Source organism: Paenarthrobacter sp. 10L420 (assembly GCF_056395385.1).
In genome coordinates this window covers 623349-681019 of record NZ_JBFTJK010000001.1, presented here as the reverse complement: position 1 = coordinate 681019, position 57671 = coordinate 623349, and the positions used below count along the sequence as shown (strand labels likewise).

Here is a 57671-nt window from a genome sequence, read left to right as displayed (position 1 = left end):
GCCCGCTCGCTGGTCAACGAGTTCGTCCGTGATCACGAGGATGCGCCGGAGGGCTATCCGGCAATCCATCATCTGACGGCGCCGATCCGGGCAGCAGCATCGGCGGCGGGTGATCCTGAGCGCCTCAATCTGTGGGCGGGCACCGGTTGGCGATCCGCAAAGGAAGGATCTGCGGAGGATGTCGTCAGGAGTTTCCTGAACGTGCTCTGACAAGCTCGGCCAGCAACGCTTCGCCCTCCCTGACCACCAGCTCACGGAAGAGCCTGACGGCGTCGGGTTCGAAGGTGCGCTCCCGCCAAGCCATGCCGATCTGCCGGAAGGCAAGCTCGGATTCGATGGCAACTTCAACAAGTCCCAACTCGGCCCCCGGCAGGAATTGGCCAGTTCCGGAGCCCGGCCCGGCGGGAGGCAGGATGCTGAAGCCAAGTCCGGCCGCGACCAGCCCACGGACAGTGTGGGATTCCTGGACTTCAAAGGCGGTCCGCGGACGGAAACCTGCTTCGCGCAACAACGCTTCACCCAGAGCCCGGAGGCCGACGCCGGCGGGCAGCGTCACATAGGGCTCGTGGCGCAGCTCGGAGAGGTGCACGCTTGAGCGGCTCGCGAGTGGGTGCCGATAATGCAGCACTACGCGCAGCGGCTCCCTGTAGAGAGGCAGGGAGTGGATGCCCCTGCCGTCCGGGGCGATCGGTGCAGTGAGCGCGAAATCTGTATCGCCCCTGGCCAGTTCGTCCAGGCAGTCGTCACGCGGACCCTGCCGGAGCTCGAAGACCGTATGCGGATGGCGGCCGCGGTACGCGCTGATGAGCAGGGGCAGCGTCGCTTCCCCAAACGTGTGCTGGAACGAGACCCGGATCCGTCCCCTGACCACGTCCGACTCGTGGCGAACCCTATCCAATCCGGCTTGGAAGTCTTCCAGCGCCGCTTCGATATAGGGCAGCAATGTTCTTGCCGCTGGAGTCAGGCGGATGCCACGCCCATCACGAACAAGAAGATCCATCCCCACAATCGCGCTTGCCCTGGTCACTGCACGGCTCACCGTGGACTGGGGAACGCCGAGGAGCTCAGCCGTTTCCGTCATATGCTCCGTCCGGCCCAATTCTGCCAGGACGGGTAGGAGCGGCAGGAGTTGCACAAGCTGTTGGTGATCCGGTTCCATGCGCCTGCCGTTCCGCTCCAGCATCAGTACGAAAGTCATGCATTCCTGCATGAATCATAAGCGAATCATGCATTGGAACGCACAGTCCAGGAAGCCTAGTCTGGGCCAGTGACTAAAACAGCTGTGAGCGTTACACCATGGGACGGGCATGCCAAGGGTTCCCGTGGCTACCGACGCGTGCTTGCCGCATTGGCCTTGGCCGGCGTGGCTACGTTCGCCCAGCTGTACTCAACCCAGGCGGTCCTGCCACTCATGGCAGCCGACCTCCGCATCTCGGCAGCAGAAGCCGCACTGAGTATCTCCCTGGCCACCGTGGGACTTGCCGTCAGCGTCCTGCCGTGGTCATTTGTGGCAGACAGGATCGGCCGGGTTCGTTCAATGGCCATGGGCATCGGAGCAGCAACAGTGCTGGGGCTGCTTGTTCCACTGGCACCGACCGTTCCACTGGTCCTCGGACTGCGCGCTCTTGAAGGCATGGCCCTGGGCGGAATCCCAGCCATAGCCATCGCGTACCTCAACGAAGAAGTCACCAAGATCCACACCGCACTGGCGGCCGGAAGCTACGTTGCTGGAACCACGCTCGGCGGACTTGCCGGACGCTTGGTCGCGGGTCCAGTGGGAGAACTGTGGGGGTGGCGGACAGCTGCGCTGGCAGTGTCCCTGCTGGCCACCGTCTCCGCGGTCCTGTTCCTGGTGCTGGTACCCAAACAGCGACGCTTCATGCCCGTACCGCCGAAGGGATTCCGCGGAGCCTTGCGCACACTGCGAGGCCATTCCACGAATCCCAAGCTGTTCTCCCTTTACCTTCAGGCATTCCTGCTCATGGGCGGATTTGTCGCGGTCTATAACTACCTCGGATTCCGGCTCCACGATGAACCATTCGGACTTCCCACCACGCTGGTGAGCCTCATTTTCCTGGCCTATCTGTCAGGTACCGTGAGCTCCCGGTGGGCGGCCGGACTCACGACGCGCTTTGGGCGGCGCAATGTCCTGCTCTTTGGGAGTCTCATGATGATTGCCGGACTCGCCCTCACGTTGGCAGAGAACCTCGTGGCAACGTTGATCGGCCTCGTGGTGTTTACTGGCGGCTTTTTCGCGGCCCACAGCGTGGGTTCCGGTTGGACCGGCGCCATCGCCACAACAGGCCGCGCCCAAGCGGCATCACTCTATAACCTCTCCTACTATCTGGGGTCCAGTGTCATCGGCTGGGCGGGAGGCCTGGCTTTCCAGGCGTTCGGGTGGCCGGCTTTGGCGTGGAGCGTCATGGCCCTTGCCGTCACGACGGCGGTAGTCACCGCCGTCGTACATCGCTCACCACAGGCGCAAACCAGGGCGGTTTCGACACCGGAACCCCTACAATCGGAGGCATGACAGAGGTCACAAGTTCCCGGGAGCTGTCCTCGCCGGAGCGGCTGCAGGCATTTACCGACGCCGTGGTGGCGATCGCTTTGACGCTGCTGATCCTCCCCCTCATGGAGAGCGTTGGTGAACTGGCTGATCATCACGGCACCACAGCCCAGTGGTTCGCCGAGGAGCGATATCCCCTCCTGGGATTCGTCCTGAGCTTCGTCCTCATCTCTGTTTTTTGGGTTCACCATCACCGGCTCTTCCGCAACGTCCGTCTTGTGGACTCAGTACTCTTGTGGCTGACTATCGCCTGGATGTTCACCATCGTGTGGATGCCGGTGGCAACTGCACTGTCAACGCAAATGCATGCAGATTGGGCGCAGCCGCTTGTCTACATAGGCACGCTTTTCGCTACGAGTTTCCTGCTGCTGCTGGCCCGCGTCTATCTTCGCTCGCACCCGCACTTGCATGACCTGGACGAGGCGGCCACGAGGTCCGGGATCCAGGCCGGGACCATCGTGGCGGCGCTCTTTCTCGCCGCGCTGATCCTTGCTCTCATAGTTCCAGACTTGGGAAACCTGCCATTGCTCCTCATGGTGCTCAGTGAGCCACTCCAACGGCTCGCCCGGCGTCGGAGCCTCAAGAACAGCGAGCGACAGCCCTTGGACCCAACCCCAAAATAATCCACGTAGTACCCGCGCCATCACGGACAAATATTCGGGAAGTACCATCTGGAACGAATGGTTAGTCAGGATTTCAGTGATTATGATGAATGAAAGGCAATTTCAGGAGGATCCGTGAGCAACCCCGCGAAGAATGTTCGGCCAACGTCAGGCAGCGCCGAGCCGCTGGACGCCATAGATGAACGGATCCTTGCCGCCCTGGTGGAGGACGCCCGCATCTCCAACAAACAGTTGGCAGAACTCGTGGGAATCGCTCCCTCCACTGCGCTGATGCGCACAAGGGCCCTGTCCGAACGCGGGATCATCGAAGGCTTTGAGGCTGTCCTCAGCCTGCCGGCAATTGGCCGCTCGGTGCAGGCGCTCATTGCTGTCCGTCTCCGCGCCCACGATCGGGACCAGATCGATCGCTTCACTGCACGCGTCCCTAAGCTGCCCGCAGTGATCTCCACGTTCCACACCACAGGTTCCGTGGACTATCTTCTGCATATTGCAGTCGCCAACACCGACGACCTCCGCAACTGGCTGCTGGATAACCTCGCGACTGATCCGGTGGTTGGCCACACGGAGACCACAATGGTCTTCCAGCACATCCCCGGCAATCGCGGTCCGCTCCCCGAGTAGCGACTCTCAGGCGCGCCTGGCACCCCGGAGTGACGCCGCGGCAAGTGCCAGCGCTGCAACCCCACACAGCACGGTAAAACCAACGACGGCGGTCTGCAAGCCAAATACCGAGACCGCCATTCCCAAACCAATCACCGGAACTGCGCTCCCCAAATAGGTGATGACGTATACCGTGCTGATGACCTGCGCATGCCGGGCTGCCTCGACCTTCCCGGCAACGTCGTTGAACACCTGACGGAAGGCGATGCCCTGCCCTGCACCCGCAGTGGCGCTGGCTGCAACCAGCAACAACGGACTTGACCAAGCTGCGGCAGCTCCCACCAGGACTATCGAGATGCCCAACACCGCCAGGGCAACGGGGACCAGGTAGCGTCCGCGTACTCCTACCAGCTGGCTGAGCGCCGAAGCACCCAAGGTCACCCCAGCCAGCAGCCCGATAAGGGGTCTGGAATCAGCATGCACCACCGTTGCGAAATATCCGGGAGCCAGCGACAGGCAGAACCCAAAGACTGCGAAGCTCAGGAAGCCCACTGCCGATGCCATCCAAAAGGCACTGCGGGCGTGACTGGAAATGGCGGGTTTTCGTGGAGCGAGAACCTTGAACGCCGGCTTTCCTGCAGCGGGCGCAATCGCGGGCCTTGCCTTGAGTAGCCACAGTGGAATAAGCGTGGCAAGCAGCACCCCGGAATGGATGTAATAGGGCGTCCGCGTAGGGTCCGGAAGCAGCGACAGGAGACCACCGATGGCGGGTCCGGCAGCCACGCCACCAGCCGAGGAGAGCAACGTGAAGCGCGAAGCCCAGTCAGGCCGCTGGGGCAACAGTTCACGCAGGGCTGCGGAACTGGCCCCAGTAGCCAGCCCTACTGCCACGCCTTGGAAGGCCCTGCCGAGGGACAACATGCCAAGACTGTCCGCATTCGCGAAGATGATGCCGCCCACCAAACCCATGACGACGGCAAGCACCAGTGCCGCCCGCCTGCCAATGTGATCGGACCAGTGCCCCGCCACGATGAGAGCCACAACAAGCGCCAGCACGTAGCTGGCAAAGGCCATCGTGACGTCCAAGGAGGACATACCCAGGCTGGCCTGCAGCAAAGGATAGAGAGGTGTGGCAAGGTTTGCGCCCACAAGCAGCGTGAACATCACTATGCCGGCCAGGACCAGCCTTGCAGTGGTGGTGGCATCCCAACTCCAGACGCCGGCTTTGGCCGGACGCATGCGGAGTTCGCTCAAGACAGTCATTTCCGTGCCTTTGATTCGGGGCTGCGCGGGGTTCCTTGTGGGATGGAGGGCACAGCCAGGTTTCGGTAGCAACAGATTGCCGCAGTACTGCGCTCAACGCAGCAGGAACGTGGGAAAATTGAGCACAATACTCAAAGTAGTGTCGTCAAAGTAAGCCGGAGTGACCATTTGAATACCTTGGACCCCATGGACTTGAAGATCCTGCTGGAACTCATCAAGGACCCCCGCATCCAGATCGCCGAGCTCAGCGATTCCCTCGGCATTGCCCGCAATACCGCGCAGAGCCGCCTTAAACGGCTGCTCCGGTCCGGGGTCCTTCAGGCAGCAGGCCGCGAAGTGGACCTTGAAAAGGTGGGGTACGACGTCGTCGCTTTCATCACCATTGAAGTAACGCACCGCGAACTCGACGGCGTCATCGGCGCCTTGCGGCTGATTCCACAGGTGCTGGAAGTCCACGAAATCTCAGGCCGCGGAGATCTGTGGTGCCGCGTGGTGGCCACGGACACGCACAACCTGCAATCTGCGCTGAGATCCGTCCTTCGTACCAAAGGCGTCATCCGAACAGAAACTGTCCTGGCCCTACACACGCATATCCCCTACCGCACGGAGCCTTTGATGGAAAGGCTGGCCGGTTCCACCAACACGCGGTCAGCATGAGCGTTTGAACGCGGTTCCAGGCGTCTCACCCGATTAGGCTTTTGACCATGGATTGGCTCTCACACATATTGCAGATCAACTGGCTCGCTGTCCTCCTGGCTTTCATTTCAAGCATGGTGATCGGGTTCGTTTGGTACATGCCAGCCGTCCTGGGGCGCCGGTGGATGCAAGCGATCGGCAAAACCGAAGAGGACCTTAAGAACATCGATGGTGGCGCGGGCATCTGGATTCCCATGATGCTTGCCGCGGCGCTCACCAGCATTCTGCTGGCCATCCTGATCAGTGCCCTGGAGCTCAACACTTTCCTTGCCGGCGGACTCTTCGCCTTGATCCTGGCTTTGGTGTTCCGTGCCGGAGGACATGTCATCCACAATGGTTTCGCGGGGCGTCCCTCTGAGGTGACCGTTATTGATGCGGGGCACGACATCCTCGCCATGACCATTGCCGGCGCCATCATCGGTGCCATGCAGTAGCGTTCACTCGTGACCATCATTGATAACGCCGTCTATGTAGAGGGCGTACGCACAGCCACCCCACGTAACCTTGAGCAGACTTTCGAGACTCTCTCGGAGCAAGGTGGCATGGCGTGGATCGGGCTATACAGGCCCACCCGGGACGAGATGGCCGCCGTCGCCCACGAATTCGGCCTTCACGAACTCGCTGTGGAGGACGCTGTTTCAGCGCACCAGCGGCCAAAGCTGGAGCGTTACGACAACAACCTCTTCACGGTCCTGCGGCCCGCCCGCTATCTGGATGCTTCGGAGACGGTGGAGTTTGGCGAGCTGCACATCTTCACTGGTCCCAATTTCGTGGTGACCATCCGCCATGCCGAGACCGGCGGAGTCGCTCGCGTCCGGCACCGTTTGGAGCAGCGCCCAGACCTTTTGCGGCATGGACCCGAAGCGGTGCTGTATGCCCTCCTGGACCAGGTGGTGGACGATTACGCGCCTGTGGTGGCCGGACTTGAGAACGACATCGACGAAATTGAGGACCAGCTCTTCAGCGGCGACACCGCGGTTTCTCGACGGATCTATGAACTTGCCCGTGAAGTCATTCAATTCCAGCGGGCCATCCAGCCTCTTCCGGACATCATGGTCCTGCTGGAGAAGGGCTTCGAAAAGTACGGCGTGGACATCGAACTCCAGCGCTCCCTCCGCGACGTAGAGGACCACGTCCAGCGCGTTATCTCCAGGGTGAACTCCTTCAGGGATCTCCTGCAGAACGCCCTGACCCTTGACGGCACCCTGACAGCCAACCGCCAGAACGAGGCGAGCGCTGCGCAGAACGAGCAGGTCAAGAAGATTTCCTCGTGGGCTGCCATTCTGTTCGCTCCCTCGTTCGTGGCGGGCGTTTATGGCATGAACTTTGACCACATGCCGGAGCTGCACTGGGACTTCGGCTATCCAATGGCCATCGGGCTCATGGTCGGAGCAGCACTGCTCATGTATCTCATTTTCAAGCGGAAAGGCTGGCTGTGACGCCGCTATTCCCGCAACCAGGAAACCGTACCCAACGAGGGCAAGGCAACGGGGAAACCGTCCTGGCGCTCTTGGAGGGCATCTCGCACGACGCCGGACGGTCAGGTTTCCAGCTTGAGTCCAGCCAGCATGAAGCAGCGCAGCGGTTGGCAGCCTTCGGTGCAGCGGTAACGGGCCGTCGTCGTACGCTACAGCAGAGGACGCCGCGAAGCATCTATCTTCACGGACCTGTGGGTCGCGGCAAAACGTGGCTCATGGACAGTTTCCATGACAGGCTCCGGGCCCGGAAACGTCGCGTCCACTTTCACGATTTCTTCCGTAAGCTCCACGGCGGAACGCACCGTCCCGTTTCCGCGGATGGAACAGCCATACAGCACTCAGTGGATGTGCTCCTGGCGGACATCGATGTCCTGTTCTTTGATGAATTCCATGTCCATGACGTTGGGGATGGAATGTTAATCGCGCGACTACTGCGAACCGCGGCACAGCGCCGGATTCCCTTGGTGGTCACATCCAACTACGCCCCGGACGACTTGCTGCCTAATCCCCTGTGGCACGACCATTTTGTGCCCACCATCGAAGCCATCAAAGAGATGATGGAGATTGTGGAGATCAACGGCCCCGCCGATTTCCGGCGGTTTCCTGCAGCAGGTACAGAACCCGGCGACGCGCCCAAGGCCTTCAGCTCTGGTCGGATCATCACGCCGGGCACGCCCAAACAACTGGGACGGTTGGGGCTCTTCCGTCCATCCGCGTCCCAAAGCCGTGTGCTGACCCCAACAACGCAACCGATCGTGGTCAAGAACGCAGACCCGGAGCTGCTCTGGGTGGGGTTTCCGGAATTGTGCGCAGGGCTGACCTCCACCGCGGACTTCCTGGCCTTGGCGCACAGTTTCAAGACCTGGGTCATCGACGACGTTCCCTCCCCTGCCGTGGGCGACCCTGCTTCCGCGCCCGCATGGCAGCGGTTCAGCAATGCCGTGGACGTGCTTCACGATCAGGACATCACCTTGTTCCTGATCGGCACGAGACCCCTGGACTGGGACGCGGAGCCCTCCGGGAGCGTCCTGCCCGTGGATCTGGCCCGCATTGCCAGCCGCCTGTCCCTGTTGGGCAGGTCCGATCACGACGATGCCCTGACAATCGAAGAGGCCGCCGGAAGCTGAGTTTCGGGGGGCCTCGGGACCTGTTTTCGGCCTGGGAATTTCGACCTCGGGACGGTGTTGGCCCTTTGGGTTTTTTGCCGCTAGATCACGCCACCGGCAGCAGACGGCGCACTTGAATCACGCCCAGCATCGCCAACGCTCTCACGGGCAACGTAATTCTCGATGTCGAAGAGGTTTTCCGCCCGCTCTGTGATGTTTAGAAGCGTGGTCATGGAGGCAACTTCCTCAACCTGTTCCTTCAGGAACCACAGCATGAACTGTTCGCCCAGGGCGTCACCCTCTGCGCGGGCGGCGCGGAACATCTCCTCAATGTTGCGCGTGACTTCCCTCTCCTGCTCAAGGGCCAAAGCGATGGGTTCCTTGGCGTTGGCGAAGTTGTTGCGAACCGGGGCGATGCCGGGAATCTCGACGGGTACGTTACGGTCCAGCATGTACTGGACCATCATCATGGCGTGGTTCCGCTCCTCGAGGGACTGGCGGTAAAAATGCCGGGCAAGTTGCGGCAAGTCCTGACCGTCAAAATACACGGCTACTGCAATGTATTGCTGGGAGGCCGCAAACTCATTGGCGACCTGAACGGACAACAGCTCATTGAATGTCTTGTTAGCCATGGCACCGATCCTACAGCCGGGCTAAGACAGCCAGGCAGCGACCTGTTAAGCCAGCAGCACGGCGAACCAAACACCGGCAGCGGCAGCCCCGACGCTGACAGCCATGGAACCCAAGCCGTTGACAAGCGCCAGCCCCATCCGCCCGCTCTGCACCAGCCGGATGGTCTCCAGGCTTGCCGTGCTGAAGGTGGTGTAGCCACCCAGGAAACCAGTGCCGAGGATGAGTTGAAGGGATTCGGGGGCCTGCCCTTGCATCACAAGGCCAGCCAGGAACCCGAGGAGCAAGGAGCCGGAAACATTGATGAAAATGGTGGCCCATGGCAGGGCCGTACGAAGGCGTGCCCGGATGAGCCCGTCCAGAATGAATCTGGCAGCGGCGCCGAGTCCCCCCGCCAGGGCCAACAGGAGGACGGTCATTTCGCCCGCCGGTGGTGCCATGCAGCGAGCCAGATTCCGGTTGTGGTTGCCACCGCCCCACCCAGCAGGCTCACACCCAGATAACTTGTACCACCAGTCGTGTCTCCTGCGGTAAACAGGTGAACCGCATCCAATGCGAGCGTGCTGTAGGTGGTGTAGGCACCCAGAAAGCCCGTACCCAAGGCGAGGCGCAGCATCCGGCGACGTCCGACGTCGGGCCCCCTCCTCGCCAGCCCCTCCAGCAAAGCGCCGAGCGCCAAGGCGCCGGAAAGGTTGATGAGGAGGGTGGGCAACGGCCAGGATCCTGGCGCGGGAATCAAGAGTCCGAGGCCATAGCGGGCGAGCGCCCCCAGGACGCCGCCTACGGCGACAATTCCGATGAACCCCCAGTGAAGATGGACGGGACGCCTGATCTCAGTCGTCATCATCCACCGGTACCCGTGGCTCAACGGGTACAACGAGCACAGGACGGTCTTGGCGGTGGAAGAGCTGCCGGGCAATGGAGCCCGCCGTCAGTTCTTTGATGGCTGAACCGAGCTTGCGGTCCCTGGAGCCCACCACAATCATGGACGCCCCGATATCTTCTGCCTCACGGGCCAACGCCCGTGCCGGCTCCCCTGCCAGGGAAACGATGGACCAGTTCAGATCAGCTTCGGCCAACTGGGTGGCAATTGCTGTCCGCACGGATTCCGGGGCGCTCTCGGCATCGTCATCCACGCCGTCGGGATCAATCGGGGCCGATGGACCGCCCGTGGTGCCGTCCACGGGATAGGCCGTCACATCGACGAACGCGCACACCAGTGGGAGCCCGGCGCTCAGCGCCACCTCAGCGGCGCGCTCGACGACGACGGGCCGCTGCCCGGGCATGACGCCTACCAGGATGGGGCCGGCGAGGCCTTTAGGTACTGGGGTTCCGGTCATGGTGAAGTCCTCCTGTCAGACTTTCTTTACGACGCTGGACTTGAGCTGCATGGGACCGAATCCGTCCACTTTGCAGTCAATATCGTGATCCCCCACCCCGTCGACGAGGCGGATATTCCGCACTTTGGTGCCCACCTTGATGGCCGTGGCGCTGCCCTTGACTTTGAGGTCCTTGACCACCGTGACGGTGTCGCCGTCGTTCAGAATATTGCCCACCGCGTCTTTGATGACGTGCGCCTGCACATCACTCTCGGCGGTGGGTGACCATTCGTGGGCGCATTCAGGGCAAACGAGCAGCACGCCCATCTGGTAGGTGTATTCACTGGAGCATTCGGGGCACGGAGGCAGGGAGTCGTTCACAGGGTAATTCTAAGGCGCCATCCACTGCCGCCCGGCTCTTCAACCACAGCCCGATCGCGTGCCTCGGTCACAACCATATTACGAAGGCGCGCCGCCGAATCTGTTGCCCCATGTCGGATCGACACATAGGCTCAATAATGTGAGTGGCGGGGACGGTGATCCGACAAGCGGTACCGACCAGCGACCCGTGAAGGAAAAACAAGCATGGCTACAGGCACAGTAAAATGGTTCAACGCTGAAAAGGGCTTCGGATTTATTGCCCCGGACGACGGTGGCCCGGATGTATTCGCCCACTATTCCGCAATTACCTCCAGCGGATACCGTTCCTTGGACGAGAACCAGAAGGTCCAGTTCGACATCACCCAAGGCCCTAAGGGACCTCAGGCGGAGAACATCCAACCCCTCTAAACTCCCACAAGAAACCGGCCAGGCACGTTGTGCCTGGCCGGTTTTGTTGTTGGCGAAATCTGTGGAGCTAAGGAGATTCGAACTCCTGACCTCTTCGATGCGAACGAAGCGCTCTACCAACTGAGCTATAGCCCCCTGGGCACGGCGTCTACGGCCGGGCCAGTGTCCCTAGGCTACAAAGTTTCCCGGCGCTTTTCCAACCACGACACGAACGTTTCAGTGCCATACCTTTGCTCGGGCATGAGGTTGAGTCCTGCGCGCAGGTAGGCGCCCATGGCACCCGGCAGTGGGACTTCCAGAACCTTGCCTCGTGCGCCACTAATGGCTTTCCACGACGCCGCCATGTCCTTCATGGCCAGGACCTCGGGGCCGCCAACGGTTCTGACCCGGTGCTGCTCGGGAGAAGGCGGTTCCAGCGCAGCTTCGAGCAATGCAGATCCGGCTTCCCTGGGTGAGATCGTCTGGAACCGCACTCCCTTGAACACCGGAATCAACCGTATCTTTGCACCTGCGCTAAAGATCATTTCGACCAGGCTGTGGAATTGCGTGGCTCTGATAACCACCGTTTCCAGTTCGGCCCTCGCGTAGACCCGCTCCTTTGCCGCTTTGGAGACATAGTAGGAATGGGCGCTCTTGTCGCAGTTGATAATCGACAACGCCACAGCCCTGCGAACACCTGCCTGGTGAGCCATGCCAAGAAGACGCTCGCCGCCGTCGGCAAATTGCTTTTGGGCTTTCCCGAACTGGCCCTCAAGGCAATCAATGACGACGTCGGCACCCGCCAGCGCAGCTGCCAGGCCATCGCCTGTGGTGACGTCGCCTGCAAAGTAGCTGGCGCCGTCGTAATGCTTCTCCGAACCGGGAGGCGGCACGTGGCGACTCAGGGCGGATACTGTGTGCCCGGCGTCGAGCGCCTGGCGAACAACCTCACGGCCTACCTGGCCGGTGCCACCCGCAACACAGAGCGTGGTCATTCCGGGCTAGGCGCGGCGACGCTGCAGGACATCGTCCAGGTTGCTCAGGGCGCTCTGCCCCTTGGATGCAGTACGCACCTGTGCAGCTGCTGCGGCCTCCGCCTGCTCAACACTTTGCTTCAGCACCGGCTTGCCCACAGGCTTGGGAGCGTCAGGAAGATCCAAAGGCTCCGGAGCGGGGCGCGGCGCCTTCGCGGCACCAACGTAGGTGGGCTTGGGAACCTCAACCGGTTCCCAGCTGGCATCCTCGGAACCAGTGGCCCCCTCGGCGGACCTATCACCAGCGGACTTGTCAGCGGCGGACTTGTCAGCGGCGGACTTGTCACCAGCAGACTTGTCTCCGGCCGCTAGGGCAACAGCCAAGGCAGCCTGGCGTAGTTCCACGGCCGAAAGGCGTGCGGCTTCCAGCTTTCCGGCCTCAGCATCGAAAACCGGGGTTTCCTTGGCTTCGACAGGCGCTTCCTTTGGCAAGTACCGTGCCGGGGTTTGGATGGGCACCACTGGTGCAGCCCGCCGCGCACGACGTTCACGGAGATCCCGGAGGGCGAGTCGCCGCAAAGTCACTACCGCAAGTACCGAACCCACGAACGACACCAACGGCAGCCAGACATTACCGGTGCCGAACAGCCGCAGTACGCCCGAAACAATGGCAGTCAACAATAAGGCCAGACCTGCCAGGGCCAAAGTGAGCCGGGCATAACGAATAGTAAAGGGAGTTGCGGGCGGCTTCCTGGCCGACGACTCAGCCACGCTGGATTCCTGGGGCGACGCCGGTGCTTTGCTGTGCATGGTCTCCATCGGTTTCTCCTGCCGGGGTGCCAAAGTCAGTACCACCCCTGCCTGCGTTTCGTCTGGTTCGTCGTCAAATGCCTCTGCTGAAACAGTGGCCGCCTGGACCTGCTGCCGTCTGTTCCGAAGAACGTAAGGAGCGACCCATACCATCCAAAGCGCGACAGTGACCACAAGGATCACTGAGCTGCTGAGAGGGAAGTCCACATTCAAAACCGTAGAAGCAAATCATCAGGGGCGGCGGCATTGCGGTCGGTGTGTCGTCGGCGAGTCCACAAATGAATGGAGATACGGCTCAAAAGGGGCTATGACCTGCCTGTTCTTCCTCTGAGCCAGGCGCCGAGGAGTCCCTGCGGAACCTCCTCCGAGGTCAGTGCGAATGATCGATGATCCGCCCACTCCCCATTGATGTGCAAGTACCTCAGGCGGTAGCCTTCGTCCCGGAATCCGAGCTTTTCCACCACCCGGAGACTTGGTGCGTTCTCAGGCCGGATATTGATTTCCATCCTGTGCAGGCCCAGGGTCCGGAAGCAGTGGTCCGTAGCCATGGCAACTGCCGTGGGAGCAATGCCGTGCCCGGCGCGTTCCTTGTCAACCCAGTAACCCAAGGTAGCCATCATCGCCGAACCCCACACGATGGATGAGACCGTCAATTGCCCCACAATCTGCGGCTCACGGAACCCCTCGGTCCGCTCCGTGATGAGGAAGGGCAAAGCCGTGGACTGCCGGGCTTGCGCATTCAGGGATGCCACCATTTGACGGTAACTCGGCAGGCGCCCACCCGGCGCAGGATTGGACGCCTCCCAAGGTGCAAGCCATCCACTGTTCCGCGAACGGACTTCAGACCACTCCCGCTTGTCGCGGTAACGGATGGGCCGGAGCACCAAGGCTCCGCTTTCCAGCGTTACCGGCCAGATCGCAGAGCCGTACACCGGTGTTATTTGGGAAGACCGGCAGTGAAGGTGGGCAGCCACTCGCGGAGCTCGGGGCCCAAGTCATCGCGTTCGCATGCCAACTCGATGCAGGCCTTCAAGTAGCTCAACTTGTCACCGGTGTCATAGCGACGCCCACGGAAGACAACGCCATAAACGCCGTAGCCTTCACCTTCCCCGGCAGCCAGAACCTCAAGGGCATCCGTCAGCTGGATTTCTCCGCCGCGTCCGGGAGCAGTGTTCTCCAGGACGTCGAACACTGCCGGGTGCAGAACGTAGCGACCGATCACCGCGAGGTTGGATGGAGCTTCTTCGGGGGACGGCTTTTCCACCAGCTGCTTGATGCGGACGTAGCCGTCTTCACCGTTTTCCTCGACGTCGGCGCAACCGTAGGCGCTGATTTTCGAAGGCTCAACTTCGATGAGAGCGACAACGGAACCACCGGTTTTTTGCTGGACAGCGATCATTTCGCTGAGCAGGTCCTCGCGGGGATCGATCAGGTCATCGCCGAGCAAGACCGCGAACGGCTCGTACCCGACGTGCTGCTTTGCACGCAGGACCGCGTGGCCGAGGCCGTTGGGGTCGCCCTGGCGGACGTAGTGGATGTCGCCCAGGTTGGTGGCGGACTGGATAGCCTCCAGCTTGGCAGTATCGCCCTTCGCTGCCAGCGTTGCTTCCAACGCCGGCACACGGTCAAAGTGATCTTCCAGGGCGCGCTTGCTGCGCCCGGTGATCATCAGGACGTCGTGCAGGCCAACCTTCACCGCTTCTTCGACGACGTACTGGATGGCTGGCTTGTCAACCACGGGCAGCATTTCCTTCGGCATCGCCTTCGTGGCGGGGAGGAACCTGGTACCAAGACCCGCTGCGGGGATGACGGCCTTACGGACAGCATTGTTATCGAGAGTCACCGGACTAATGTAACGGAAGGAATACATCAACGGGTAAACCCTCGCCGTGGCAAGACGCAGAAACAGCCCTTGAACTGGAGCGGATTTGCTGCTTTACGTAGACCACGGTAGCCCGCGCGAATCTCATGATCGGACAAAAATGGCATCGAAGGAAGACATCCGCAGCAGCCGACGCCTGTACAGGCGCGGCCTCACCAAGGAGCAAGTAGTCCAAGCCGGTGAATCAATTGCACGGCACGGCTTGGCCTGGGCCGAGAAAATCTCGCCCGGATCCCCCAGGACCTTCGCGATCTACGTCGGCGTCTCCCACGAACCCCCAACCATGCCCCTGATCGCGGGCCTCCACAACGCCGGCCACCAGGTCCTGCTTCCCGTCTGCGAAGCCGGCCGCCAGTTGAGCTGGGTCTACTGGACGCCGGAGACAGCTTTCGTCCGGTCCGACTACGCACCCATCGACGAACCCGAAGGCGAGCGTTTGGACAGTGCTGTTGTGAGCGCTGTTGCGGGCATCTTCATGCCGGCCACCGCTGTGGACCGGGATGGCAACCGCATCGGACAGGGCGGCGGCTACTACGACCGCCTCCTCCAACGCCTGGACAGTTCCGCTGGGCGGCCACCCACCATTGCGGTGGTGTACGACGACGACGTATTGCCTTCCGGAGCTATCCCCGCCGAGCCTTTTGACCGGCCGGTGCCGGATGCCTTGACACCCTCGGGAATCATCGCGCTTGGCGGCGGAGAGTGACCTGGTTGACGCTACGTGAAGCCGCCCACCTACGTGGAGTTGGCAGATAGCGGATGAACGGGATGCTGATGATAGAATTGGCACTCAGGCCCTGCGACTGCTAATGCGGAGATTCTCCGCCACGGCTCCACAGGACCTGAACCTTGTCCTGAAGGAGGAACTCAGTGCCCACATACGCATACGCCTGCAAAGACTGTGACCATGCCTTTGACATCGTCCAGTCCTTCTCTGACAGCTCCCTGACGGAGTGCCCTGAATGCCAGGGCGCGCTCCGCAAGAAGTTCAACAGCGTCGGCGTTGTCTTCAAGGGCTCGGGCTTCTACCGCACGGATTCGCGCGATGCCAAGGGCAGCACCGTCTCCGCTGCGCCCTCCTCCCCGGCGACTCCGACCCCGGCTGCCGCGCCTGCACCAGCGGCTGCAGCCGCAGCAAGCTAGCAGCACTTTTCCACACCAGCACTTTTCCACATAGGGCACCCGGCCGCTGTTGGGCGGCCGAGCCCGGTGGCTAACGTGGCGTCATGCCACTAAAGTCCACCACTTCGCCACTCCCCCGCCGCGAACATTCAACTGCCCCTGCCCGGGGCCGTGGTCGCTCCCGAAACCCGCCAACCAGCACGGCTGGCTCTTTCCTCCCACGGAAGCAGGGGCCACATCGCCAAGTGAGGCTGGGCCCCAGGCAGAGCCTGAACTTCTGGGTCTCCCGGAATCGTCGGCTGACAGTTGCACTGCTGCTCTGCCTGGCCACGGGCATTACAGTCCAACAGCTAACCCCTGCCTCTGAGCAGCGCGTCAGCATTCTCGTCGCTGCCCGTGATCTTGCCGCAGGCACCAGCCTCACAGTGGCCGACTTCACCACTGTTGATGTGCCGCCCGACCTCGCGATCTCCGGAGCCCTGGAGGATCACGTTTCACTGGTGGGCCGCCAGCTTGCCTCGCCCTTGACTAAAGGGCAGATTCCCACTGAATCCAATCTTCTGGGGCCGGGTCTTCTCACTGGTGCACCTGTAGGTTCAGCTGCGGTCCCTCTTCGCATGGCTGACCCTTCATCCATCCAGCTTCTGTCCCCGGGACAGCTGGTGAATGTAGTACTCACTGCTGCAGGATCATACGACGAGTCCCGGCAAACCGAAGTCCTGGCCGCCTCCGTCCCTGTTCTTTGGACGTCTGCCCAAGGGGGCAAACCTGGCCAATGGCTTGGCACCAGCGACACCGACGGCTTGATGGTGGTAGCTGCAGATCCCCGGCAAGCAGAAAAGCTTGCCGGCGCATCCACGCTTGGCAAGCTTTTCTTCGTTTTGGTCAATCCCTAGGTTTGGTCAATGCCCAGGTTTCGCCAATCCCTGATGGAGGGCTTGGATTCGGTGATCTCATCAGCCCCAATGCGGGGGCTTCTGCTCCTTCAACCACTGCTCATGGTCATAGTTGCCTTCGTCGCCCCAACGCCGGGGATCGTCTTCAGCGGCCTTGGTAGGCAAGATTCCACCGGAAGCTTGCTTCGTCGCTGGCGTCTTTGACTCTGCCTGCTCTTCAGCGTTTTCGGCGCCTACAGCTGCGGCCTGTTCGTCAGAGCCGCTTTCGTTGTCGGTTCCCTGTTCATTCACTGGTACTTCAGTCCCATCCTCTGGATCACTGGGCGTTGGATTGCTGGCTTCTGCGTTGCTTGGTTCGCCATCCGTCCCCCTGCGCCGGTTCACATCTGCCTGCCCGGGCTGCTGAGATTCCAGCGATGCCTGGGGACTTCCCGGGCTTTGCCGATGCGAAGCCCGGGTTGCGGAGGAACCGCTGTACGAGGAGCTGCTGTACGTGGACATCCCATATGAGGAGCTGGAATACGAGGAACCTGCATACGAGGAGCCAGCATTATCCAGATTCAATTGTTCAACATCCATGTCCAGGAAGCCATGCTCCGCTGGCGGGGCGGCCTGGGGAACATGGTTCTCAAGTCCCAAATAGGACCCGATTCGATCTGCGCAGGACGAAGGATCCGTGAACACTTCGATGGTCCACAGGGACATGTAACGCCAGCCCATGCGTTCCAGCAGCTGGGGCCTCAGACGGCTGCGTTCACGGACACTCATGCGTCGGTAACGTTCCGTGCCATCGGACTCGATTGCCACCGGCGTGGGAATCTCGGCGCCTTCCCGTCCAATGGTGTGGACGGGATCGGCAGCGGCGGCAATGTCCAGGACACCGTCATAAAGGTGCCACACGCGGGCGCCCCTCGCCCGCAACCTCTCGCCGAGATCGGCAACCAGAGGGTCCTCCCCCAAAGCCTGTTCGCTGGCAACGGCGCGCGAAGCAGGAGTTCCAAGGTTGCTGTTTCCGGACAGTTCCCGGTCCAGCAGTTCGTAAAAGTCCACAGCCCCGTGCGCCAAGCGGTCCAGATCCAGATCTTCCGGGCGGAAGCAGCTCAGGACGTGCATGGAACGGCGGGCACGGGTCATTGCCAAGGCAAAGCGGTTTCGTCCGCCCTCGGTGGACAGGGGTCCGAACGAGTGCAAGGCGCGGCCGTGGGGTGTCCGTCCATAGCCCAGGGAGAAAATGACATGGTCGCGCACCAGGCCTTGGGCACGCTCGAGGTCCACAACGCGGAAAGACTCGGGGCCGGCGCCGAAGAAGGCGGACAACAAGGGGTGGTTGGGCAACTGAAGCCGGATAGCCTCGCCGATCCGCGCAGCGTGGCGCAGGCTGGCCGTGACCACCGCCAAGGACGTGCGGGGCCGGAGTCTGGCATGCTCGAAGACAAGATCCACCACGCGGTTGACCTCCGCCGTAACGGACTCAACGCCCTCATGGTCCGCGCCGGGGAGGCCGGTTCCATCGGGGATGTACTCCACCAGGATCGAACGATCCAGGCCAGTTACCGAATTGCCATCAGGCAAACGCCGGAGGCCGCCATCGTAGTAGTTCTTGCTCAGCTGCAGGATCAGATCCTCATCGACCGCCCGGTAAACCCAGTTCAGCTGCCAGGTGGGCAGGACGCGTGCCAAGGCTTTGAACGCACTGTCCACGCTCTCGTGGCTGGCCACTCCCGCCACGGGGGGTTCGACGGCAACGCTGAAGGTGCGGGCGTTCGCGACCTTCGCATCCCCGAAGGCTATGACTTGCCGGGCCCGTGCAATCGCCGGGAGGACGGCCTGAAGTGAGGTCGATTCGGCGTCGATGATGATCACGGCGTCAAACTTCTGCTCCGCCGGAAGAACTCCCGTCAACAGGTACGGGCTCACCGACCACACCGGAACAAGCAGGGGCACGAGGTCAGGGGCCTGCGCACTCAAAGCAGGGAGCGTCACCCGACCATCCTTCAGCAGGGCACGCAGCAACTCGGCTTGCCGGGGGTGCTCCACTATCCCTTGGCCCCACTTCCGGGCCAACTGCCACCGCAAACGCGCAGCACCACTGGCAATGTGGGCTTGGTCCGCAAGGCGGTACTCAGCTTCAAGACGGCGGAGGGAGTCGCCGTCGGACATGGCGAGGTAGTCATCACCACTGATCATTGCTTCCAAGGCAGACTGCCACCAGGCAAGGTCAAGCTCGGCTGCCACCGAAGTGGCCGGAACTTCACGGGCGGCAAGGTCAGCGAGCAGCTCGCCGAGCCCGTGCTCGCGCATCTCCTCAATCAGGAGTGTGCGCTCCGGAAGTGTTTCAAGCGTGGCTGTATCCGCTACCAGCCGTTCGAGCCGCTCCATCAGTTCCAGATACGGAGTCTGGTGCAGCGAACCACCGGCCGAAGTGTGCTTGAGTGCCTCACCCAGGCGGCGAAGCTCGCCATCGAGTTCGCGGTACAAGGACCCGAGGTCAGCGAGCCCCGACGGCACGGCCGGGTGACGTTGGGTGGTTGCATAGCCCGCCCACAGGGCACGCTGCTCCTGGACCAGGACCAGGGAGCTGTGCAGGTCCGCGATGTGAACGCCAGGCCGCACATACTCCTTCGCCACCCGCCGCAGCCTCGAACGCTGCATGGACGGCATCTCCAGGTTCCGCTCCCGCCTCCACGCCGAGCTCGCAGTTGCAGAGATGAGGTCATGCACCGGGCGATCAAAAATATCCGGAGTGAACTTGTCCAGGCTTTCGCGCACGGCAATCAGCAATTCAAGCTGTGCGCCCCACTCCGTGAAGGTGTCCGCCAAACGGATCTCGGCGTGATCCGAAACCTGCTTCATGCGCTCGCGCAGGACGGGAAGTTTCTCCTCGGCGATGCGCGCAAGCTGTTGGGCCTCTTCTGTCTCCTTGCGGGTTACGAGCCGGGCACCGTACCAGGGGCTGGAGGTGGAAGCCCGGCTGAAGCTGCCCAGCTCGGCAGCACGACGCAGGCGCCCAGCCAGTTCTTCACGGTCCTTGATGTTGTCCAGCACACTGCGCTTCAGGCGCACCGTGGTGGACGGCGCCGGGTGGATGGACGTCAGCTCGGCCAACGATTGCATAGCCTGGTACGGCGAGCATCCCCAACGTTCGCGGACATTGTGGAGCGAGGCAACATGGTCCCTCAGGGCATGCCGGTGTCCGATCAGCGTCTGATGGAGGTTCCCGAGTTGGGGTTCCAGCGCCTTTTCATTGCGCATGATGGCACGGACCAATTGGCCCTTTAGCTGCTGCGGTGTGGTGCCGTTGCCCGGACGGAACAACATCGAATCCAGGCCCAGCGATTCCAGGTGCGCAGAAAGTCCCGCCAGGCTGGACTGCCGGTCTCCCACCACGAGAACGGATTTGCCTTCGCTGACCAAGGCGCCAATCGCATTGATTGCCGTCTGGGTCTGGCCGCTGCCCGGTGGGGTGCTGACAACAAGCGAATCTCCCGCGCGAACAGCGTCCACAACATACTGCTGGTCCGTGTCAGCGTCGAGCAAGAGGAGTTCGTCTGCCGGGTCGCGTTCATCAAGGCTGGGGAACCGCCCTGCTTTGATGGGTTCGGGCTCAATCTCGCCACCATTGGCAGCAGTTGCCAGCGCAGCCACGGTGGGGTTGTTCATGTTGATCCACGGATCATCCAGGTTTCCCGAAAGATCAGCCAAAGTGGTCACGAGCAAGTTGAATTCAACCTCGGCGCCGTGAATGGGCTGAACCAGGGTAGCCAGGCGATCCAGGACCGGTTGGGGGTCAAGCCGGGCCGTGTTGTAGGCCATGCGGGCTACTGCATTGACGTCGAAGACGATGCCGTGGACGGTCTTCAGGTGACGTACCAAAGCCGGGTTCATGCGTGCTTGCTCGGTGAGCTGCAACTCGAAATCGTCCTCGCCCGGGCGAACGGTCAGGATAATGGAGGTCAGCATGACAGGGGCGGAAACCCGCTGGGGTTTGCCGCCTACGGCTGAAGTCCACACCACCGTGCCGGCGGAGAGGTACCCGGCCTCGATACCGCGATCATTGCTGAGCTCAAATATTTTGGAGCGAATGTTGCGTGCGGCCCGTGCCGCCACCAGATATTGCTGGCGGTCGCGGATAAGCGTGGACAACCTCGTTCTACGCCCAGCCAACAGCTGCGCGAGGCCCGACGGATGTGCGTTGCTGAGATCGATGGCGCCTTCGGGCGTCTTCACGAAACGCAGCATCGTGTCCGCCCCTGTAACGGGCTTAAGTCCGGACAGCCATTTGCGGAGCTCTTCGGAGCCCTCTTCCTGGCCTTGACCTAATGACACAACTGCTGCCTTCTTTTCTGTACTAGCTTTAGACGCCTTGGACCATACCGGCATACTTTCGAGGGTAGCGGGAATACTCCTTCAGCCCGCTCCGCAACACTGTGCCAATGCGAAATTCGCCGTCATTTCACAGCTGAAAGAACAGTGGCCGGCCTCCCAGAGGAGGCCGGCCACTCAAAATGCTATTCCCACTCGATGGTTCCCGGCGGCTTGCTGGTGACGTCCAGCACCACGCGGTTAACTCCATCCACTTCGTTGGTAATGCGGTTGGAGATGCGCGCCAGGAGGTCATACGGCAAACGCGACCAGTCGGCCGTCATTGCGTCCTCGGACGATACCGGACGGAGAACGATCGGGTGGCCGTAGGTACGGCCATCGCCCTGGACGCCGACACTGCGTACATCAGCCAACAGAACCACCGGCATCTGCCATACATCGTTGTCCAAACCGGCAGCAGTCAGCTCGGCACGGGCAATGGCGTCAGCCTTACGGAGCAGGTCGAGACGCTCCTTGGTGACTTCACCAACGATCCGGATACCGAGGCCGGGGCCGGGGAACGGCTGGCGGCCTACGATTTCCTGAGGCAGGCCAAGCTGGGCACCGACCGCGCGGACTTCGTCCTTGAACAGGGCGCGCAGAGGCTCGACGAGCTCGAACTGCAGGTCCTCAGGAAGCCCACCCACGTTGTGGTGGCTCTTGATGTTCGCAGCGCCCTCGCCGCCGCCGGACTCGACGACGTCCGGGTACAGCGTGCCCTGGACCAGGAACTTGATCTTCTCACCCTCGGCAGTCGCCTGGGCGATGATGGCCCGCTCCGCTTCCTCGAAGGCCCGAATGAATTCACGGCCAATAATCTTGCGCTTGGTCTCGGGATCGCTGACTCCGGCCAACGCAGACTGGAAGCGCTCTTGCTCGTTGGCAACATACAGATTTACGCCTGTAGCTGCCACGAAGTCGCGTTCAACCTGTTCTGCTTCGCCTTCGCGAAGGAGGCCGTGATCCACGAAGACACAGGTCAACTGGTCTCCAACGGCCCTCTGAACCAGGGCTGCGGCAACGGCCGAATCCACACCGCCGGAAAGACCGCAGATGACCTTGGAGTCGCCGATCTGCTGGCGGATGCGATCCACCTGCTCTTCGAGGATATTGCCCGTGGTCCAGTTAGGGCTCAGGCCCGCGCCCTTGAACAGGAAGTTCTCCAGGACGTGCTGGCCGTGCACGGAGTGCTTGACCTCCGGATGCCACTGCACACCGTAGAGGCGCTTTTCCTCGTTGGCGAAGGCGGCTACCGGTGCGCCGGCCGTGGTGGCCAGCACTTCGAAACCCTCGGGAGCTTCCTGGACGGAATCGCCGTGGCTCATCCAGGTGTTCTGTGAGGAGGGCACGCCATCAAGAATCGAGCGGGCATCGCCAACCACCAGTGCTTCGGTGGCGCCGTACTCCCGGAGGCCCGTCTCGGCCACCTTGCCGCCCAGTGCGTTGGCCATGGCCTGGAAGCCGTAGCAGATACCAAAAACGGGCACCCCGGCTTCAAAAAGGTCCGCTCCAACGCGCGGAGCACCTTCTGCGTAGACGCTGGAAGGTCCGCCGGAAAGGATGATGGCTGCCGGGTTTTTGGCCAGAAGCTGCTCGGTGGTGAAGGTATGCGGAACAATTTCCGAATACACATTCGCTTCGCGGACGCGGCGGGCAATCAGCTGCGCGTACTGGGCACCGTAGTCAACAACCAGCACCGGCTTCTGGGAAGTCTGGGGTGCGGTGGGAGTAGTCACCAACCAAGACTACTTTGCCAGGCCGCCCCGGTGCACGTTGGCAGCGGCCCGAAGAGGTCAATTACGGGCTGGTGGTTAGGTATCTCACACCCTAACGCCTCTTGGGCTGGCCCTGATGCCGCTAGTAGCGCTTTGAGGCCTGCGGGTTGGCTGCCAGTTCGGCCTCAACCTGAGCGTGGAACTTCTTCTCGACGATGAACGACATCAGGGGTACGACACCACCCAAGGCCAGCAAGACCAGCTTGGAGAAGGGCCAGCGCATGAGCGACCACAGCCGGAAGTTGGACACCAGATACACCACGTACATCCAGCCATGGACGATCAATACAGTGGTGGAGATGTTGAAGCCACCGATCACGCCCTTGGGCTCAGACTCAGCGAATCCGAAGCCAAACGGCTTACCGGTCACGGCGTCCGTGCCACCGGCAAAGAGCGATACGCCGAAGCCATAACGGGCAATCAGCTCCGCGCAGAGCAGCAGGAGCATGGCACCGGTCAGGTAGGCCATGACTTTGTAGAACTTCAGCGCCGAACGGATCTGGGCTTCCGTTCCACCAAACTTGCGCTTCTTCGGCTTGGGTCCGGAGTGCTCGGGCTGGATGGCCGGCTTGGGCTCAATCATTACTGCACCTTTTGTTCTGGCCCAGGTTGCTGGGGTTCAGGGCTTGTTGGTTCGTTGGGGTGGTGATTATCTTCGTCGAACTCGTCGTCTTCGAGCTCGCGACGGTAGTCGTCAGCCACCATCCGCCACCAGATGTACAGGGCGAATCCTGCGAAGACCACCCACTCAACGGAATAGAAGAGGTTCAGCCAGTTGATCTGTTGTTCCGGCGGCTGCGCAGGGATGTTGAGGGGCTTTACCGCGTCATTGACGACGACGGGAACACCTCCGGCTAGTTCTGATGTTGCGGCAACGAAGCCTTGGTAGCTGGAGACGTCCCAGACGTTGATGAGTTCGGCAACGGCCACCGCAGACGCCCGGCCTGGACCGGCGTCGACGTTTGGCACCGGCGCTTCAGAGGGCAGCAGGCGGCCGGTCAGCGTGATAGTGCCCGACGGCGGCGGAACGGCTTGGGCGGCGTCGGCCACCCAGCCCCGGGCTACTGGAATCCAGGTCTTGGGCGAGGCCGCGACACCGCTCAGCTTCGGAGCATTGTCCACAGCGAACGCCGAGACAATCCAGAATCCCTTCTGGCCGTTGTACAGGCGGCCCTCCACGAGGACCTGCTTGGCGGGATCGTAGGAGCCGGTGGCCGTGACCATCTGGTCTGAGACAGAACCGGGGAAGAACTGCCCGGGCTGCAGGACGTCCACCAGCGGCTTGACCTCTTCAATGCCGGGCGATACGGGAGCTTCGTGCTGGGTGGACCGGCTGAGCTGCCACTGGCTGAGCAGCACAAAAACCGCGGACAAGAGAAGCGCAAAGACGAGTCCTGCGATCCAGCGGGGTTTCAGCGCGGTTTTCAACACCCCTTAACCGTACTTCGTCCGGCTGTAGAACAACGAAACGAACGGTAGGAACCTTAGCCCTGGAACGGGTCCGTGGGCGCCCTCAATGGTCAAATCTCAGTGGTCGAAGAACACCAGGCTGGAGTTGATGAGTTCGGAAATGACCTCGGTATCGTGCGCCCGCCGCAGGGACTCCCGGAATGACTCCTTGGAGAGCGAACGCGCCAACGTAGCAAGGACTTCCAAATGATCCGAGAAGGAGCTGGCAGGGGTGGCAATGAGCAGGATCAGCGTGGCTGGGCCATCAGTGGCACCAAAATCCAGGGCATGGCCGAACTTCGTGACGCCCACCGCAATGGAAATCCGGTCTACGAATTCACTGCGCGCATGCGGCAGTCCAATGCCACCGGGAAGTCCGGTAGCCAGCTGGTGTTCCCGGGAATGGACCTGCTCCAGGAAGCCCTGGAGGTTCGAGATCCGGCCAGCCGCGTGAAGCCGTTCCGCAAGTTGTGCCGCAGCATCGATTTTGTCCTCGGCAACGAGCTCCAGGATGACGGTGTCTGGCGTCGTCAGTTCCGCGTCATACCGGTCAAGTGGTTCAGCCAAGTCGTGTTCCCTCCAATGTGGCCTTCCGGCCGCAGGTCCTGTGTTTGCTCAGCGAAGGGGAACGATGTCATCGACTCCCATGCGCGCGGCGTCAGCTGATTCGTCATCGGGTTGTTGCTGGCTAAGCCGCTCAGCTTCCACCCGGGCCAGATAGTGCTTTATTTCGCTTTCCCGCTGTGCTTCGCTCCAGCCAAGGATTTCTCCCATCAGCTTAGCCACTACTGGCACTGCTGACACACCCCGGTCCCAGGCTTCGATCGAGATTCGGGTGCGGCGCGTCAAAACGTCGTGAACATGACGGGCGCCCTCATGGGTGGTGGCGTAGACCACCTCTGCGGCAAGGTAATCGTCCGCACCGGGAAGCGGCTCCCCGAGTTCGGGTTGCGCAGCGATGAGATCCAGCACTTCCGAGGCCATGGACCCGTAGCGGTTGAGCAGGTGTTCCACGCGGGCAACATGGACGCCGGCTTCTTCCGCTGAGCGGCCGCGGCGGTTCCAGGCGGCCTTGAACCCCTCTGCACCGAGCAACGGGATCGTTTCGGTGCAGCTGGAGGGAACCCGTTCATCCATCGCCCGGGTGGCTTCATCCACCGCATCTTTGGCCATGACGCGGTATGTAGTGAACTTCCCGCCAGCCACCACCACCAGCCCTGGCACCGGATGAGCCACCACGTGTTCGCGGGAGAGTTTGGCGGTGGAGTCGTTTTCCCCTGCAAGAAGGGGGCGGAGTCCTGCGTAGACGCCTTCTACATCCTCGCGGGTGAGGGGCCGCTTAAGGACCTTGTTGACGTGCTCCAAGACGTAGTCAATGTCCTTGCTGGACGCGGCGGGGTGCGCCTTGTCCAGCTTCCAGTCTGTGTCCGTTGTCCCGATGATCCAGTGGCGGCCCCAGGGGATCACGAAGAGCACTGACTTCTCCGTGCGCAGGATCAGCCCAACTGTGGATTGGAACCTGTCCCGCGGTACCACCAGGTGAATGCCCTTGGATGCCCTGACCTTGAGCTGGCCCCGATCCGTAACCATGGCCTGGGTTTCGTCCGTCCACACGCCCGTGGCATTGACTACCTGCTTGGCACGCACTTCGAAGACGCTGCCGTCTTCCTGGTTTTCCAGCTTGGCCCCCACCACGCGTTCGCCTTCCCGGAGGAAGTCCACCACACGCACCCTGTTCACAGCATGGGCGCCATAGTGGGCTGCGGTGCGCACAACGTTGACCACCAAACGGGCGTCGTCCACTTGGGCATCGTAGTAGCGGATGGAACCAACGAAGGCATCGTCCTTGAGGCTGGGAGCCGCCCTGAGGGTGCCGCGCCTGAAGAGGTGCTTGTGCATGGGAACACCGCGGCTGTGTCCGGAAGTGAGACTCAAGGTGTCGTAAAGCATGATGCCCGCGCCCACATAGGGGCGCTCCCAGAACCTGCGCGTCAGGGGGTACAGGAAAGGGACAGGGCGGACCAGATGGGGTGCAATCTGCTGGATCAGCAAACCACGTTCCTGCAGGGCCTCCTGGACCAGCCCGAAATCAAGCATTTCAAGGTAGCGGAGGCCACCATGGATGAGCTTGGATGATCGCGACGACGTCCCTGAAGCCCAGTCCCTTGCCTCAACTATGCCCACCGTGAGGCCGCGGGTCACGGCGTCGAGGGCTGCTCCAGCCCCCACCACTCCTCCGCCGACAATCAGGATGTCCAACTGCTTGCCGGGTTCGGCAGTGGCTTTCAGGACTTCAATGGATGCGGCACGGGATTCCGGGCTTAATGCTCCCGGAGAATTCACCTGCGGACCGCCTGCGACATTGCTCATCGGACCCCTCCTCAAACGCAACTGCTGGTAGTCCCCTACCCTACTTGTTGGCTGGTCCGATTGGCAGAAGTCCTAGTTGCCCGAGTATGGGGATACTACGACGTCCACGCGCTGGAATTCCTTGAGGTCGGAGTAACCTGTGGTCGCCATGGACCGACGCAGAGCGCCAATGAGGTTGGACGTACCGTCGGTGTGGTGCCCGGGCCCGAAGAGAACTTCCTCCAGGGATCCGACCGTGCCAACGTTGACGCGGTCGCCACGGGGTGATTCGAGATGATGCGCTTCCGGACCCCAGTGCCAGCCGCGGCCCGGAGCTTCTTCGGCGCGCGCCAGGGCGCTGCCCAGCATGACTGCGTCCGCTCCCATCGCGATGGCCTTGACGATGTCGCCCGAGCGGCCCATGCCGCCGTCGGCGATGACATGGACATACCGCCCACCGGACTCATCCATGTAGTCGCGGCGGGCCGCAGTGACGTCTGAAATCGCCGACGCCATGGGCGAATGAATGCCCAGCGCACGGCGCGTGGTGGTAGTAGCACCTCCACCGAAGCCAACCAGGACGCCTGCGGCACCAGTCCGCATGAGGTGCAGGGCCGGTGTGTAACCAGCTGCTCCACCAACGATCACGGGGACATCGAGTTCGTAGATGAACTGCTTAAGGTTCAGTGGCTCATGGTTTTTGGAGACATGCTCAGCAGAAACCGTGGTGCCACGGATGACGAAAATATCGACGCCGGCAGCCACCACGGTCTTGTAGTGTTCCTGGGTGCGCTGTGGGGTCAGGGAGCCGGCCACGGTGACGCCGGCGGCGCGGATCTCGGCCAGGCGGGAGCTGATGAGCTCTGGCTGAATGGGTGCCTGGTAAAGATCCTGCATTCGGCGGGTGACGGCCGGGCTGCTGGTTTCGTTGGCCAGGCCCGCGATCTCGTCGAGCACCTTCTGTGGGTTTTCGTACCGGGTCCAGAGTCCTTCAAGGTCCAGGACGCCAAGACCACCCAAACGGCCCAAAGTGATGGCCGTGTCCGGGGACATCACAGAGTCCATGGGGGCGGCAATCACCGGCATGTCGAACTTATAGGCGTCGATCTGCCAGGAGACAGAGACGTCCTTCGGGTCACGCGTCCGACGATTCGGAACGATCGCGATGTCATCCAGTGAGTAGGCACGACGCCCACGCTTGCCACGGCCAATCTCAATCTCATAAGTCACTGCTCGAGTTTATCCCACCAAAACCAAGCCACCGTTTTGTTCCGAGCTGCTCTTAGGGGGTGTTCTGGCTGGTCTCTTCCACAGTGAGCTGGGATTCGAACATCCGGAAGTAGCGGCCCCTCAATGCCACCAGCTCCTTGTGCGTTCCTTGTTCGGCAATCCGGCCATCTTCGAGCATGTACACAACATCTGCCTTTTCGATGGTGGCCAGCCTGTGGCTGATGGCAATGATGGTGCTGTTCCGGTCCGCGAAAAGCCGGGTGAAGATCCGGTGCTCAGCCAAAGCATCGATGGCCGACGTCGGTTCGTCCATGACCATGAAGGAGGCATCCCGGTAGAAGTTCCGTGCCATGGCCAATCGCTGCCATTGCCCGCCTGAGAGCCCACTCCCCTTGCGCCCGCGTGGATCCTCCATCCAATTGCTCACATGGTTTTCCAGGCCGTTGGGCAGCTTGTTGATGAATTCCATGGCCTCGGCATCTGAGGCTGCCCTCCGGATGCGTTGCTCGTCCCGGGCTTGATCGACATCGCCCAAATAGATGTTCTCCGCGGCCGTAGCGAATTCATACTTCAGGAATTCCTGGCTCAGGACCGCAAGGTGTCGGTGCCAACTGGTCACGTCGATTCCGGTGAGGTCGACGCCGTCGAGCAATACTCGGCCTGAATCCGGCCGGTAGAGACCGGCCAGGATCCGGATCAGCGTGGACTTTCCTGCGCCATTCTCACCAACTATCGCAATGTGCTGGCCTGCCCTGATGGTCAGGGAAATGCCCTTGATAACTTCAATGTCACTCCCCGTATAGCTGAAGCGGATATCCCGCATTTCCACAACGGACGGCGACTTCACCAAGGGAGGTTCGTGGCCGCTGGGCACCGGAAGCGCCATGAACAGCTCGTAGTCTTTGAGGTTGGCAAGGTCTTCGTCAATGGAACTCAGCGACGAGACCAGGTTGCTGGCGGTGGACAGGGCCCGGCTGACGATCTGTTGGATGTAGAGGAACTGCCCTACCGCCTGTGCCCTGGCAATGATTTGTCCCACCACCCAGATCAACGACACTACTTCGGCCCCATACTGCAGGGCGTCCGCTGCGAGTTGCTTGGGGATGTAGCGCTTCTGGAAGTCCAGCCGCCGGCGCTCGTCAGCGTCCCGAAGCCGGGACCGCAGGTCCATCAAATAGCCCACGATTCCATAGAGCCGCATCTCGGCAATGTGCTGGGGCCTCAGGAGGTTGGTCTCGATCATTCGCCGTTGACGCCGGGAATCCACCTGGGTATTCCAATGCGCTATTTGCTCTCGTGAGAGTTTGAACTGCAAGTAGACGCTCGGGACGATCGCTATAAGGACAATGACAGCGATCCACCAACTGACCAACAACAGCGCACCGACTGCCAGGATGACCGAAACCAACTGCGTAAAGATGGCCGCGATCCGGTCCAGGACCCGCGCATAGGAATCAGAGAACCGCTTGGCGCGATCGTAGAGGTCCACCGTTTCTTTGTCGTCATAGCGCCAGAACTCCAGCGCCAGGAAGCGCTCGTACATCATGTCGCCGACGATCGCGCCTACTTTGAAGCTCATCAACTGCTGGATGTATCGGTCGACGCTGCTGAAGGCGCCCCAGAACAGTCCCAGCGCCGCGGTAATGATGACGTACAGTACCGCCCGCGGACCGGCGTCGGGATCTCCCGCGTAACCGGCCGCCAACGCAGTGGTGGTCAACGCGGCGAAGTAGGTGGTTACCAGCGGCAGCGTGGCCGAAATCAGGGAGCCAGCCACTTTCATGATGACTGCAATCGGCGATGCTTTGAAACTCACCTTCAGGACCTGCCCGACGGCGCGTGCGTATGGCCGGAGGGCAAGCTTGCGGGGCGCTTTGCCAGGTTGGACTGAATTCAGCCGGACTGACTCCGGGTGCCGCGGTTGTGCGGGCTTTTCGGACATGTCCCCAGCCTATTCCTACCCACAGACATTTCCGTTGCGGCCCTTAAACAGCTGTTCCCCGTGGAGGCCTCCACGGGGAACAGCTTTTTAGAAAATGATGTCAGCGGGAACCGTAGTTCGGTGCCTCCACCGTCATCTGGATATCGTGCGGGTGCGATTCCTTCAGGCCGGCAGGAGTGATCCGGACGAACTTGCCGCGTGCCTTGAGTTCGGCAATCGTGGGGGCGCCGGTGTAAAACATGGTCTGGCGGAGGCCACCGACCAGCTGGTAGGCCACCGATGCCAGCGGACCACGGAACGCGACGCGGCCTTCGATGCCTTCCGGGATGAGCTTGTCATCACCGGACACGTCAGCCTGGAAATAGCGGTCCTTGGAGTAGGACGTGTTCTTTCCACGGGACTGCATGGCGCCAAGGGAGCCCATACCGCGGTAGCTCTTGAACTGCTTGCCGTTGACGAAGATGAGCTCGCCGGGAGACTCTTCACAACCAGCCAGCAGTGAGCCGAGCATCACGGTGTCCGCGCCGGCAACGAGCGCCTTGCCAATATCGCCCGAGTACTGGAGGCCGCCGTCGGCAATCAGCGGCACGCCGGCCGGAATGGCAGCTTTCGCGGATTCGTAAATGGCCGTGATCTGGGGAACGCCGACACCGGCTACAACACGGGTGGTGCAGATGGAGCCTGGGCCCACACCGACCTTGATGCCATCGGCACCAGCGTCAATCAGGGCCTGGGCTCCTTCACGGGTTGCTGCCTGGCCACCAATGATGTCCACGTGGGCAGCAATCGGGTCTGACTTCAGGCGGCGGATCATGTCCAGCACACCCTGGGAGTGGCCGTTGGCGGTGTCCACGAAGAGTGCGTCCACCCCGGCGTCGATGAGCTTCATGGCGCGTTCCCAACCGTCGCCGAAGAAGCCGATGGCAGCGCCTACGCGCAGGCGGCCTTCGTCGTCCTTGGTGGCCAGCGGGTACTGCTCTGCCTTGGTGAAGTCCTTCGTGGTGATGAGGCCCTTGAGGCGGCCCTGCTCGTCAACGAGCGGGAGCTTCTCAATCTTGTTGGTGGCCAGCTTGTGCGAGGCTTCCTCGCGGCTGATGCCCACATGGCCGGTGATGAGCGGCATCTTGGTCATGGCATCGCTGACGCTGCGCAGCGGGAATTCAGATTCCGGAATGAACCGGGTGTCGCGGTTGGTGACGATACCCAGCAGGCGTCCGTCGGTGTCCACCACGGGAAGGCCGGAGACGCGATAACGGGAACACAGCTCGTCCAGTTCCTGCAACGTGGCCTGCGGGCCGATGGTCAGCGGGTTGGTGATCATGCCGGATTCGCTTCGCTTGACGCGGTCCACATGCTCAGCCTGGTCATCGATGGACAGGTTGCGGTGCACGACGCCCAGACCACCCTGGCGGGCCATGGCGATGGCCATGCGGGACTCCGTGACGGTGTCCATGGCAGCGGAAAGCAACGGCGTCTGCACCGTGATGCGCTTGGAAATCCGGGAGGACGTGTCCGCGTCAGAAGGGATGACATCGGTGTGTCCGGGGAGGAGCAGGACGTCGTCGTAGGTCAGGCCTACGAAGCCGAAGGGATCGTGTTCGGGCTGGGTCATGAGTGCGGCCTCTTACCTGGGTTCTGGGGGCTTTAACGGGTAGGGGTTGCAACTGATGACCAGCCCGTCATTACGGGACTGGCCTGTGCATAAATTGGCCTATGCATGAGGTACTGCAAGGCAAAGGTGCTTCGGGTATTGAATAAATAGTAGAACCTCGGCGGCCATCGCCATATTCCGCGGCGCGTGAGTGTGAGCAACAGCACTGGCGGAAGGTCGGCGTCGTGCGTTCCGTGCTCCCGCGGGCGGCGAGGCTAGCGCCCGGACTGACCAGTCGAGTCGGACCAGCCCGTCGCGGCGAGGAGCCGCTCCTCGAACATCGGAATCATGCTCTGGACATAGGTCTTGGTGAGATGGTTGTCGTCCTTGTAGACGTAGACATTCCCCACCACTGCCGGACACGTGCCCCGCTCGCAGATGAAGTCGCTCATGTCCATCAGGTACAACCGATCCACCTTGCCCGCGTAGTCGTCCAGGGGCGAGGACGCAGCCAGGGAATCTTCCAGCGGAGGGTTGCAGTCGGGCGAGTCAGGGCCCTTCTTCTGCACGCACTCCGGCATGTTGATGCTGAACCGCGGGTTGTCACGGATGCCCACGACGTCGATTCCTGCATCCGTGAAGGGCTTGATGCCGTCCAAATACCCGGGCACTTCGGTCTCGAAAGGGGCCGTCACATGAGTCAGAGACGCCACCGTGAACACAGCATCGGGTTTGTGTTCCATGACATAAGCGGCACTTGCCTTGTTGAAGTGGTTGCAGTCACTGGTCCGCTCAGGCGAGTCGGCGCCGAACCGGCAGTTCCCCTTCAGCAGTGTGACCACTTCCCAACCGTGCTCCTTGGCGATGGGGCCCAGGGCCGCCATGTACTGCTGGGCGTGGGAATCGCCGAGGACCACGATCCTCTTGGTCACCACCTCGGGTTCGTCATTCTGGAGGCAACCCTGCAGCAACGGATCCGAGGGGACGTTGCCCCCAGTACAGAGGCCATCGATGTCCGCCCATTCATCCTTCATGGCGGCGGGTGCGGGAATAATCATCGCCTTGGGTGTCGGTTGGCCCGCAAACTCAGGCGAGAGCGCTGCAGCACCGGGCGTCAGTTCCTTGGGCTGATCCGCAATCGCCACGCCTTGGGCGGCGATAGCACCTTGCCAGGCGGTCATCGGCAGCGCGAGCAGCGCACCACAGGAAACAACGACGACGGCGGCCCGCCAGGACCGCGCGTCGGGCCACTGCCAGCGGCGCATGGGAACCTCGACAAACCGTGTGGTGGCAACGGCCAACGCCATCGATGCTGCCATGATGCCCAAGCCCTGCAGGAGGTTCGGGCTGGTGGTCTCCGTGACCAGCAGGAAGAACACCAGGACCGGCCAATGCCACAGGTACAAGGCGTAGGAATTGTTGCCCACCAGGACCAAGGGCTTTGAGCTGAGCACACGGTCCGCACCAAATCGGCTGTTGCTCTGGCCCGCAACGATAACCGCCGCGGCTGCGAGGGTTGGCCAGAGAGCCACGAATCCCGGGAAGGAACGGTCCACCGTCAGGATCAGGCCGCACGAGAGCATGGCGAGCAGCCCCGCCCAACCCAGGAATACCCGAAGCCGCTGTCCTGGTTTGAGGTACGGGAGAGCCAGTGCCAGCAGGGAACCCAGCGCAAATTCCCACAGCCTTGTCCGGGTATCGAAATACGCATACGCCTGATTGTGGGCAGTCTGGTCGATGGAATAGACCAGCGAGGCCACAAAGACCAGGCCGAACGCCATGAACAGCAGCTGCCGGTGTTCCACGGTCTTCCGGCCCGGGAACAGCTTTGCGAGTTGCGGCTGCAGCAGGGCCACCGCTGCGAAAATAAGTGGCCACAGGATAAAGACCTGGCCTTGCACGGACAGGGACCAAAAGTGCTGCAGGGGACTCGCTCCGGAATGGTCCTGCGCATAGTAATCAACGGCAGAATCCGCGAGCTGCCAGTTCTGACGGTACAGCAGGGAGGCCCAGGCCTCGGCGAGCACATCCGGCCACCGGCTCTGCGGGATAAAGGCCCAGGTTCCGGCCAGGACTGCCAGCAGGACCACGACGACGGCGGGCAGCAGCCGCTTGAACACATGGAGCCAGTGCTGCAGGAGCCTCAGGGGCCTACGGTTTTCGAGCTTCCGCGTAAAGGACAGGGTCATCAGGAAAGCCGAGATGAGTAAAAAGACGTCTACGCCGCCGGACACCCGGCCGAGCCAAATGTGGTATGCCGCCACCATCAACACAGCCAAGGCACGCAGTCCCTGGACCTCCGGGCGGAAGGTTCGTTCCGCCGTCGTGGTCCTCGCTGAAGTGGGCTTCGCTGTAGTGGGCTTGCCACGCAAAGGTGCTGTTGCTTTCACCTGTCCGCTCATTGCGCCCACCCCGTCGCGGCAAACCACCTTTCGTCGAACATCTCGCCCATGCTGGTGACGTAGGTCTTGGACAGGTGGTTGTCATCCAGGTAGACGAACACATTTCCTATGACGCTGGGGCACTGGACACCATTGCAGAGGAGATCCGTCATATCCAGGAATGCTGCATTTCCAAACTTTCCCTGTACTGCCGCGAAGGGGCTCTCCGCGGCCAGGACGTCCTGCAGGTCAGACTTGCAGTCAGGGCTGTCCACGCCCTTGGACAGGGCACACTCGGTGACATTGTGGTCGTAGCGTGGGTTGTCACGAATGGCCACCACCTGGATGCCGAGGTCGTTGAAGTTGGTGACCGACTGTTCAAAGCCGTACACCAACTCCTCATCCGGTGATGAGGGGGCCGCCTTGGTTCCCACCATGAACACGGAATCCGGGGTGTGGGCTGCCACGTATTTGAAAGCCGCCGAGTTGAAATCATTGCACTGCTGGTCAGCGTCAGGGTTCTCCGGCATGAACGGACAACCGCCCAACAGGAGGGCCGTGACCTTCCAATGCTCAGCCTCAGCGAGAGGACCGAGTGCGGCCAGCCACTGCTGGGCATGGGAGTCGCCCAGGACCACAATGCTCTTCGTTGCGTCATCGCCCACACCGTTTTGCTGGCAGTTCTCCTGCAGAGTCTTGTCTTCCGGTTTGGAAACTCCCTCGCACGTCCCACCCAGGTGTGCCCAGTCTTCAGGCAACTGTTCTGCCGTGGGAAGTGTCTTGGCATCCTTGCCGACTTGGTTTACATAGCCTGGAAGGAGGGCATGGGCTCCAGGGTTGTCGTTGAATGCCTGCGTGTCAGCGGCCTTCTGGTCCAGATACTGCTTGTACTGGAAGCCGAGCAACGGCGTGCACGCCACGGCCAGGCAGACGGCGATGGAGATGGCTGCGCGGCGACGTTTCACCTCCGGCCACTTCCACTCCCGGAATGGCTTCTCCACGTACTTTGTGGTCAGGAAGGCCAGGACCAATGCCAACGCCACAATCGCGGTGCCGGACAGCCACCCGGCGTGGTCCTTGCCGCTCCAAGCCAGGGCGATCACCAGGATAGGCCAGTGCCAGAGATACAGGGCATAGGAGTTATCGCCAAGACGTACCAGGAATTTGGAACTCAGGATCCGATCCACGCCGAAGCGGCTGCCGGTCTGTCCCGCCGCAATCACTGCAACGGCAGCCAGCGTGGGCCAGAGCGCAACAAAGCCGGGGAACGCAGTTTGGACCTGCAGCAGGATGCCGCAGGTAAGCATGGCGGCAACGCCGATCCACCCCATTGCCACGCGGACAGGTTTGGAAAAGTCCAGGGCAGGCAGGATCAGGGCAACAAGTGTTCCGAGGGCGAACTCCCAAAGCCGGGCGAAGGTGTCGAAGTACGCCACGGCCTGGTTGTTGGCCGTAAAAATGATGGAGTACGTCAGGGAAACGACGAAGATGAGCGCAAAAACGTACGCGAGCGAGGCCCGGTACCGGAGATCGAATTTGCGGCAGATGACCGCCATCACGGCGAAGATCACCGGCCAGAGAATGAACACCTGGCCCTGGATGGAAAGTGACCAGAAGTGCTGCACAGGACTGGCGAGACTGTGGTCCGTGGCGTAGTAATTCACCGCGAGAGTCTGCAGCAGCCAATTTTCGTAGTAGAACAGTGAGGCCCAAGCCTGATTGACCACTTCCACCCAGCGGGTGGGAGGCAGGAAAGCAAAAGTAGCAGCCAGTGTTCCAAAGAGGACAACCACCACTGCCGGGAGCAGGCGCCTGAACAAGTGCAGCCAGTGCCGCAGCAAGTCCATCGGGCGCCGCTGTTTGAAGCGGCTCGTGAACTGAAGAGTCATGAGGAAGGCCGAGATCAGCAGGAAGACATCCACCCCGCCTGATACCCGCCCAATCCAGATGTGGTAGCTCACAACCATGAGCACGGCGAGGGAGCGGAGGCCCTGGATTTCGGGTCGGAACGTGGACTTTACAACGGGACCGGTAGCCCGCCTGTTGGGACGGGCGGGCGGTCGGATCGTTGATGTAGTCACGTTAGGCAGTTCCTCAAGGCTATTGCACAAAGCATCCATCATACGCTGTTCCGGGCGCCGACCCCAGTTGGGCCGGCCTGCGGAACCGCCTTACGAGTGTCTATTAGCTCAGGTTGGACTATGCGTTTGCAAAGATGAAACTGTGCGTTCCCTGTGCTGCGGGCACTTCTTTTTGAAGGTCAGCCACTACGCCAAAGCCGGCCGACGCTCAGCTGTGAACTGCCGGTCTGCTGTGATCTGGCGTGCCAGATAACGGGCGTCACGGCCAACTCCTGGAAGGGTTGCCGAAACTGCCGCGAACAGAAACTCCTGGCCAAGGAAGTAGAGACCGGGCACAGATTCCACCACTCCCCTCTTATGGGTCGGAATCCCATCGCCGTTCTGGTACGGGAGCTTCAGCCACGAGTAATCCTCCCGGTATCCCGTACACCAAATGACGTTCGCCACATCCAAAGTCCGGCCCTCTTCCAGCACCGGTTTACCTTGCTTTACCCCGGCTATCCTCGGCAGCAGTTCCACCTTCGCGTCACGCAGGTCCTTTGTGCGTGTCCGAATCAAAGGTGCCGCCATCATCTTGAAAGCCGGCGCCACCTTCCGGCCAACCGGCGTGTTCAGCGTCAGGACGTGAAGGCCTGCGAATCGAATCACAGGCAGGACGAACCGGGCTGCAGCGCGTCCATGGCGAACTGGGATTTCACCACTGGCTTTGCCGGCCAGCAACGTGGTGTGCGTCCTGCTGGCTTCAACGGCAATCTCCGCGCCGGAATTGCCGAGCCCCACCACGAGGACGGGCCCGGATTGGAGTTGCCCGGGGTTCTTGTATTCCTGCGAGTGAAGCTGCACGATGCCGGGATCCAGCTGATTGGCGAATGCCGGCCGCTTGGGCAGGCGGTATCCACCTGTGGCAACCACCACGTTGTTGGCGATCCAGGACCGATCACCGGAGCTCACAAGAAAGCAATCACCCTGTTGCGTCACCCCGTCAACACGGACTCCGTGGATTACGGGCAGACTGAACCGCCGTGCATATTGTTCGAGGTAGTCCGCCAACTCATCCTTACTGGGAAACGCCAACGGGTCCCCTGGGAAAGGTGCGCCCGGCAATCCGTCGTACTTGGCCGGGGTGAAGAGATGAAGCGAATCCCAGCGTTGACGCCACGAATCCCCGGTCCTGGCGTTCTCATCAAGGATGACGAAGTTGTGGTGTCGTTTGGCCAGCCAATAGCCGAGCGCCAAGCCGGCCTGGCCACCTCCCACGATCACGGTATCGAACTGCGAATCACTAGCATTTTTCATGGCATTTCCTTTCTCGTTAATCCAACGCGGGGTCACTTATGGCCCATGGCAGCGGCTGACATGGGCCGTAAGTGACCCCGGGTTGCTGGGGTTTCAGTTGCTGGGGTTTCAGCCGGAGCCTTCCGGTACCGCAGGCACCACACCAACATCAAGACCGACGTCACCACGTAAAAGGAGTGCAACAGCCACACGGGTCCCGCCGGAAGGTCGAAGACGTAGAAGGAATGCACTGCGTTGGCGATGTTGGTCAAAGTGATGTTGCTCAAACTGTAGGAGGCCAGGTCCTTGGTGCGGACTGCCTTGACCAACATGGGCAGCATGCTGGATGCAAAGAGCACGGTGGATACGGTGCCGGCGAGCAGTGGAATATTCATAAGCCCAAACTATGAGTCCGGCGCCCTCTGCCGCGTCGGCCAAATGACGCATCCTGCTGGATGGGGCATGGGTATTTATGCGCATCTCGGGACGTGAGAGAAGATCGGGAGAAACCCCACAGGACGTGAGAGAAGATCGGGAGAAAGGCTGTGGGATGTGAGAGAAGATCAGTTGGTCAAGTGGTGTTCGAAGGCGTACCTGGTCGCAGCAACCCTGGAGGGCAAGGAGAGTTTGCTGAGGATATTGCTGACGTGCCGGGCAACGGTTTTTTCGCTGAGATACAGTTCCCGGGCAATGGACTTGTTGGCTTTTCCGTCAGCTACAAGCCGCAGGACTTCCAGCTCACGGTTTGTAAGTTCATGGGTAGCGGGCGTAGAACGCTTCCCGCCACCACCCTCTGCACCGGCTCCCGCACTGTCGCGTCCAGCGCTGAGGCCCAGCACCTCAGCTAGAGCAGGCGTTGCTTCAAGCTCAGCGAACTCGGCTGTGGCTGCTTCGAATTCCATGGCGGCAGAGTCGGGATCGCCCAGTTCCGAACAGGCGCGACCCGTCAACACCCTGCACGTGGCCGCGCCATAAGGTGCCTCAAGGCTGTACCAGAGCCGCCATGCCTTTCTTGAGGCCACCAGCGCGTCGCCCGCCTTGCCCTCTGCGAGCAGCACCTGGGCTTCCGCCTGCGCCGCAAGCGCCCGTTCCAGGGGCCTGCCCGTTTCAAGGACCGGAGCCGCCAGCTCGTCAGCAGCGGCCCTTGCCGCTTTAAGGTCACCAGCGGCAAGCTCGACGTCGACGACGGCGGGAAGCAACCGCCGTCGGTTCGCGGGGTCCGAGCCTGCCGTGGCCCGTCGCAACATGGCTTGGGCCTGAGACACTTTTTGCTGGCCTGCCAGCACCAGCGCGAGCCCGGGGAGAGCTTCGAAGCCGGTCTCTGCAGCCTTGGCATAAGCCGCGCTGGCTTCATCAAATTGGCCCTTCAAACGCAGAATCTCGCCCTGCAGATACCACGCACCCCAGGCCGCTTCCGGATCGCCGCGGCGCGAGCGGTCCTGGGCAATGTGGACGGCAGCTATGGCGTCATCCCAGGCGCCATGGAGGATGAACAGTTCTGCCCTGTGGGACTGGCACTGCCCGCTGAACATCACCATGTCCGGCCGGTCCCCGCACCAGCGTTCCAACGCGGCGGTCCATTCATGGGCACGCTGGACGTCGAAGGCGAGGCGGCAGCTGCCGATGACGGAGCAGTAGATGATGCCTGAAGGAATGGGTGATACTTCCCCCGCCGTCACGGAAACCATGACTTCATCCAGGATCTCCAAGCCCTTGTCCGGGAATCCAAGGGTGATGCTGGCCGTGCCCAGGCCCAGCCGTCCAAGGGCCATGAGGTCCTTGTCGTGGAATCGCTGCCCCACTGCCAAGGCGCGGCCAAAGAGCTCATTGCTGGCTTCAGGATTTCCTCCGTACAAGGCTCCCAGCGCAGACGGTATCAGGAGGTAGCCTTCAGCTTCGGTGGGCTCGTCCAGTTCTTCCACCAAGTGTTTTGCCCGGGACATCCAGCCCGAGCTGCGGGCCGGCTCCCCGATGTCCATGAGGAACAGCACCAGCCACGTTGCGCAACGGGCGGCGGCAGCCATGTCTCCTACGGTGACATATTCATCGTGCGCCCGCGTCAGGTAGGCGACGCCTTCGGAGTCCTTGCCCAACAGCATGGCCACGGAGGCCGCGACTTCAATGTCCTCGGGTGGAAGTCCGCCCTCCGTGTCCGCCCGGGCAAGGCAATCCAGTGCATCGCTCCAGCGGTGCTCGGAGAACGCGGAGCGTCCCAGATCCAAGGCTGTAACCGGCATAGTCCACACTCATTCTGCGACCACGAGCAACCCGGTTGGCGCACACAAGCGGCCGTATTAGCGTCAGGGTACCGCCGCCGTCGTAAGCCCACAATGGCTCCACGAATCCCTGACGCGCCGTGTGGGTTCCTGACCTTCATTGACGTGCAGAAGCCCGGTTTTCACCCTTTATCGGTTGCACGGCGGCTGCCCGGGGTTCAAAGAAGGTCAGGACACCACACGCCCACGCCACAAAGCCGATGCCACACAGCACACATCGGGAAGCGCAAGAGGGCAGAAAAAAGCCCTGGCCACGAGTGACCAGGGCTTTTTCGAACAGGCTGTTAGTGCTGGTGGCCTGCGTGTGCGTTTTCGTCCTCAGCCGGCTTCTCGGCAACCAGGGTCTCGGTGGTGAGAACCAGGGCAGCGATGGAAGCGGCGTTGCGGAGTGCGGAACGCGTGACCTTGACGGGGTCGATCACGCCGGCGGCGATCAGGTCCTCGTACTCGCCGGACTTGGCGTTGAAGCCGTGGTTGGCTTCGAGTTCGGAGACCTTGGAAACGACGACGAAGCCATCGAAGCCGGCATTCTGGGCGATCCAGCGCAGCGGCTGGACCAAGGCGCGGCGGACGATGCCAACAGCTGCTGCTGCGTCACCTTCCAGTGCCTTGACGGCCGGGGACTCATCCAGCGCCTTGAGGGCGTGGATGAGGGCGGAACCGCCACCGGAAACGATGCCTTCTTCAAGGGCAGCACGCGTGGAGGAAACGGCGTCCTCGATGCGGTGCTTCTTTTCCTTCAGCTCAACCTCGGTGGCTGCGCCGACCTTGATAACGCCGATACCGCCGGCCAGCTTGGCCAGGCGCTCCTGCAGCTTCTCGCGGTCCCAGTCGGAGTCTGTGCGGGTGAGCTCGGCACGCAGCTGGGCCACGCGGTCGGCAACGTCCTGCTCGGTTCCGGCGCCATCAACGATGGTGGTGTTGTCCTTGGTGACCGTGATGCGGCGTGCCGTACCCAGTACCTCGAGGCCAACGGTGTCCAGCGAGAGGCCAAGGTCCGGAGAAACAACCTGGGCGCCCGTGAGCGTAGCGATGTCCTGGAGCATGGCCTTGCGGCGGTCGCCGAAGCCCGGAGCCTTGACAGCCACAACGTTCAGCGTGCCGCGGATGCGGTTGACGATCAGCGTGGACAGGGCTTCGCCTTCAATGTCCTCGGCGATGATGAACAGCGGCTTGGAGGCCTGCAGCGCCTTCTCCAGCAACGGCAGGAAGTCCTGCAGCGAGGAGATCTTGCCCTGGTTGATCAGGATCAAGGCGTCTTCGAGGACTGCTTCCTGACGTTCTGCGTCAGTGACGAAGTACGGGGAAAGGTAGCCCTTGTCGAACTGCATGCCTTCGGTGAGGACGAGTTCGGTCTGCGTGGTGGAGGATTCTTCGATGGTGATGACGCCATCTTTGCCCACCTTGCCGAACGCCTCGGCCAACAGTTCGCCAATTTCGTCGCTCTGTGCGGAGATGGCGGCAACGTTGGCAACCTGGGTGCCTTGCACTTCGCTTGCGTTCTCCAGGAGGCGGGCTGCGATGGCTTCAATGGAAACCTCGATGCCGCGCTTGATCTCGCCAGGAGCGGCACCAGCAGCAACGTTGCGCAGGCCTTCCTTGACCAGTGCCTGCGCCAGCACCGTAGCGGTGGTGGTGCCGTCGCCAGCGACGTCGTTGGTCTTGGTGGCTACTTCCTTGGCCAGCTGTGCACCAAGGTTCTCGTAGGGGTCGTCAAGCTCAACTTCGCGGGCGATCGTCACGCCATCGTTGGTGATCGTGGGAGCGCCCCACTTCTTGTCCAGCACGACGTTGCGGCCGCGCGGGCCAAGCGTCACCTTGACAGTGTTGGCGAGCTTGTCGATACCGGCCTCAAGAGACCGGCGGGCAGCATCGTTAAAAGCAAGCTGCTTTGCCATGGTTGTGTCCTTTCAAGACAGAAAACCCGCACCGCAGAAGGTCGGAATGATTCCAACGCGGCTGCGGTGCGGGGCTCCAGGAAGTTACTTTACGACGATCGCAAGGACGTCGCGGGCGGACAGAACGAGGTACTCGTTGCCGCCGGTCTTGACTTCGGTTCCACCGTACTTGGAGTAGATGACGACGTCGCCAACAGTTACGTCAACCGGGACGCGGTTGCCGTTGTCATCGAAGCGGCCGGGGCCGATTGCAACAACTTCGCCTTCCTGCGGCTTCTCCTGCGCGGAGTCCGGAATTACCAGGCCGGAAGCCGTGGTCTGCTCTGCTTCGAGCGGGCGAACAACAATACGATCCTCAAGAGGCTTAATCGAGACCGACACTCGGACTCTCCTTTTCATGAGCTGATTCATGGACTAAGAACTAGGGTGCCGTGGCGTGCAACCGTCGTCGCGGTGCCGGTGACGCCTGGCGTGATTAGCACCCTCCGGGGGAGAGTGCTAACACGACTCTATGTAAGCGTTAGCACTCGGTCAAGGTGAGTGCCAGAATTTCGTCCTGAGTGAACTCCCGTTACCGACCGGTGAGGTCGTCCAAATCGTAGTCTTCGCCGTCGTCGTCCTCATCTGCAGGGGCAGATCCACGGTTCAAATACAGCACGACGGCGGCCGCCAAGGCCACGACGCCGGAAATCACCAAGGCGATAATCCCGCCAATGCGGGCCCCACTGTAGAGCTCCCGGATGTCGCGGGCTTCATCAGTAGCGTCATTCACGCTCTTGCCCGTCACGGAGTACGCCGCAGCGTTGAATGAGTCCAACGCGAAGATGACGATCAGCAGGCCAATGCAGATTACAGCGATCACGGCCCCCGCGATCAAGGCAGGACGGGCAAAAGCCACGAGGGATCGACCGGAGGAATGCTCTGAAGCTCCCGGGGCAGTGGAGTGGTTCCCGCCCGGGTTGTTTGTGTCGGAGGGCTGCGGAGCTGCGTTGTCTTCCATGAAAACAACCCTATCGTCGCTGGTTCCCAACTCACGGCCCCATGGCGGGCGCCGTTAGGCTTGATCCCATGTCTCACGCACCGCAGGAACAGATCGCACCCTTGCTGACCACTGAAGGATGGGAACTCCTTGCCTCGCTGGGGCCGTACCGCGAAGACGAAGCGTTCAGCGTTAACGCCGACCTCCGAAAAGCAGGCCACTCCCCTGAACTCGTGGCCGCGGTACTGACGCAGTCCCGGCTCCGGACCCGCGCCGAAGCAAAGTTCGGCGAGTTTGCCCGCCAGATGCTGTTCACCCAGGCCGGACTCGAACAGGCAACCCGCCTCAACGTCGCGGCCCGGCACGCCGAGCGTTTTGCCAAGGCCGGCATTTCCCACGTAGCCGACCTCGGCTGCGGCCTCGGAGCTGACTCCATGGCCTTGGCCTCCATGGACATTGCCGTGACCGCCGTGGAAATGGACGAAACCACTGCCGCCTGCGCCACCATCAACCTCATGCCCTTCCCGCACGCCACGGTGGTGCATTCGGATGCTACGTCGGTGGACCTGGACGGGATCGACGGCGTGTGGCTGGATCCCGCACGACGCACAACCTCCACGTCCGGGACCAAGAGGATCTGGGATCCGGAAGCCTTCTCTCCCCCGTTGTCGTTCGTTGAAGGCCTGGCCGCGGCCGGCCGGGCAGTGGGAGTCAAGATGGGTCCGGGGATGCCACACGATTCGGTTCCGGCGAACTGTGAAGCGCAGTGGGTCTCCGTAGGCGGCGACGTCACTGAGGTCACCCTGTGGTTCAACGCGGTGGCCCGTCCCGGGGTCCGTCGCGCGGCACTTGTCATCGGCTCGCAGGGCGCTGCCGAGCTCACCAGCGGCGAGGATTTCGACGGCGGCCCGGTAGCCGCCGTCGGGCCTGTAGAAGGATTCCTCTACGAACCGGACGGTGCGGTCATCCGCGCAGGGCTGGTGGCCGACGTCGCAGAACGCCTTGGCGGGCACCTGGTGGACGAACATATCGCCTACATCTGCGCCCCGGAACTCCATGACTCGCCTTTTGCCCGCGCATACAAGGTGCTGGAAGTGATGCCTTACAACGTGAAGGCGCTCAAAGCCTGGGTCAAAGCGAATGGCGTCACGGTGCTGGACATCAAGAAGCGTGGCACGGCCGTCACTCCCGAAGAACTGCGGAAGCAACTGCTTCCCTCCAAGCGCGACAGTAAGGCCGCGAAAACAGCCACCCTGGTCCTCACAAGGATTGGCGAGGAAAGAGTGGCTGTAGTCGTGGAGCCTGTGACGTTCTAAGTCACGTCAGCGGCGGGAGAATTCCGAGGCTTCGCGGACCTGGTCGGCAGTCGGGCGGACGCCCGTGTACAGGACGAATTGTTCCTCCGCCTGGATGGCGATAACTTCGGCTCCCGTGATCACCGGCTTGCCGGCGTTCCGGGCCGCGGTGATGAGCGGCGTCTCGGAGGGAAGGGCGACGACGTCGAATACTATTTTTGCGGCGGCAATGGTTGCGTCGTCGAAGGACTGGGCAGTTTCGTCGGCGCCGGCCATACCCAAGGGCGTGACGTTGATGATGAGGTCCGCGGTTGAGCCATTGACGTCGTCCTGCCAGTTGAAACCGTAAAGATCCGCGAGCGCACGCCCGGTGGTTTCGTTGCGGGCCACGATAGTGACAGCGGTGAATCCAGCGTCCCAGAGGGCGGCGGCGACAGCCTTTGCCATACCGCCGGCACCACGGAGAAGAACGGTGTGGCTGCCAAGTACTTTGTGGTCCTTCAGGAGCCGGGCGATGGCGATGTAGTCCGTGTTATAGGCGGTAAGGACGCCGTCGTTGTTGACAATCGTGTTGACCGAATCGATCGCCTTTGCCGACGGATCCATGACGTCCACCAGCGGGATGACAGCTTCCTTATAGGGCATGGACACCGCGGCACCCCTGATGGGGAGGCCGCGGATGCCAGCCACTGCAAGAGTGATGTCCGCCGGGGCGAATGCCTTGTAGACAAAGTTCAGTCCGAGCAGGTCGTACAAATAATTGTGGAACCGGGTTCCGATGTTGCTGGGCCGGGCCGCGAGCGAAATGCACAGGGACATGTCTTTGTTCAGGATTGGCATTCACCCATTAAACAACGGCTTCTTTTCGCTGCTGCTTTACAGTGCCGCGCGGTTAGCCCTGGCGGGCCTTCATGCGCGGGTTGTTCTTGTTGATGACGAACGTGCGCCAACGCCGCCGGACGATCTGCGCACCCGCCAGCAATCACGCCTGCTCCGGCTGCACTAGACTTGAGCCGACCGCTGACGGCCCCGCAGCGGGTTGCGTCCAGCTGAAACTCCAGCAGAAACAAGCAACGAGGGGACTACGTGCAGATTGAGTTTGCGCCATCCAGGCAATCGACACTGGGTGTGGAATGGGAGTTGGCGCTCGTCAATGCACGCACCGGGGAACTGGTCTCAGTCGCGAACGACGTCCTCAAGGGAGTGTCCGCGAACCACCCGGACCTCAACGAAGACGACGAACACCCCCATATCAAGCGCGAACTGCTCCTGAATACCGTGGAGCTCGTTACCGGAATCTGCGAAACGGTCAAGGAAGCCAAAGAAGACCTCAGCCGCTCCCTCGCCGCTGTCCGCGAAGTCACCGATCCCATGGGAGTCGAGGTGTTCTGCGCAGGCAGCCATCCCTTCAGCCCTCCCCTGCTCCAGCCGGTCACCGACAAGGAGCGCTACGCCAAGCTGATCGAGCGGACCCAATGGTGGGGACGCCAAATGGTCATCTACGGTGTCCACGTCCACGTGGGCATCGATCGCCGGGACAAAGTACTCCCCATCCTGGACGGCCTGGTCAACTATTTCCCGCACTTCCAGGCACTCAGCGCTTCCAGCCCCTTCTGGGCCGGCGAAGAAACCGGCTACGCATCCCAGCGCGCCCTCATGTTCCAGCAGCTCCCCACCGCTGGCTTGCCGTTCCAGTTCGAAACCTGGGAAGCGTACGAGTCCTATGTCCAGGACATGTTCACCACAGGTGTCATCGATGCCACCTCTGAAATTCGTTGGGACATCCGACCCGTCTCCAACCTGGGCACTATCGAGATGCGCATTTGCGATGGCCTCGCCACACTAGAGGAAGTGGGCGCGATCGCAGCACTGACGCAGTGCCTCGTGGACGAGTTCTCCTCCATCCTCGACGCCGGCGGCAGCATCCCCACGATGCCGCCATGGCACGTCCAGGAAAACAAGTGGCGTGCCGCCCGCTATGGCATGGAAGCCATCATCATCCTCGATGCCAAGGGCAACGAGCAGTTGGTCACCGAGCACCTGGCAGAAACCGTCGCACGTTTGGAACCCGTGGCAGCCAAGCTCGGGTGCTCTGAGGAACTGGCCGACGTCCTGAAGATCATCGAACGCGGCGCCAGCTACCAGCGCCAGCGCCGCGTGGCCGCTGAACACAACGGGGACCTGCAGGCAGTGGTCATGGATCTCGTGCAGCAGATGCGCAAAGGCCCGGACGCTTAAGTCCAGGGAACTTACGCCGCCACCGATACCGTAGTAACCGGCATGGAAGAATCCGGCGCGAAGGCTATCCCGCTGGGCCCGATTCCGGCCATGATCAGTTGAGCTCCAAGCGCTGCCACCATGGCACCATTGTCCGTGCAGAGATCCAGCGGCGGCACGTGCAGCTTGATGCCCGCCGACACGCACCGTTGACCGGTTAATTCACGTAGCCGCGAGTTGGCAGCAACGCCACCACCCAGCAGCACGTCAGTGATGCCGTTCTCCTTGCAGGCCAGGACCGCCTTGGAACTAATGACGTCCACCACGGCTTCCTGGAATGCCGCTGCAATATCGGCTACAGGTACTTCCTCACCGCGGGCTTCGAATTGCTCCACGCATCTGGCCACCGCGGTTTTCAGGCCGCTGAAGGACCAGTCGTAGCGGTGCGGTCCCTTTTCTTCTGCGGTGCCCATGTATTTGGGTTGCGTAAGGCCGCGCGGGAAGCGGATCGATTTGGGATTGCCCTGGCGTGCGAGTTTGTCTATGGCTGGACCACCGGGGTAGCCAAGGCCCAGGATCCGGGCCACTTTGTCGTAGGCTTCTCCGGCGGCGTCGTCGATGGTGGAGCCCAGGAGTTCCACGTCATCTGTGATGCTGCGAATGCGGAGGATCTCCGTGTGTCCACCCGAAACCAGAAGCGCACCGAGGTTCTGCGGCAACTGGCCGGCACCCAAGCCGGCGGCAGCACCGGCGTCGGGCCTTGCCTCCAGCAGCCCCACGCCAACGTGCGCTACAAGGTGGTTGATCGCGTAGAGCGGCTTGCCCGTGGCGACGGCCAAGGCCTTCGCGGCGCAGACACCCACCATGAGGGCGCCGGCCAGGCCGGGACCGGAGGTGACAGCAATGGCATCGATGTCCTCCAAGGTCACCCCGGCTTCGTGCAGCGCTTCCTGGAGGGTGGGGACAAAGGCGTCAAGGTGGGCGCGCGAAGCGATCTCCGGGATGACGCCACCAAAGCGCACGTGCTCGTCCATGGACGAGGACACCGTGTTGGTCAGCAGCGTTGTGCCGCGCACGATTCCGACGCCGGTTTCGTCGCAGGACGATTCGACGCCCAGCACCAACGGCTGCTTCGGCTGTTCTGGATAAGGGCCGCTCACGCGTTGGCTCCTTCTGTGGAATGTGGCTCGTTGAGGGGTAGGCGCATGATCAACGCGTCCGTCCCGTCCCGGTAATACCGCGGCCGGACATGGATCTGCTCAAATCCGAAGCGCAGATACAACTGCTGTGCGCGGGGGTTGTCCGCCCGCACCTCCAGGAGGACGTCCGCGGCACGACGCCGCCGCGACTCTTCAATCAGTTCGGTCAGAATGGCAGAACCGATGCCCTTGCCTTCGAATTCGGGAACGACGGCGATCGTCTGGACGTCCGCGATCGGCTCAATGCACATCAAGCCGGCGTACGCCACGATCTGGCCCGCAACCTCGGCCACGACATAACGGCGGGTCTCCGGCTGGGACAACTCGTCGAAGAACATTTGCAGGGGCCAGGCATCCACAGGGAACAATCGTCGTTCCAAGGCTTCCACGGCCGGGACGTCAGCCTCCGTCATGTCGCGCAGGGAAACTCCGGCGAGCTCCAGGTTGGGCGAAAGTTTCACAGTTCCCCTTTCATCACAGGGCACGCTTCCTGGGACCCGGCACTTGGGCGTCGGATTCGCGCAAGTACAAGGGTGTGGAATCCAAGAGTTCCTGCCCTGCCGTCAACCGGGCCAGCGCCACTTGGCCAAGGGAGGCCGCGTCCGGCTGTGTGTCCGCAAAGTCTTCGTCCCCACGGAGGACGTCGGCGTACAGTCCAGCGCCGGCCCCGAACACGGGAAGGTCCGGCAAGTCCGAGGCGAAACCCACATGCGGTCCGTCGATGAGTTGGGGTAGCTGGCCCTCCTCCAGGACGTACCGTGCCCAGTAAACCTCTTTGCGCCGGGCGTCAGTGGCCACCAGGAATTCGGGAACAGCCGCAGTGGACTCCGCCACTTCAAGGGCGATCGCATCAAGGCTCATCAGGCCATACAGCGGTTTGTTCCAGACGAAGGCCAGGGTGCGTGCGGTTGCTATGCCCGAGCGCAGCCCGGTAAACGGTCCGGGCCCCACCCCTGTGACGATCACGTCAATGTCCGCGCCGGTAACCCCTGCTCCGGCCAGGAGTTTCTCGATGCCGGGTGCAAGGACTTCGGCATGGCTGCGGGTGTCCTCGGTGGAGAAGGAATCCACCACGCCTTCCATGGCAACGTCCGATATCAGCGCAGCGCTGGCCACTGCTGAAGTGTCGATGGCCAGGATCAGCATCAGTGGCCTCCTTCGGAGATCGTGGTTTCAAGAAGCTTCGGTGCCTCGGCCCAGCGGGGGCCGAAACCGCGGAAAACGATGGTGCGCGGTTCGTCGTCATCATCAGTGTCAAAGTCCAGGACCGTGCCGCCGCTGTCCGCAACGTTGGCCGGCACAGCACCCACAGACCGGTGAAGATCAACTTCCAGACGGCTGTCCGAGAGGTGCTCCACCCGGTCCCGCCCCCACTCCACCACGGTTACGGACGTGTCCATGGTGTTCTCAAGATCAATGTCATCGATTTCAGCAGCGGATTCCAGCCTGTAGGCATCGACGTGGACCAGGTCCGGGCCGCCAGGCCGCGGACCATCCGAAAGGTTGGGATGAATCCGAACCAGCACGAACGTAGGCGAGATGATCCCGGCACGCACGCCCAAGCCCTCTCCCAGTCCCTGAGTGAAGGTCGTTTTCCCCGCACCCAACTCTCCGGTCAGGACAAGGAGGTCCCCCGCCTCAAGCACCCCACCCAGTGCTGCACCGAGCGCGTGGGTCTGCTCCGCCGTCGTGACCTTCAGGCTGCGTTCCCACAGCGGTTCGCTTGGTTCGATCTGTGGTTCGTTCACAGCGTCGCCGTTTCCGATGCTGCCTGGGTGCCGCGTTGTACCTTCGGTTGTGCCTCAGGCTGTGCCGGAGCCTCATTGACGTAGCTGCGAGGCACGCGGGGGCTGATGCGCGTGACGATCTCGTAGTTGATGGTTCCCGCTGCGGCCGCCCAATCATCCGCGGTGGGACCCCCATCGGCACCGTCGCCGAACATCACGGCTTCGGCGCCCTTGAGGCCGGCCGCTTCTTCAGGGGTGAGCGGTCCAAGATCAATCACCATCTGGTCCATCGCGATCTGGCCCACCACAGGGTAGTTGACGCCGTTGACGCGAACTGGTCCGCCAGTGGCGACGCGCGGGACGCCATCCGCGTAGCCCAGGGGAATCAAGCCGAGCGTGGTCTCCTGGCCGGTGTGGTACTTCAGGCCATAGGAAACGCCTTGGCCTTGGGGGACCTTTTTGCAGTTGGAGAGGAGTGTGCGGACGCTCATAGCAGCGTGCAGGCCAAGTTCGGCGGAGGTAACCCCTTCGAAGGGCGACAACCCGTAGATGCCGAGCCCGACGCGGATGAGGTCAAAGTGCGAATCCGGCCGGGACAGCGCGGCGGGAGTGTTGGCGATGTGCCTGACCTCAGTATCGACGCCAGCATCCTCAGCAATGGCGAGCGCGTCACGGAAAACCGCCAATTGCTGATCCGTTTCGGGCCGGTGCGGCTCGTCGGCCACGGCAAGGTGGGAGAAAATGCCAACGACGCGAAGCAGGCCCTCGTCCTGGTATTCCATGGCTTGGCCCACCAACTGGTCCCAGTCAGCGATGGGGCAGCCGTTGCGGCCCAGCCCTGTATCCACCTTCAAGTGGACCCGTGCGGGGCGCTCCTGTTCGCGGGCGGCCGCCACGACGGCGTCGAGTTCCCACCCGGAAATCCCGACGTCGATGCCAGCGGCAACTGCGGCTTGGAAGTTGCTTTCACGGGTGTGCAGCCACGCCAAAAGGGGTGCTTCAATACCGGCGGCCCGCAGGGCGAGCGCCTCGGAAATGTGGGCGACGCCGAGCCAGGCCGCTCCGGCGTCGAGGGCGGCACGTGCCACCTGCAAGACGCCATGGCCATAAGCGTCGGCCTTCACCACAGCCATGACGGAAGCCGGGGAGGCAATAGCAACAAACTGGCGAACGTTGTGCCGCACGGCCTCAAGATCGATCACGGCGGAACGCTCCAGCACCGCTGACTTTGCCATGGAGGTCTTGGACCCGATCCCGATATCTGCAGCTGCTTCGTAAGTCACCCTAGAGATTCTAGTGGTGTGGGTGAAGAGGGGTTAACTGCCGGCTCTGCTACTGGGCATCTGACAAGTGGGCGATCGTGGCGCGGGCTCGCCGTTGGGCTTCGGCGGGGATGTCCTTCACGATCGGCTCAAGGAACGCGAAACGCCGCAGCCACTGGCTCGATTGGCGTTCCTTCCTCGCGTTGGCACGCTGCCACCAGTCCGCGATGTCGCCCCAGCCAGGTGCAGCGAGGGATCCGCCAACTTGTTGCACGGCCAGCGAGGCACAGAGGTTCGCGAACCGCAGGCGGTCCCCCAATCTCCACCCTGCCAGAGAGCCCACAATGAAGGCCGCCCCGAAACAATCACCGGCGCCGGTCGGATCGTACGCAGACACCGGCAACGACGGCACCCATTCCTCTTCGCCCGTCTCCGAGTCCACGGCCATGGCGCCCTGCGCACCTAATGTCACCACAGCCACTGGAACGCGATCGGCCAAGGAATACAACGCCGCCCAGGGGTCGGTCTTGCCCGTGAACGCCATGGCCTCCGGGGCGTTGGGCAGGAAAGCGTAAAAATGTTCCAGTTGGTCCAGCCTGCGCTGGGACCACTCTCCGCTCGGGTCCCAGCCCACCACGCCGAAAAGCTTGGTTCCCCCTGTCTTCGCCGCCAACATCCACGGTTCCAACTCCTCGTCCAGATCCGCGACGGCGGCGAGTGCCTTGGGCGGCTGTCCGATCAGCTCCGAGGCCTTGATCGGCGCCGGGTGCCCGTGGGTGACCATGGATCGATCCTGGTTCACGCACATGGACACCGTCACCGGCGAGTGCCAGCCCGGGACGCGGCGCGACAGGGACAAGTCCACGTGCTCCTGGCTTTCAAGAATCTGCCAGTTGTAATCGCCGTACCCGTCGTCGCCAAACGCTGCCGCCAGGTTGGTCCTCAGGCCAAGCCGGGCTGCTGCGATCGCTTGGTTTGCAACCCCGCCCGGGCAGCTGCCCATGCCTTCGCTCCACACTTCAGTTCCGGGCTCGGGAGAGTGCGGGAGTCCCGTGAAAATGATGTCCTGGAAGACCGTTCCTGCCAGGAGAAGGTCGCATTGGCCATCGCCCTCCGTGCGCACGGCGGCAAGGGGATCAAAACGTCGCTGGGGCATTGCGTCCATGCACGGCAGACTACGCTGCGCCTTCCGGGCTGCATAGACTCGGATCATGCGGCTCATGATCGCCGGTGGCGGCGGATTCCGGGTACCCCTTGTGTACCGTGCGTTATGTACGGGTCCGTTCGCGGGGCTGGTGCACGAGGTGGTGCTCTACGACGTCGATCCCGCACGTCTCGCGGCCATCGAAGCTGTCCTCCGCGATATGCCCACCCCGGAAGGCTCCCGGCCCGCCGTCGTGATTTCCACGGACCTGTTGCAGGCACTCACCGGCACCGACATGGTCTTTGCGGCGATCCGCCCTGGTGGAACGGAAGGCCGGATCGCCGACGAACGCGTGGCCTTGGACCTGGGTTTGCTGGGGCAGGAGACCACGGGCGCGGGCGGTATCTCTTACGCCCTCCGCACCATTCCGCACATGCTGGAGCTTGCCGAGGCCATGCTGCATCACTGCCCGGATGCGTGGCTCATCAACTTCACCAACCCCGCCGGGATGGTGACCGAGGCACTCGTGCCGGTGCTGGGACGAAAGGTCATTGGGATCTGTGATTCCGCCGGCGGCCTGGTCCAGCGCGCGGCACGGGCTGCCGGTTCACCCCTCCAAGAAGGAACGCTCGACGGCGTGGGCTACTTCGGGTTGAACCACCTCGGCTGGCTGTACCGGCTGGCACCCGGCGGCCGGGACCTGCTGCGGGACCTGTTATCGGATCGTGGGGCGCTCGAAACAATCGAGGAAGGGCGTTTGTTCGGCCAGCACACGCTGGAGAAACTCGGTTGCCTGCCCAATGAATACCTTTACTACTACTACGAAACCGAGCAGGCAACGCAAGCCATCCTAAAGCAACGCGAAACACGCGGGGCCTCCATCCACCAGCAACAGAGCACGCTCTACCCTTCCCTGGTGGAATCCGCCAACGCCTACGCCCTGTGGGATGCGGCCCGGCGCTCCCGGGAGGAAGGCTACTTGGCCGAGGCCCGTACTCACGGGGAGCACCGCGACGAGGAAGACCTCGCCGGGGGCGGCTATGAGCGTGTGGCATTGTCCGTGATGCGGGCTCTATCCGGAGGTGGGACCGCCCAGTTGATCCTCAATGTCCCCAATTCACCCGTCTCCCCCTCCTCGGCAAATGCGGCGGAAGTCGCCGTGCCCGGGCTGCCGGGGGACGCCGTCGTCGAAGTTCCCTGCGAAGTAACGCCCGACGGCGCCCTGCCGCTTGCGCAGGAACGGCCCGGAGGCCAGTTCCTCACCCTGATGCAACACGTCAAGGAAGTGGAGCGGCTGACGGTCCGGGCAGTGCGGGACGGTGACCGCGACGCTGCAGTGGAAGCCTTTGCCGCCCACCCGCTGGTAGGTTCGGCGTCGCTGGGCGCGCAACTCCTTGACGGCTACGAGGCAGCCTTCCCGGATCTGCGGCGACTCTGGAAATGATTTGTGTGGGCTCCTAGAGCTTCCGGTACATCACATGCAGGCCGACGTAGCCGATTTCAGGGTGATCGAAGGCCTCAGGGACCGTGGCCAGGATGCGGAAACCCATCGATTGCCACAACCACACCGCGCGGACGTTGCTCTCCACCACAGCATTGAATTGCATGGAGCGGAATCCTGCCGCTTTGGCTTCCTGCAATGAGTAGGCACACAGAGCCCGTGCAATTCCCTGGCCAGAATGTTTGGAGCTCACCATATACCCGGCGTTCGCCACATGGCTGCCGCCACCGGCCTGGTTCGCGTGGAACTCGCCGGTGCCCAGGACCTCGCCTCCGGGATGCGGCCCATCCGCAGTACGCACCGCCACAAACGTTTGGCCCGGCGCTTCCTTCATCCACTTCAAACGGGCAGCTTCTTCAGTGGTGTCGCGGTCCCAGGTGAAGGTCTCCCCCTCACGGATGATGGGCTCCATGACGGACCAGATACCGGGCCAATCTTCGGATGTGGCTGGGCGAATGTCGAAAAGGGTTTCTTGGCTCACAGCGCACACGCTAGCAGCCTTGTCCACTTAGCCGGGATTGCTTGGCCACATAGCCGGGATCGGCGCCATGTAGTGCTCGGCTTCAGGAGTAGTGTTTTCTGCAGGGCAAAAGTGGTTTGGCTTCACAAGTTGGCTTCACACGAAGGAGGAAAGTGTGCCGTTGATCCGGCGGGTGGCATTCCTTTCACTGCACACCTCCCCCATGGAGCAGCCAGGGGCAGGTGACGCTGGGGGGATGAACGTCTATGTGCGGGCACTGGCCCTCGCACTGGCGGAGTCCGGCGTAGAGGTAGAGATTTTTACCCGTTCCACCAAAGCCGGCCAGGCCGCCGTCGAACATCCCGGTCCAGGTGTATGCGTCCACAACGTCCTGGCCGGACCGCGGCGGAAAGTCCCGAAGGAAGAATTGCCTGCCCTGCTCCATCAGATGGTGGAGCAGATCGATCGAATCCGGCACGAGCAACCGAACGGCCGCTACGACGCCATCCATTCGCATTACTGGGTGTCCGGGGTTGCGGGTCTGGAATTGTCTGAGCTCTGGGGTGTTCCGCTGATCCACACCATGCACACCATGGCGAAGGTCAAGAACCTTGTTCTCGAGTCCGGTGAGCGCCCCGAGCCGCGGCGTCGGGAGGAGGGCGAGCAGAGGATCGTTGATGGAGCTACCCGTCTCATCGCCAATACAGCTTCCGAGGCAGACGAGCTGGTCTCCCACTACGGTGCAGATATCGACAGGATCGACATCGCGCCTCCGGGCGTCGACCTCCAGATCTTCACGCCATCATTCCGTCGTAAATCCCGAGCCCAGCGCGATGTCAGGCCGGACAGCTTCCATATTCTGTTCGCGGGCCGGATCCAACGGCTCAAGGGTCCCCAAGTCTTCGTCAAAGCAGCCGGCATCCTGCGAAAGCGCAGGCCGGACATCGATTTGGAAATGACCATTCTGGGCTCGCTCAGCGGCGCCAAGGACTTCAACCTGCAGCACATCATCGAGGAGGCCGGGCTGGCTGACATCGTCACGCATCGCCCGCCGGTTGTAGCGCCCGAGCTTGCCAGCTGGTTCCGCTCCGCCGACGTCGTAGTGATGCCCTCTTTCAGCGAATCCTTCGGACTTGTGGCCTTGGAAGCACAAGCGTGCGGGACCCCCGTGGTGGCCACCAACGTTGGTGGGCTCTCTCGCGCCATCTCCGATGGACGGACAGGTATCCTCGTGGATGGTCACGATCCTTCCGACTGGGCTGATGCCCTCGAGGATTTGTACGACGACGTCCAGACACGCGAGGACATGGGCCGTTTGGCCGCAACCCATGCCGAATCCTTCGGCTGGCAGCGCACTGCTGCGATCACCCTGGAAAGCTACCGCGAATCTGTCAGCGGCCTGCTGGTCCCCCGGCGGTGAACCTCACGCGGTTACTGGCTGCTGACTGATAGATTGTCGCGCACAGCGTAGGCGGGCGCGGAGCGTCGGCCTACACAGCGTAAGCACTAAGCCGAAGGACAACGATGTCTGAAAACAAGGGCCTGAGCGATCTTGAGATAGCCCATAGCGCCACCATCCTGCCCATCGAAGAGATTGCACGACGGGCGGGCATCAACGTGGACGCATTGGAACTTTATGGGCCTTACAAAGCCAAGATCAATCCGGCCAAGCTCGTGCTCCCTCAGGGCAAGGCGCCCGGCAAGGTAGTCCTCGTTTCAGCCATGTCCCCCACGCCTGCGGGCGAAGGCAAATCGACAACCACTGTAGGCCTCGCTGATTCCCTCGCACGCGCCGGCCACAAAGTGATGATCGCACTCCGCGAACCGTCGCTGGGACCCATCCTTGGCATGAAGGGAGGAGCAACGGGTGGCGGCTACTCACAGGTGCTGCCCATGGACGATATCAATCTCCACTTCACCGGCGACTTCCACGCCGTCACCTCGGCCAACAACGCCCTCATGGCACTCGTGGACAACCACATCTTCCAAGGCAACCACCTCGGAATCGACCCCCGCCGCATGACGTTCAAACGGGTCATCGACATGAACGACCGCTCCTTACGGGAAATCATTATCGGGCTGGGTGGTCCGGCCCAGGGCGTACCCCGGCAAGATGGCTTTGACATCACAGTGGCCTCCGAGATCATGGCCGTTTTCTGCCTGGCGACGGACTTGAACGACCTTCGTGCACGCTTGGGCCGCATCACTTTCGGCTACACCTTCGACCGCCAACCCGTAACTGTTGCGGACCTTGGGGTGGAGGGTGCCCTGACTCTGCTCTTGAAGGACGCCATCAAACCAAACCTTGTCCAGACCATCGCCGGGACGCCGGCACTGGTCCATGGTGGGCCCTTCGCCAACATTGCCCACGGGTGCAACTCGCTCATAGCAACCCGGACCGCGCAGCAACTTGCGGACATCGTGGTCACCGAGGCTGGATTCGGCGCGGACCTGGGTGCCGAAAAGTACATGGACATCAAGTCCCGCATCGCTGACGTGGCACCGTCCGCCGTCGTTGTCGTGGCAACGATCCGGGCGCTCAAGATGCAAGGCGGAATTCCGAAGGACAAACTCAGCGAGCCCAACGTCGACGCTGTAGCCGCTGGGGTGGAAAATCTCAAACGCCATGTTGGGAATGTCGCCAAGTTCGGCATTTCGCCGGTCGTCGCCATCAACAAGTTCGCCACCGACACAGACGAAGAACTCCAGTGGCTGCTGAAGTGGTGCGCAGCGGAAGGCGTGGAAGCCGCCGTCGCCGATGTCTGGGGCCGTGGCGGCGGAGGCGATGGTGGGGACGAACTTGCGGCGAAGGTGGCAGCGGCAGTGCGAGGGCCATCAAATTTCCACCACTTGTACCCGCTGGAGCTTTCTGTGGAGGACAAGATCCGGACGATAGTGCAGGAGATCTACGGCGCCGACGGCGTTGAATTTTCCGTCCCGGCACAGAAGCGACTTGTGGACATTCAAAAAAATGGGTGGGGCGGACTCCCCGTCTGCATGGCCAAGACGCAATACTCGTTCACGGACGACGCGTCAAAGCTCGGGGCGCCAAAGGGATTCCGGGTACACGTGCGCGAACTCATTCCAAAAACAGGCGCGGGCTTCATTGTCGCCCTTACCGGAGCCGTCATGACCATGCCCGGCCTGCCCAAGGAACCGGCCGCCATGCGCATGGACGTCGATGCCGACGGCAAGCCAACCGGCCTCTTCTGACCTTCTCTCACATCGTGGCCGCTTTCCACCGATCCTCTATCACTTCCACCCGCATTTTCACCGATGCTCTATCACCTCCACCCGCCGTCCCACCGACGCTCTATCACCTCCAGGCCACATTCCACCGATGCTCTATCACCTCCACGCCACATTCCACCGATGCTCTATCACCTCCACCCGGTCCCCAAAAGGCTGACGGTACGTGAGAGAGCAACCGTCCAAATCCGGTGGTAAGTGAGAGAGGGACCGGCGAAAAGCGTCAGGATGTGAGAGAGCATCGGAAGCGCAAAAGACGCCCTCCCATGGGAGTGGGAGGGCGTCTTCTGTCAGCGTTCGAGAGTAGCGCTCGAGGGCTTGGCGTTCGGGGCTTTAGCGCTCGATGTCGCCGCGGATGAAGGCTTCAACCTTGTCGCGGGCGATGTCGTCGTTGAACTGCTCCGGCGGGGACTTCATGAAGTAGCTGGATGCGGAGAGCAGCGGGCCGCCGATGCCGCGGTCCAGGCCAATCTTGGCGGCGCGGATGGCATCGATGATCACACCTGCGGAGTTCGGGGAATCCCATACTTCGAGCTTGTATTCGAGGGAAACGGGAGCATCACCGAAGTTGCGGCCCTCGAGGCGGACGAAGGCCCACTTGCGGTCGTCAAGCCAGGCAACGTAATCGGACGGCCCGATGTGGACGTCGTCAGCGTGAAGCTCAGCCTCAACGTTGGAGGTGACGGCCTGCGTCTTGGAAATCTTCTTGGACTCAAGGCGATCGCGCTCAAGCATGTTCTTGAAGTCCATGTTGCCGCCAACGTTCAGCTGGTACGTGCGGTCCAGAGTGACGCCGCGGTCCTCGAACAGCTTGGCCATCACGCGGTGGGTGATGGTGGCACCGATCTGGCTCTTGATGTCGTCGCCCACGATCGGAACACCCGCTGCAGTGAACTTGTCAGCCCACTCCTTGGTGCCAGCAATGAAGACGGGGAGGGCATTGACGAAGGCCACGCCGGCGTCGATGGCGCACTGGGCGTAGAACTTGGCAGCCTGCTCCGAACCAACGGGCAGGTAGCAAACCATGACGTCTACCTTGGCTTCGCGAAGGACAGCAACGATGTCGACGTCCTCCTCGGGAGCTTCGACGATGGTCTCGCGGTAGTACTTGCCCAAACCGTCAAGGGTATGTCCACGCTGAACGGTGACCCCGGTGGCAGGGACGTCGGCGATCTTGATGGTGTTGTTTTCGCTGGCGCCGATGGCGTCGGCAAGGTCCAGTCCAACCTTCTTGCTATCAACGTCGAAAGCAGCAACGAACTGAACATCGTTGACGTGGTACTGGCCGAACTCGAC

General features: G+C 62.0%; 54 protein-coding genes, 1 tRNA gene and 1 pseudogene (2 of these 56 cut by a window edge). 17 read left to right on the top strand and 39 right to left on the bottom strand.

Annotated elements, in window-relative coordinates:
* A protein-coding gene (locus AC1DD5_RS03320) for a nitronate monooxygenase (RefSeq protein WP_477520606.1) crosses the window boundary here: on the top strand, positions 1-210 show its end. 819 nt of this gene lie to the left of the window's left edge; only the last 210 of its 1029 coding nucleotides appear in the window; its start codon lies beyond the left edge, outside the window; the stop codon is at positions 208-210.
* Here the strand turns inward: AC1DD5_RS03320 and AC1DD5_RS03315 are convergent.
* Entirely contained in the window at positions 185-1159 is a 975-nt protein-coding gene (locus tag AC1DD5_RS03315) for a LysR family transcriptional regulator (RefSeq protein WP_442018827.1), read from the bottom strand. The genes AC1DD5_RS03320 and AC1DD5_RS03315 overlap by 26 nt on opposite strands.
* A gap of 108 nt (positions 1160-1267) precedes the next feature.
* Here AC1DD5_RS03315 and AC1DD5_RS03310 point away from each other — a divergent pair, with 108 nt between their 5' ends.
* From AC1DD5_RS03310 to AC1DD5_RS03300, 3 genes are all read left to right on the top strand, one after another.
* A complete protein-coding gene (locus AC1DD5_RS03310; RefSeq protein ID WP_477520605.1) occupies positions 1268-2530 on the top strand; it encodes an MFS transporter in 1263 nt (420 codons plus the stop codon).
* Positions 2527-3189 carry a TMEM175 family protein gene (locus tag AC1DD5_RS03305; protein ID WP_442018798.1) on the top strand — a complete coding sequence of 221 codons (663 nt, stop codon included), beginning with the start codon at positions 2527-2529 and terminating at the stop codon, positions 3187-3189. Before AC1DD5_RS03310 ends, AC1DD5_RS03305 begins: the two co-directional genes overlap by 4 nt.
* Positions 3190-3303: 114 nt before the next feature.
* A complete protein-coding gene (locus tag AC1DD5_RS03300) occupies positions 3304-3810 on the top strand; it encodes an Lrp/AsnC family transcriptional regulator (RefSeq protein ID WP_442018797.1) in 507 nt (168 codons plus the stop codon).
* A 6-nt stretch (positions 3811-3816) separates the two neighbouring features.
* Here AC1DD5_RS03300 and AC1DD5_RS03295 read toward each other — a convergent pair whose 3' ends face one another.
* Positions 3817-5052 carry an MFS transporter gene (locus AC1DD5_RS03295; protein ID WP_442018796.1) on the bottom strand — a complete coding sequence of 412 codons (1236 nt, stop codon included), beginning with the start codon at positions 5050-5052 and terminating at the stop codon, positions 3817-3819.
* A gap of 186 nt (positions 5053-5238) precedes the next feature.
* Between AC1DD5_RS03295 and AC1DD5_RS03290 the strand changes: the two genes are divergently transcribed.
* From AC1DD5_RS03290 to zapE, 4 genes are read left to right on the top strand one after another with little or no spacing between them, the layout of a single operon-like run.
* A complete protein-coding gene (locus AC1DD5_RS03290) occupies positions 5239-5709 on the top strand; it encodes an Lrp/AsnC family transcriptional regulator (RefSeq protein ID WP_396133431.1) in 471 nt (156 codons plus the stop codon).
* Positions 5710-5756: 47 nt separating this feature from the next.
* Positions 5757-6182: a DUF1761 domain-containing protein gene (locus AC1DD5_RS03285; protein ID WP_431115863.1), complete on the top strand. Its 426-nt coding sequence runs from the start codon at positions 5757-5759 to the stop codon at positions 6180-6182.
* A gap of 9 nt (positions 6183-6191) precedes the next feature.
* Positions 6192-7187 carry a magnesium/cobalt transporter CorA gene (corA, locus tag AC1DD5_RS03280; protein WP_442018795.1) on the top strand — a complete coding sequence of 332 codons (996 nt, stop codon included), beginning with the start codon at positions 6192-6194 and terminating at the stop codon, positions 7185-7187.
* Positions 7184-8353: a cell division protein ZapE gene (gene zapE, locus AC1DD5_RS03275; protein WP_477520604.1), complete on the top strand. Its 1170-nt coding sequence runs from the start codon at positions 7184-7186 to the stop codon at positions 8351-8353. Before corA ends, zapE begins: the two co-directional genes overlap by 4 nt.
* 80 nt (positions 8354-8433) lie before the next feature.
* Here zapE and AC1DD5_RS03270 read toward each other — a convergent pair whose 3' ends face one another.
* The 5 genes from AC1DD5_RS03270 to AC1DD5_RS03250 are packed head-to-tail and all read right to left on the bottom strand — an operon-like array spanning position 8434 to position 10662.
* The gene (locus AC1DD5_RS03270) at positions 8434-8964 is read right to left on the bottom strand and encodes a ferritin (protein WP_442018793.1); all 531 of its coding nucleotides are present in this window, start codon (positions 8962-8964) and stop codon (positions 8434-8436) included.
* Positions 8965-9009: 45 nt separating this feature from the next.
* On the bottom strand, positions 9010-9381 hold the full coding sequence (gene crcB / locus AC1DD5_RS03265) for a fluoride efflux transporter CrcB (protein WP_477520741.1): 372 nt from the start codon (positions 9379-9381) through the stop codon (positions 9010-9012).
* Positions 9378-9809, bottom strand: a complete 432-nt coding sequence (locus AC1DD5_RS03260; protein WP_477520603.1) for a fluoride efflux transporter FluC — start codon at positions 9807-9809, stop codon at positions 9378-9380. The genes crcB and AC1DD5_RS03260 overlap by 4 nt, the downstream gene beginning before the upstream one ends.
* Positions 9796-10302, bottom strand: a complete 507-nt coding sequence (locus tag AC1DD5_RS03255; protein ID WP_477520602.1) for a universal stress protein — start codon at positions 10300-10302, stop codon at positions 9796-9798. Before AC1DD5_RS03255 ends, AC1DD5_RS03260 begins: the two co-directional genes overlap by 14 nt.
* A gap of 15 nt (positions 10303-10317) precedes the next feature.
* The gene (locus AC1DD5_RS03250) at positions 10318-10662 is read right to left on the bottom strand and encodes a zinc ribbon domain-containing protein YjdM (protein ID WP_477520601.1); all 345 of its coding nucleotides are present in this window, start codon (positions 10660-10662) and stop codon (positions 10318-10320) included.
* A 204-nt stretch (positions 10663-10866) separates the two neighbouring features.
* Between AC1DD5_RS03250 and AC1DD5_RS03245 the strand changes: the two genes are divergently transcribed.
* Entirely contained in the window at positions 10867-11070 is a 204-nt protein-coding gene (locus AC1DD5_RS03245) for a cold-shock protein (RefSeq protein ID WP_144648155.1), read from the top strand.
* 62 nt (positions 11071-11132) lie between these two features.
* Here the strand turns inward: AC1DD5_RS03245 and AC1DD5_RS03240 are convergent.
* The 5 genes from AC1DD5_RS03240 to galU all read right to left on the bottom strand — a co-directional run bounded on the left by AC1DD5_RS03240 (position 11133) and on the right by galU (position 14703).
* Positions 11133-11205: transfer RNA gene (locus AC1DD5_RS03240), tRNA-Ala, on the bottom strand.
* A 38-nt stretch (positions 11206-11243) separates the two neighbouring features.
* Entirely contained in the window at positions 11244-12044 is an 801-nt protein-coding gene (locus AC1DD5_RS03235) for an SDR family oxidoreductase (RefSeq protein ID WP_477520600.1), read from the bottom strand.
* Between the two features lie 6 nt (positions 12045-12050).
* The gene (locus AC1DD5_RS03230; protein ID WP_477520740.1) at positions 12051-13007 is read right to left on the bottom strand and encodes a hypothetical protein; all 957 of its coding nucleotides are present in this window, start codon (positions 13005-13007) and stop codon (positions 12051-12053) included.
* A 131-nt stretch (positions 13008-13138) separates the two neighbouring features.
* Positions 13139-13765 (bottom strand): GNAT family N-acetyltransferase, encoded by a 627-nt coding sequence (locus tag AC1DD5_RS03225; RefSeq protein WP_477520599.1) that lies wholly within the window; start codon positions 13763-13765, stop codon positions 13139-13141.
* A gap of 5 nt (positions 13766-13770) precedes the next feature.
* Positions 13771-14703, bottom strand: a complete 933-nt coding sequence (galU, locus tag AC1DD5_RS03220; RefSeq protein WP_442004119.1) for a UTP--glucose-1-phosphate uridylyltransferase GalU — start codon at positions 14701-14703, stop codon at positions 13771-13773.
* Between the two features lie 112 nt (positions 14704-14815).
* On the opposite strand from galU, the gene AC1DD5_RS03215 reads away from it, so the two are divergent.
* The 3 genes from AC1DD5_RS03215 (at position 14816) to cpaB (ending at position 16733) form a co-directional block, all read left to right on the top strand.
* Positions 14816-15421, top strand: a complete 606-nt coding sequence (locus AC1DD5_RS03215; RefSeq protein ID WP_477520598.1) for a 5-formyltetrahydrofolate cyclo-ligase — start codon at positions 14816-14818, stop codon at positions 15419-15421.
* A gap of 164 nt (positions 15422-15585) precedes the next feature.
* Positions 15586-15858 carry an FmdB family zinc ribbon protein gene (locus AC1DD5_RS03210; RefSeq protein WP_442004117.1) on the top strand — a complete coding sequence of 91 codons (273 nt, stop codon included), beginning with the start codon at positions 15586-15588 and terminating at the stop codon, positions 15856-15858.
* Between the two features lie 224 nt (positions 15859-16082).
* Positions 16083-16733 carry a Flp pilus assembly protein CpaB gene (cpaB, locus tag AC1DD5_RS03205; RefSeq protein WP_442004116.1) on the top strand — a complete coding sequence of 217 codons (651 nt, stop codon included), beginning with the start codon at positions 16083-16085 and terminating at the stop codon, positions 16731-16733.
* A gap of 60 nt (positions 16734-16793) precedes the next feature.
* Here the strand turns inward: cpaB and AC1DD5_RS03200 are convergent, their stop codons facing one another.
* The 17 genes from AC1DD5_RS03200 to AC1DD5_RS03120 form a co-directional block, all read right to left on the bottom strand.
* A complete protein-coding gene (locus tag AC1DD5_RS03200) occupies positions 16794-21113 on the bottom strand; it encodes an AAA family ATPase (RefSeq protein ID WP_477520597.1) in 4320 nt (1439 codons plus the stop codon).
* A gap of 128 nt (positions 21114-21241) precedes the next feature.
* A complete protein-coding gene (gene guaA, locus AC1DD5_RS03195) occupies positions 21242-22831 on the bottom strand; it encodes a glutamine-hydrolyzing GMP synthase (RefSeq protein ID WP_442004114.1) in 1590 nt (529 codons plus the stop codon).
* Between the two features lie 121 nt (positions 22832-22952).
* Positions 22953-23453 carry a DUF3817 domain-containing protein gene (locus tag AC1DD5_RS03190; protein WP_442004113.1) on the bottom strand — a complete coding sequence of 167 codons (501 nt, stop codon included), beginning with the start codon at positions 23451-23453 and terminating at the stop codon, positions 22953-22955.
* Positions 23453-24301 carry an SURF1 family protein gene (locus AC1DD5_RS03185; protein WP_442004112.1) on the bottom strand — a complete coding sequence of 283 codons (849 nt, stop codon included), beginning with the start codon at positions 24299-24301 and terminating at the stop codon, positions 23453-23455. Before AC1DD5_RS03185 ends, AC1DD5_RS03190 begins: the two co-directional genes overlap by 1 nt.
* Positions 24302-24397: 96 nt before the next feature.
* A complete protein-coding gene (locus AC1DD5_RS03180; protein ID WP_216925144.1) occupies positions 24398-24886 on the bottom strand; it encodes a PTS sugar transporter subunit IIA in 489 nt (162 codons plus the stop codon).
* A 48-nt stretch (positions 24887-24934) separates the two neighbouring features.
* Positions 24935-26689, bottom strand: coding sequence for a glycerol-3-phosphate dehydrogenase/oxidase (locus AC1DD5_RS03175; RefSeq protein WP_477520596.1), 1755 nt, complete (start codon positions 26687-26689; stop codon positions 24935-24937).
* 72 nt (positions 26690-26761) lie between these two features.
* Entirely contained in the window at positions 26762-27898 is a 1137-nt protein-coding gene (locus AC1DD5_RS03170) for a GuaB3 family IMP dehydrogenase-related protein (protein WP_431115884.1), read from the bottom strand.
* Positions 27899-27950: 52 nt separating this feature from the next.
* Positions 27951-29840: an ABC transporter ATP-binding protein gene (locus AC1DD5_RS03165; RefSeq protein ID WP_477520595.1), complete on the bottom strand. Its 1890-nt coding sequence runs from the start codon at positions 29838-29840 to the stop codon at positions 27951-27953.
* A gap of 100 nt (positions 29841-29940) precedes the next feature.
* Positions 29941-31452 carry an IMP dehydrogenase gene (gene guaB, locus AC1DD5_RS03160; protein ID WP_223933862.1) on the bottom strand — a complete coding sequence of 504 codons (1512 nt, stop codon included), beginning with the start codon at positions 31450-31452 and terminating at the stop codon, positions 29941-29943.
* Between the two features lie 254 nt (positions 31453-31706).
* Positions 31707-33833 (bottom strand): acyltransferase family protein, encoded by a 2127-nt coding sequence (locus AC1DD5_RS03155; RefSeq protein WP_477520594.1) that lies wholly within the window; start codon positions 33831-33833, stop codon positions 31707-31709.
* On the bottom strand, positions 33830-35932 hold the full coding sequence (locus tag AC1DD5_RS03150; RefSeq protein WP_477520739.1) for an acyltransferase family protein: 2103 nt from the start codon (positions 35930-35932) through the stop codon (positions 33830-33832). The genes AC1DD5_RS03155 and AC1DD5_RS03150 overlap by 4 nt, the downstream gene beginning before the upstream one ends.
* Before the next feature lie 147 nt (positions 35933-36079).
* Positions 36080-37189, bottom strand: coding sequence for a flavin-containing monooxygenase (locus AC1DD5_RS03145; RefSeq protein WP_477520593.1), 1110 nt, complete (start codon positions 37187-37189; stop codon positions 36080-36082).
* A 32-nt stretch (positions 37190-37221) separates the two neighbouring features.
* Positions 37222-37563 carry a hypothetical protein gene (locus AC1DD5_RS03140; protein WP_477520592.1) on the bottom strand — a complete coding sequence of 114 codons (342 nt, stop codon included), beginning with the start codon at positions 37561-37563 and terminating at the stop codon, positions 37222-37224.
* A gap of 168 nt (positions 37564-37731) precedes the next feature.
* Positions 37732-39405 carry a helix-turn-helix transcriptional regulator gene (locus AC1DD5_RS03135; RefSeq protein WP_442004105.1) on the bottom strand — a complete coding sequence of 558 codons (1674 nt, stop codon included), beginning with the start codon at positions 39403-39405 and terminating at the stop codon, positions 37732-37734.
* Between the two features lie 323 nt (positions 39406-39728).
* The gene (gene groL, locus AC1DD5_RS03130) at positions 39729-41342 is read right to left on the bottom strand and encodes a chaperonin GroEL (protein ID WP_442004104.1); all 1614 of its coding nucleotides are present in this window, start codon (positions 41340-41342) and stop codon (positions 39729-39731) included.
* A gap of 84 nt (positions 41343-41426) precedes the next feature.
* Positions 41427-41723 carry a co-chaperone GroES gene (groES, locus tag AC1DD5_RS03125; protein ID WP_211711208.1) on the bottom strand — a complete coding sequence of 99 codons (297 nt, stop codon included), beginning with the start codon at positions 41721-41723 and terminating at the stop codon, positions 41427-41429.
* A gap of 190 nt (positions 41724-41913) precedes the next feature.
* Positions 41914-42342, bottom strand: coding sequence for a hypothetical protein (locus AC1DD5_RS03120; protein WP_442004103.1), 429 nt, complete (start codon positions 42340-42342; stop codon positions 41914-41916).
* 68 nt (positions 42343-42410) lie between these two features.
* On the opposite strand from AC1DD5_RS03120, the gene AC1DD5_RS03115 reads away from it, so the two are divergent.
* Positions 42411-43637: a THUMP-like domain-containing protein gene (locus AC1DD5_RS03115; RefSeq protein WP_477520591.1), complete on the top strand. Its 1227-nt coding sequence runs from the start codon at positions 42411-42413 to the stop codon at positions 43635-43637.
* Between the two features lie 6 nt (positions 43638-43643).
* On the opposite strand, the gene AC1DD5_RS03110 is transcribed toward AC1DD5_RS03115, so the two are convergent.
* A complete protein-coding gene (locus tag AC1DD5_RS03110) occupies positions 43644-44456 on the bottom strand; it encodes a shikimate 5-dehydrogenase (RefSeq protein ID WP_477520590.1) in 813 nt (270 codons plus the stop codon).
* 52 nt (positions 44457-44508) lie between these two features.
* Positions 44509-44595 (bottom strand): annotated as a pseudogene (locus AC1DD5_RS03105) (ribosomal protein bL36); the annotation flags it as partial.
* Positions 44596-44702: 107 nt separating this feature from the next.
* Between AC1DD5_RS03105 and AC1DD5_RS03100 the strand changes: the two are divergent.
* Positions 44703-45854 carry a glutamate--cysteine ligase gene (locus tag AC1DD5_RS03100; protein WP_477520589.1) on the top strand — a complete coding sequence of 384 codons (1152 nt, stop codon included), beginning with the start codon at positions 44703-44705 and terminating at the stop codon, positions 45852-45854.
* Between the two features lie 11 nt (positions 45855-45865).
* On the opposite strand, the gene tsaD is transcribed toward AC1DD5_RS03100, so the two are convergent.
* The 6 genes from tsaD to AC1DD5_RS03070 are packed head-to-tail and all read right to left on the bottom strand — an operon-like array spanning position 45866 to position 51186.
* Entirely contained in the window at positions 45866-46993 is a 1128-nt protein-coding gene (gene tsaD, locus AC1DD5_RS03095; protein WP_477520588.1) for a tRNA (adenosine(37)-N6)-threonylcarbamoyltransferase complex transferase subunit TsaD, read from the bottom strand.
* Complete coding sequence (rimI, locus tag AC1DD5_RS03090) at positions 46990-47493, bottom strand: ribosomal protein S18-alanine N-acetyltransferase (protein ID WP_477520587.1); 504 nt, start codon at positions 47491-47493, stop codon at positions 46990-46992. Before rimI ends, tsaD begins: the two co-directional genes overlap by 4 nt.
* Positions 47494-47506: 13 nt before the next feature.
* On the bottom strand, positions 47507-48178 hold the full coding sequence (gene tsaB, locus AC1DD5_RS03085; protein WP_477520586.1) for a tRNA (adenosine(37)-N6)-threonylcarbamoyltransferase complex dimerization subunit type 1 TsaB: 672 nt from the start codon (positions 48176-48178) through the stop codon (positions 47507-47509).
* Positions 48178-48780, bottom strand: coding sequence for a tRNA (adenosine(37)-N6)-threonylcarbamoyltransferase complex ATPase subunit type 1 TsaE (gene tsaE, locus AC1DD5_RS03080; protein ID WP_477520585.1), 603 nt, complete (start codon positions 48778-48780; stop codon positions 48178-48180). The genes tsaB and tsaE overlap by 1 nt, the downstream gene beginning before the upstream one ends.
* Positions 48777-50042, bottom strand: coding sequence for an alanine racemase (alr, locus tag AC1DD5_RS03075; RefSeq protein ID WP_477520584.1), 1266 nt, complete (start codon positions 50040-50042; stop codon positions 48777-48779). The genes tsaE and alr overlap by 4 nt, the downstream gene beginning before the upstream one ends.
* A 49-nt stretch (positions 50043-50091) precedes the next feature.
* Positions 50092-51186 (bottom strand): carbohydrate kinase family protein, encoded by a 1095-nt coding sequence (locus tag AC1DD5_RS03070; protein ID WP_477520583.1) that lies wholly within the window; start codon positions 51184-51186, stop codon positions 50092-50094.
* Between the two features lie 46 nt (positions 51187-51232).
* Between AC1DD5_RS03070 and AC1DD5_RS03065 the strand changes: the two genes are divergently transcribed.
* Complete coding sequence (locus AC1DD5_RS03065) at positions 51233-52609, top strand: family 4 glycosyl hydrolase (RefSeq protein WP_477520582.1); 1377 nt, start codon at positions 51233-51235, stop codon at positions 52607-52609.
* 13 nt (positions 52610-52622) lie between these two features.
* On the opposite strand, the gene AC1DD5_RS03060 is transcribed toward AC1DD5_RS03065, so the two are convergent.
* On the bottom strand, positions 52623-53156 hold the full coding sequence (locus tag AC1DD5_RS03060) for an N-acetyltransferase family protein (protein ID WP_477520581.1): 534 nt from the start codon (positions 53154-53156) through the stop codon (positions 52623-52625).
* A gap of 145 nt (positions 53157-53301) precedes the next feature.
* Here AC1DD5_RS03060 and mshA point away from each other — a divergent pair, with 145 nt between their 5' ends.
* Complete coding sequence (gene mshA / locus AC1DD5_RS03055; protein ID WP_442004091.1) at positions 53302-54546, top strand: D-inositol-3-phosphate glycosyltransferase; 1245 nt, start codon at positions 53302-53304, stop codon at positions 54544-54546.
* A 104-nt stretch (positions 54547-54650) separates the two neighbouring features.
* The gene (locus AC1DD5_RS03050) at positions 54651-56339 is read left to right on the top strand and encodes a formate--tetrahydrofolate ligase (RefSeq protein ID WP_477520580.1); all 1689 of its coding nucleotides are present in this window, start codon (positions 54651-54653) and stop codon (positions 56337-56339) included.
* Between the two features lie 369 nt (positions 56340-56708).
* On the opposite strand, the gene AC1DD5_RS03045 is transcribed toward AC1DD5_RS03050, so the two are convergent.
* A protein-coding gene (locus tag AC1DD5_RS03045) for an inositol-3-phosphate synthase (protein ID WP_477520579.1) crosses the window boundary here: on the bottom strand, positions 56709-57671 show its 3' portion. 123 nt of this gene lie beyond the right edge of the window; only the last 963 of its 1086 coding nucleotides appear in the window; the start codon falls outside the window, past its right edge; the stop codon is at positions 56709-56711.

What these genes read in the sequence shown, in the direction of transcription:
- AC1DD5_RS03110 (WP_477520590.1), bottom strand. Translation starts at nt 44,456, where the DNA reads ATGCCAATCCTGAACAAAGACATGTCCCTGTGCATTTCGCTCGCGGCC.
- AC1DD5_RS03295 (WP_442018796.1), bottom strand. Translation starts at nt 5,052, where the DNA reads ATGACTGTCTTGAGCGAACTCCGCATGCGTCCGGCCAAAGCCGGCGTC.
- AC1DD5_RS03200 (WP_477520597.1), bottom strand. Translation starts at nt 21,113, where the DNA reads ATGCCGGTATGGTCCAAGGCGTCTAAAGCTAGTACAGAAAAGAAGGCA.
- AC1DD5_RS03285 (WP_431115863.1), top strand. Translation starts at nt 5,757, where the DNA reads ATGGATTGGCTCTCACACATATTGCAGATCAACTGGCTCGCTGTCCTC.
- AC1DD5_RS03315 (WP_442018827.1), bottom strand. Translation starts at nt 1,159, where the DNA reads ATGGAACCGGATCACCAACAGCTTGTGCAACTCCTGCCGCTCCTACCC.
- AC1DD5_RS03215 (WP_477520598.1), top strand. Translation starts at nt 14,816, where the DNA reads ATGGCATCGAAGGAAGACATCCGCAGCAGCCGACGCCTGTACAGGCGC.
- AC1DD5_RS03065 (WP_477520582.1), top strand. Translation starts at nt 51,233, where the DNA reads ATGCGGCTCATGATCGCCGGTGGCGGCGGATTCCGGGTACCCCTTGTG.
- AC1DD5_RS03050 (WP_477520580.1), top strand. Translation starts at nt 54,651, where the DNA reads ATGTCTGAAAACAAGGGCCTGAGCGATCTTGAGATAGCCCATAGCGCC.
- AC1DD5_RS03155 (WP_477520594.1), bottom strand. Translation starts at nt 33,833, where the DNA reads ATGAGCGGACAGGTGAAAGCAACAGCACCTTTGCGTGGCAAGCCCACT.
- AC1DD5_RS03115 (WP_477520591.1), top strand. Translation starts at nt 42,411, where the DNA reads ATGTCTCACGCACCGCAGGAACAGATCGCACCCTTGCTGACCACTGAA.
- galU (WP_442004119.1), bottom strand. Translation starts at nt 14,703, where the DNA reads ATGTATTCCTTCCGTTACATTAGTCCGGTGACTCTCGATAACAATGCT.
- AC1DD5_RS03235 (WP_477520600.1), bottom strand. Translation starts at nt 12,044, where the DNA reads ATGACCACGCTCTGTGTTGCGGGTGGCACCGGCCAGGTAGGCCGTGAG.
- AC1DD5_RS03120 (WP_442004103.1), bottom strand. Translation starts at nt 42,342, where the DNA reads ATGGAAGACAACGCAGCTCCGCAGCCCTCCGACACAAACAACCCGGGC.
- AC1DD5_RS03070 (WP_477520583.1), bottom strand. Translation starts at nt 51,186, where the DNA reads ATGGACGCAATGCCCCAGCGACGTTTTGATCCCCTTGCCGCCGTGCGC.
- AC1DD5_RS03165 (WP_477520595.1), bottom strand. Translation starts at nt 29,840, where the DNA reads ATGTCCGAAAAGCCCGCACAACCGCGGCACCCGGAGTCAGTCCGGCTG.
- tsaB (WP_477520586.1), bottom strand. Translation starts at nt 48,178, where the DNA reads ATGCTGATCCTGGCCATCGACACTTCAGCAGTGGCCAGCGCTGCGCTG.
- AC1DD5_RS03255 (WP_477520602.1), bottom strand. Translation starts at nt 10,302, where the DNA reads ATGACCGGAACCCCAGTACCTAAAGGCCTCGCCGGCCCCATCCTGGTA.
- AC1DD5_RS03270 (WP_442018793.1), bottom strand. Translation starts at nt 8,964, where the DNA reads ATGGCTAACAAGACATTCAATGAGCTGTTGTCCGTTCAGGTCGCCAAT.
- AC1DD5_RS03305 (WP_442018798.1), top strand. Translation starts at nt 2,527, where the DNA reads ATGACAGAGGTCACAAGTTCCCGGGAGCTGTCCTCGCCGGAGCGGCTG.
- AC1DD5_RS03245 (WP_144648155.1), top strand. Translation starts at nt 10,867, where the DNA reads ATGGCTACAGGCACAGTAAAATGGTTCAACGCTGAAAAGGGCTTCGGA.
- groL (WP_442004104.1), bottom strand. Translation starts at nt 41,342, where the DNA reads ATGGCAAAGCAGCTTGCTTTTAACGATGCTGCCCGCCGGTCTCTTGAG.
- guaB (WP_223933862.1), bottom strand. Translation starts at nt 31,452, where the DNA reads ATGACCCAGCCCGAACACGATCCCTTCGGCTTCGTAGGCCTGACCTAC.
- AC1DD5_RS03140 (WP_477520592.1), bottom strand. Translation starts at nt 37,563, where the DNA reads ATGAATATTCCACTGCTCGCCGGCACCGTATCCACCGTGCTCTTTGCA.
- AC1DD5_RS03135 (WP_442004105.1), bottom strand. Translation starts at nt 39,405, where the DNA reads ATGCCGGTTACAGCCTTGGATCTGGGACGCTCCGCGTTCTCCGAGCAC.
- AC1DD5_RS03290 (WP_396133431.1), top strand. Translation starts at nt 5,239, where the DNA reads ATGGACTTGAAGATCCTGCTGGAACTCATCAAGGACCCCCGCATCCAG.
- AC1DD5_RS03145 (WP_477520593.1), bottom strand. Translation starts at nt 37,189, where the DNA reads ATGAAAAATGCTAGTGATTCGCAGTTCGATACCGTGATCGTGGGAGGT.
- AC1DD5_RS03260 (WP_477520603.1), bottom strand. Translation starts at nt 9,809, where the DNA reads ATGATGACGACTGAGATCAGGCGTCCCGTCCATCTTCACTGGGGGTTC.
- AC1DD5_RS03175 (WP_477520596.1), bottom strand. Translation starts at nt 26,689, where the DNA reads ATGAGCAATGTCGCAGGCGGTCCGCAGGTGAATTCTCCGGGAGCATTA.
- AC1DD5_RS03190 (WP_442004113.1), bottom strand. Translation starts at nt 23,453, where the DNA reads ATGATTGAGCCCAAGCCGGCCATCCAGCCCGAGCACTCCGGACCCAAG.
- crcB (WP_477520741.1), bottom strand. Translation starts at nt 9,381, where the DNA reads ATGACCGTCCTCCTGTTGGCCCTGGCGGGGGGACTCGGCGCCGCTGCC.
- AC1DD5_RS03150 (WP_477520739.1), bottom strand. Translation starts at nt 35,932, where the DNA reads ATGGATGCTTTGTGCAATAGCCTTGAGGAACTGCCTAACGTGACTACA.